We start from the raw sequence: 56,912 nt of genomic DNA, 5'->3' as shown, positions 1-56,912 counted from the left end.
CCGAGGCGGCCTGGCCGTCGGCCAGGGCGGCCTCGCCGTCCGGGTGGCGCAAGGCCAGGTAGCGGGCCTGCAGGTTGCGCGGGCTGCCCAGCCAGGAGGCCGCGTGCAGGGCCCGCTTCAGATACAGGCCCACGTCGTACTCGTCGGTGTAGCCGATGGCGCCGTGCAACTGCACGGCCTCGCGGCACAGGCCGATGACGCGCTCGGCGATCCGGGCCTTGGCCAGCGCCGCCACGCGCGGCAGGGAAGCGGGGTCGTCGCGCACCTCGCGATAGCTGTCGGCCAGCAGCGCGCCGCAGACCATCACGCCGACGTAGGCGTCCACCATGCGGTGCTGCAAGGCCTGGTTCGCGCCGATCGCGCGGCCGAACTGCACGCGGGTCTTGAGGTAGTCCAGCGTGAGGCAGAACACGCGCCGCGCGATGCCGAGAAGCTCGCTGCACTGGAGCAGCCGCGTGAACTCCAGGGCCTGCTGGCAGACCGCATCCACCTCGTTGCCTTCCGCGATCATGCGGGAGGCGGGCAGGTGCGCGTCCAGGTGCAGGGTGCACAGCATGCTGCCGTCCACCCGGGATTCCGTTTCCACGGTGACGCCGGGGTCGTCGGGCTGCACCCAGACCAGGGTGGGGGATTCGCCCAGGCGGGCATGGACCAGCCAGCCCGTCGCGCCGGCCGGCGCCACCCAGCGCTTGGTGCCGACCAGGTGCATGCGGTCGCCGGTGCAATCGACCGAGGTGGAGACCGAGGTGGGAATGAGTTCCCCGGGATTCTCCTGCCAGGCCAGGCCCGCCACGGTCGAGCCGGCGATGGCATCGCGCAGCAGTTCCGCCGCCAGCGGATGGCCGGCGAAGGCCGGCAGCACCAGCGTGGCCATGGCGCCGCCCAGATAGGGCTCCGGCAAGGGCGATTCGCCCACGGCGGTGGCGATCGCGCCCAGCACGTCGATCTCCAGCCCCAGGCCGCCCTGGGCTTCGGGCACCGTCACCGAAGTCCAGCCGGCTTCGGCCAGGGCGCGCCAGGCGCCGGGCTCCCAGCCGGGGCTGGCGCCGCGCAGCGCGCGCAATCTCGTCAAGGGCGAAACCTGGGCCAGTATGCCGCTTGCCGCCTCCATGAATTCGGCGTGCCGGGGCAGGGGGCCGAAGAGCGAAAAAGAATCGAGTGCCGTCATCATGGTCCTTCAGCGTGGCGTCGTGGCCTGGAATGGGAATGCCAAATTCTAGGTTCGGGCCGGCGGGCGATTCATAAGGCAGCGTTGAGAGCAGCTATTACAAAAGCCGTGTGATGAGGCGGCGCGATCCTCCCTAGAATTCCGTATCAATCCAGACAAGCCTGAACGGCGAGGAGACAAGAAATGCGTGCAGCAATTGCCCGGCTGGCGTTGTGCCTGGCCGCCACCAGCGTGGCGGCGGCGTCGGTGGCGGCGGAAGCTCCGGTGGAGCGTATCGTCGTGCCCTATGCCGTGGGGGGCGTCACGGACCTGTACGGGCGCGTGCTCGCCGAACGCCTGGCGGCTGCGCAGGGCGCGCCCATCCTGGTCGACAACCGCCCGGGCGGCGGCGCGGCCATCGGCACGTCCCATGTCGCGAAGAGCCCGCCGGACGGCCGCACGCTGCTGCTGGGCAGCGTCGGCACGGCCACCAACCCGGCCATGATCAAGGCCTTGCCCTACGACCCGCGCGACATCGTGCCGGTGGCGCAGGTTGCCGTCAGTCCGCTCATCCTTTACGTGCGGGCCGACCTGGCGACCGACGTGCGCCAGTTGATCGATTACGCGCGCAAGTCCCCGCGCGGCCTGTCCTTCGCGAATTCCGGCGTGGGGTCCAGCCCCAACCTGGCCGCGGCGCTGTTCGCCCGCGAACTCGGCCTGCAGGTCACCCATGTCGCCTATCGCGGCACGTCGGCGGCCATCAACGATCTGCTGGGCGGACAGGTCGACGCCTATTTCGACACGCTGCAGGCCATGACGCACGTCAAGGCCGGCCGCATCCGCGCGCTGGCGGTGGCCGCGCCGGAACGCCTGGAGCAGGCGCCCGACCTTCCCACCCTGGACGAACTGGGCGTGCGCGACGTGTACGCGTCGAGCTGGTGGGGAATCTTCGTGGCGTCGGGCACCTCGAAAGAGGGCGTGCAGGCCTTGCAGAAGCGGCTGCGCGCGGTGATCGACGAGCCCATCGTGCAGCAGCGGGCCCGGGAAATGGGGGCCATAGCCGTCTTCCGCGACCAGGCCGCTTTCCAGCGCTTTTTCGACAGCGAGGTGGCGCGCTGGAGCGCCATCATCGCCGCCGAGAATCTCTCGGCCCAGTAGACCCATGGCAAAACCGAGCGAAGCCCCGGACTGGGATCTGCGCGCCCTGAGGATCTTTTCGCTGGTGGCGCGCAGCGGCAGCATCACCAAGGTGGCGATCGACCTGGGCGTGAGCCAGCCCGCCATCAGCCGCTACCTGTCGATGCTGGAAAAGCAGTGCGGCGGCTATCTCTTCACGCGCAATGGGCGCGGCGTCGGCCTGACCGAACTGGGCAAGCAGGTGCAGCCGGTGGTCGAGCAGGTGCTGGCCAGCGCCAGCGACCTGAACGACGTCATCGCCGCCGCCCACGGCCGGGTCTCGGGAACGGTCCGCATCGGCACGCTGCCGTCGTTGAGCAATGCGCTGATCGTGCCCTTGCTCTTGAGGCTGCAGCGCGAGTATCCGGCCATCCACGTGCAGATCGTCGAAAGCGCCGCGGGGCAGATCGAAAGCTGGCTCCAGCGCCGCGAGATCGACATCGGCCTGCCCTACCGCAGCCACGACGCGCTGGGCAGCGACGAAGACGTGCTGCTGCGGCTGCCGTCCTATCTGATCGGCCCGCCCGGCGACCGCATCACCGCCGCGCGCCAGGTGCCGTTCTCCAGGCTGGACGGGCTGCCGCTGGTGTTGTCGCGCAAGCCGTCCTCGGTGCGCATGATGTTGGACGAGATGGGCCGGCGCAACGGCGTGGACATCCGCGTGACGGTGGAAGCCGATTCGGGCTTCATCCAGAAGCAGATGGTGGTCAAGCGGTCCGGCTACACCTTGCTTCCCTGGCATTTCGTGGCCGCCGAAGTCGAGCGCGGCGAGCTGCAGGCTTCCGAGATCGTCGAGCCGTCGGTCGTGCGCATCGTGTCGCTCATGCTGACCGACCGCCCCACGCAGGCGGTGAAAGTGGTGACCGCGCTGCTGCGGGAGATCGTCAGCGAATCGCTCGCGCAACTTGACGCGTTGCCGCCCGAGGCAACGTGAAAACAAACGGGCCCGTCCTCTCCGGCGGGCCGCAAGGAGACAAAAAAATGATCCGATTCTTCAAACGCGCCTGCGTACTTGCGCTGGTGGCCTGCTCGGCCCAGGCGGCCTATCCCGACAAGCCCATCCGGATGGTCGTGCCCTTCGCGCCGGGGGGCGGCGCGGACCTGACCGCCCGCGTGGTCGCCGAAACCCTGTCCAAGAAACTCAAGCAGCAAGTCATCGTCGAGAACAAGGCGGGCGCCGGCGGCCTCATCGGCGCGGCGGCGGTGGCCCGCGCCGACCCGGACGGCTACACGCTGCTCTACACCACGCCGGGCCAGCAGATGACGCTGCCCTACCTGGTGAAGAACATGCCCTACGACCCCGACGAGCTGCGCCCGGTCTCGCAGGTGTCGCTGGCTCCCAGCGTGCTGGTGGTCAATACCAAGCTGGGCGTGAAGAACCTGGAGGAACTGATCGCGCTGGCCAAGAAGCGCCCGGGCGAACTCAATTACGTCAGCGCGGGGATCGGCGCCAGCAGCCACCTGAACGGCGAGCTGCTGCAGATCCTGGCCGGCATCCGCCTGCAGCACGTTCCCTACAAGGGGACCGGCGAAGCGGTCAGGGACCTGGTCGGCGGCAACGGCGACCTGGCCATCGACACGGTGGGCATCTATACCGGGTTCATCAAGGACAAGCGGCTCATCCCGCTGGGCGTCACCACGCCCGACGAAGTGCCGATCCTGCCCGGCGTGCCGCCCCTGTCCAGGACGCTGCCGGGCTACGACGCGTCGCCGGTGAACTACATCTCGGTGCCCAAGGCCACGCCGGACGCCATCGTGCAGCAACTGGCCAAGGCCTTGCAGGCCACCATCGCCGAACCCGGCGTGAAGGAAAAGATGCTCGAACAGGGCATCCTGGCGATCTCCAATACGCCCGAGGAAATGGCGGAACTGCTGCGCAAGGAGCAGGCGCGCTGGCGCGAGGTCATCAACCAGGCCGGCATCGCAGAAAAGTAGTTTCCCGGAGTCTTGAGCATCATGGCATCGCAGCAGTCCCACCCGCTTTCCCACATCCGCGTCCTCGACCTGAGCCGCGTCCTGGCCGGCCCCTGGGCCAGCCAGACGCTGGCCGACCTGGGGGCGTCCGTCACCAAGATAGAGCAGCCCGGCGTCGGCGACGACACGCGCGCCTGGGGGCCGCCCTTCCTGGAGCGCGGCGACGGCTCGCGCTCGAACGAATCGGGCTATTACCTGATCTGCAATCGCGGGAAGCGGTCCGTCACGGTCAACCTGAAATCGCCGCGCGGGCAGGCGCTCATCCGCAGGATGGCGCGCGACGCCGACGTCGTGCTGGAGAATTTCAAGGTCGGCACGCTGGACCGGCTGGGCCTGGGCTATGAACAACTGCGGGCCGAGAACCCGCGGCTGGTCTATTGCTCCATCACGGGATTCGGCCAGACCGGCCCGCGCGCGCAGCAGCCCGCCTATGACTTCATGATCCAGGCCATGAGCGGGCTGATGAGCATCACCGGCGAATCGGACGACCGCCCCGGCGGCGGGCCGATGAAGATCGGCGTGCCCATGGTCGACCTCATCACCGGCCTGTACGCCAGCAACGCCATTCTTGCCGCGCTGGCCCGCCGCGAGGTGAGCGGCGAGGGCGAGCATATCGACATGGCCATGCTGGACGTGGGCGTGACGCTGCTGGCCAACCAGGCCATGAACTACCTGTTGACCGGCAAGGTGCCGCCGCGCCGCGGCAACCGCCATCCCAACATCCAGCCGCAGCGCGTCTACGAATGCCGCGACGGGCGCATCATCATGGCCATCGGCTCGGATTCGCAGTTCGCCAAGCTGTGCCGCGTGCTCGGCCACCCCGACATGGCCGCCGACGAGCGCTTCAGCACCAACGCCGCGCGGGTGGTCAACCTGCCGGTGCTGGATCCCTGGCTGGACGAACAACTGATCCAGCACGACAAGGCGCCCTTGCTGGCGGCGCTGGAGCGCGAAGGCGTGCCGTCGGCGCCGATCAACACCATCGGCGACGCCTTAGAGGATCCCCAGGTCGTCCATCGCGGCATGCGCTTTTCGGTCCCCCATCCGGACGGCATGGAGATGCCGCAGGTGCGCAGCCCGTTCCGCTTCCGCAATACCGACCTGCGCCTGGAGGACGGCCCGCCCACCCTGGGCCAGCATACGGACGAGGTCCTGGCCGAGCTGGGGCTGACGGCCGCGGACATCGCCGAACTGCGCAACGAACAAGCCATCTGACATCCGACTTCAACCGAGGAACACCATGTCCCGCTACCAATTCGAAAGCCTGCGCGTCGAGCTGCAGGACCACGTCGCCACCGTCTGGCTCGACCATCCGCCGGTCAACGCCGTCCACACCCGGATGCTGCAGGACCTGACGCTGGCCATGGACATGTTCGGCGAGGATCCCGAGGTGCGCTGCGTCATCCTGACCGGCCAGGGGCGGGTCTTCTGCGCCGGCGCCGACCTGAAGGGCCGCGCCGAGATGCTCGGCCATCCGGCCGGGCTGCCCCAGCACTCGCGCCGCACGCGCGAGCTGTTCCACGCGATCCGCGAGTGCCCGAAGCCCGTCATCGGCGCCCTGAACGGCCCGGCGCTGGGCGCGGGCCTGGGCATCGCCGCCTCCTGCGACATCCTGGTGGCGGCCGAGGGCGCCTGCCTGGGCTTGCCGGAAGTCGACGTCGGCCTGCTGGGCGGCGTCAAGCACGCGCAGCGCCTCTTCGGGCATTCGCGCCTGCGCCGCATGATGCTGACCGGCATGCGGGTGCCGGCGGAGGAACTCTACCGCCTGGGCGTGGTGGAGGCTTGCGTGCCGGGCGAGCGGCTGCTCGACGAGGCCGGCCAGATCGCGCGCCAGATCGCCGCCAAGAGCCCCACGTCGGTGCAGTTGATGATCCAGACCGCCAACGCGATCGAGGACATGAGCCTGCGGGACGGCTACCGCTACGAGCAGGACATGACGGCGCAGGTCGCCAAGAGCGACGATGCGAAGGAAGCGCGCCAGGCCTTCCTGGAAAAGCGCGCCCCGGTATTCAGGGGCAGCTAGGCGGCATGGCGGCGGGGCGGGCGGCTCGGCCGGACGTCCTGGGGAAGACGGCGTAGCGCATATCCTGCTTTGGGATGGGAGAATCCCGGATTTTCCCAACTTTAGTATGGGTTTTCGCCGGCCTTGCCCTATATTCCTGTGAAAATACCAACTTCCAGGGATATCCGGCGTTCTCGGACTGATTCACAGTTCAGCCTGGGCAATGCCGCTCGCTCTTTTCCTATGACCGTCAACATGCTTGCTTCCGAGTCGACCCTGCCTGCACCGGTGCTGCTGGTGGAGGACGAACCCCTGATCTGCCGCCGGCTGGAAGGCTTGCTGCTGCAACTGGGATACGCGCCCGAGGCGCTGGTGTTCGCCTCGACGCTGGCGCAGGCGCGCGCCTGTCTGGCCACCGAGCCGATCGCCCTGGCGCTGGTCGACCTGGGCCTGCCCGACGGCAACGGCACGGACCTGATCGCGGAAATGCATGCCGCCGATCCGGGCCTGGCGATTCTCGTCATTTCGGCCTGGAGCACCGAGGACGCCATTCTTGCCGCGCTGCGCGCCGGAGCCACGGGGTACGTGCTCAAGGAGCGCGACGACCTGGAAGTGTCGCTGTCCCTGCGCAGCGTGTTGCGGGGAGGGGCGCCCATCGACCCCTTCGTCGCCCGGCGCATCATCGAGGAACTGCGCCCCAGGCAGGCGGAACCGGCCGACGGCGCCACGGGGGAAACGCTCAGCCCGCGCGAAAGCCAGATTCTTCGCCTGGTATCCGAGGGGCTGGGAAACCGCGAAATCGCCGAGGAACTGTACCTGTCGCGCTATACCGTCGAATGCCACGTCAAGCACATCTACCGCAAGCTCGCCGTTTCCTCGCGCACACGGGCGATACACGCCGCCCGTACGCGGGGCTTGCTCGATTGAGGTGGCTCGCGGTCCTGTGGCTGGCGCTGTGGCTGGCGCCGGCATGGGCGCAGCAAGCCGAACCCGCGTGCACGGCGCAGGTGCTCGCCGTCCAGGTGGCCAGGGGCGACGCCGACGGCAACCGGCCGGGGCCGGGGCAATGGCAGCCGGCGGCGCTGCCCGACGACTGGAGCGCCCGCTGGCCCGGCTACGGCGGCACGGCCTGGTACCGGATCGACTGGCAGCGGCACTGCCCGGCGGCGGGCGCCGGGCAAGTGGCGCTGGCGCTCGAGTCGGTGATCATGGCGGGCGAGGTGTACGTCAACGATGAACGGATCTGGAGCGACCCGCAACTGACCGAGCCGCTGTCGCGTAGCTGGAATATGCCGCGCTACTGGCTCATTCCGCAATCCCTGTTGCGCGACGGCGTGAACACGCTGTGGGTGCGGGTGGTCGGCGTCGCGGGGCAGTCTCCGGGCCTGGGCCCGGTCTACCTCGGCGACCCGGCTTCCATCCTGCGGCGGTACGAGGACCTGTGGTGGAGCCACCGCAGCCTATTCACGCTCAACCTGATCGTGTCGGCCGTCATGGGCGGGCTGTGCTTCTGCATCTGGCTGATGCGCCGCGAACAGCGAACCTATGGCTGGTATGCGCTCATGGCGCTCTTCTGGGTGATGTTCATCGCCAACGTGCTGGTCACCAGCCCGTGGCCCTTCCCCGACAGCGTGACCGCGGCGCGGGCCAATATCATGGCCCTGGTGCTGTACGTGGCCTGCTTCTGCATCTTCACGTGGCGCTTCGGCGGGCAGTCCCTGCCGCGCGCCGAAAAGGCGCTGTGGATGCTGTCGGCGGCGCTTCTGGTCGTGATGGCCTTCACGCCGCAGGCGCAACTGCCCGAGGCGCAACTGGCGGTGGTGCTGATCGTATCCGCCATTTTTTTCATCAACTGCCTGCAGTTCCCGGTCCACGCCTGGCGCACCCGCCGCCCCGAACATGGCATGATGGCGGCGTGCCTGCTGATCTTCTTCGGCGCCAGCGCCCATGACCTGCTGCGCATGCTGAAGCTCATCGACAGCGGGAACACCTATACGCCCTTCACCAGCGTCGTGGTCACGCTGTGCATGTCCGCCGTGCTGGGCTTGCGCCACGCCCGCAGCGTGCGGCGCATCGAACGCTTCAACCAGGAACTGGCCGACGGCATCGAGCAGGCGCGCACCGAACTGGCCACGACCCTGGAGCGCGAGCACACGCTGGCGCTGGCCAACGCGCGGCTGCAGGACCGCTTGCAGATCGCCCACGACCTGCACGACGGGCTGGGCGGTTCGCTGGTGCGCATGATGGCCATGGTCGAGCAGGCCAGCGCGCCGGTGCCCAGCCAGCAGTTCCTGTCCATGCTCAAGCTTCTGCGCGACGACCTGCGCCAGACCATCGACAGCGGTTCCAGCGCCGGCGTCAAGGTGCCGGCCACGCCCCGCGAGTGGATCGCGCCATTGCGGCACCGGTTCATGCAATTGTTCGACGAGCTGGGCATCGGCGCCGGCTGGCGGTTCCCCGAGCAATGGCGCACGCCGCCCAGCGCCCTGCAATGCATGGCGCTCACCCGCCTGGTGGAAGAATCGCTGGTGAACGTGCTGAAGCACAGCCGCGCCCGGCGCGTGGAACTGGAACTGCTCCAGCCCGAATCCGGCCGCCTGGAACTGCGGATCGAGGACGACGGCGCCGGTTTCGACGTGGCCGCCGTGCTGCGGGCGGGCATCAGCGTGGGCATGCGCAGCATGCATACGCGCATCGCGAGGGTGGGGGGCAGGCTGGACGTGGCGTCCCGGCCCGGCCAGACGGTGCTGATCGCCACGCTGGAACTGCGTCCGCCCCAGGGTTGAGGCGGCGCGGCTACTGCGCCGCGTTCTCGTCGTCCACCGTCAGCCCGCCGGTCTGCATGATGCGCTGGGCGATCTCTTCGGCGGACTTGCCCTCGAAGCCATGCACGCCCGCGGTGATCCGGAAGCTGTCGCTTTCCAGCGGGCCCATGAGGGTGGCCGAGGACAGCAGCACGCCGCCCGAGCGCAACTGGATGCGCTTGCCGACGCGTTCCCGGGTGAAGTCGGCCAGGGCCTTGCGGCTTTCGGGTTTCAGTTCGATGTCCACCGTCCTGGCCGAGGTGTCCGGGTCGGCGCCGGCCGTGGCCCGTTCCGCATGCAGGACGACCGTTTCGGCCTGCGCCGCGCAGGGCAGGAGCGCCGCCAGCGCGGCGGCGCGGAGAAAGGGGCGGATGGCGGGCATGGAAATCTCCTTCTGGCGGGCGGATGCCTCAATCCTAGCCGATGCCGCGCCCGCGCTCAGCGTCCGTCGCCCAGGTGCAGCGCCACCACCTCCGTATCTTTCCCATCCAGGCCCGGATAGCGCGTCCTGACCAGGGGATCGTGCCCCGGCACGATGTGCTCGGGGGATTCCGCGAATTTCAGCAGGGTGTCGTAGCCCGCCAGCATGTCGGCCACGTTGTGGACGATGGGAAACGGCGCTTGCAGGCCCATGTTGTCGTAATAATGGCTGGCGTCCGACGCCAGCACCATCCAGCCTCGCGCGGTGTGCACGCGCACCGCCTGCAGCCCCTGCGTGTGGCCGCCGATATGCAGCAGTTGCAGGCCCGGCGCGATTTCGTCGTGGCCGTGGTAGAAGGCCACGCGCTTGTCGTAGACGCCTCGCACCACGTCGACCACGTCCTCGACCGCATAGGCGTGGCGCAGCATGTCGAAGCGCATGTTGCAGCCGCAGGCGTAGTGCAGTTCGCTTTCCTGCAGGTGCAGGCGGGCGTTGGGCAGTTTTCGGATATTGCCCGCGTGGTCATAGTGCAGGTGCGTGACGATGACGTCCTGGACGTCGGCGGGCGAGATGCCCAGCTTTCCCAGCGACTCGATCGGGCAGCGCTGGAATTCGCGGCCGCGCGCCTGGGCCGCCGCCGCGTTGAAACCGGTGTCGACGAGATGGATGCGGCTGCCGTGGCGGATGACCCAGACGAAATAATCCATGGGCATGGGGCCGTCGTGCGGATCCGGGGGGGCGATGAAGTTCTGGGGCCGCCTGCGCGCGACCGTCGCATAGCGCAGGGCATAGACTTCGTAGTTCGGCAATGTCATATGATTCCCCTCGTTGCGCGGAGGTGTTCCAGTTCGGGCCGCAGATAGTCCAGCAGCCGCCGCGGGTTTTCGACCATGGGAAAGTGGCCCAGCTCGGGCATCACGCCGAAGCGCGCGCCGGGTATCAGCGCGGCGACCCGGCGCGAATCCTCGGGAGTGGCCGAGTAGTCATAGGCGCCCGTCAGCAGCGAGACGCCGAAGGTGTCCGTATTCAGTCCCGCGACGTGCGCGGCGGCGTCGAAGTCTTCGCTGTAGAACCAAAGGTCGTTGGCGTACACGTTGAAGCCGCCCTGCGAATAGATCCAGGCCGCGTCGCGCCGGGCGTCGAGCGGGGTGGACGGGGCCATCAGCCCGCGCACGTAGGCGGGATTGTGCGCGGCCTGGTTCACCTGGGGATGGCACAGCATGGGCGTGCGCCGCCCGCTGGCTTTCCAGGGGGCTTCCAGCGCGACGACGCCGGCCACGTCGGCGGGGCTGCGCCTGGCGGCGACGAGCGCCATCGCCGCGCCCATCGAACAGCCCAGCAGTACGGCGGGCGCGCGCGCCACCTGGCGGATGACCGACAGGCAGGCCTGCAGGTAGGCGTCCAGGGTCAGGCCGTCTTCGATCCAGGCCTGTCCGGGCAAGGGCATGCTGCGGCCGTGGCCGGGCAGGTCGAAGGCGATCATGCGCCATTGCCGCCGCAAGCCGGGGTCGGCCATCAAGGCGTGGTATTGGCGGGAGTCCGCGCCGGCCGTGTGCAGCATCAACAGCGGCGGGCCGGATTCGACGCCGCTGGTTTCATAGTGGATGCAGGCCGGTTCGCCGCCGATGTCGACCGTGGCGTAGTGCCCGGAAATCGCGCTCCGGTCCAGCAGGGCGGGGGCGGCATCCACCTGGCCGCGCAGGATTTCGAACAGCCGTTCCAGCGGATGCAGGGCCTGGGCAATGGCGAGCGCGTCGCCCGTGACGCGCAGGCCTGGCGCGTGCCGGCGCGCGGCGGTGAAGGAGTGGTAGCCCGGAGGAGGCTCGGCGCCGAGCATTTTTTGCCAGACGTCCGCGGGCGCGCTGACGACGATGCACTGCGAGGGGCCGGCGGGCTGGCCGGCCCAGACGGTTATTTTTTCGCCGGGTCCGGCGCCCGCCTGCAGCCAGATGGCGCACGGCAGGCCCCGGGCGGCGGAGAGGAATTCCTTATCCTGCTGGGCCAGCGCTGCCCCGGCCCTCAGTTCTTGGACGATCGCCTTCACTTGGCTGGGTCTCCTCTTGTTGGCGCCGGAGCACTTCGAGCGCGGTGCGCTCGGCGTTCACGATGTGGCTTCGGGCCGCTTCCTGCGCGCCCTGCGGGTCGCGGGCGCGGATGCGTTCGAACAGGTGGTCGATTTCGGCCAGGCTTTCCGGAAGCCGGTCGGCGCGCGCGAAGGACGTGGCCCGCAGCAGATTGATGCGCGACAGCAGCCCGGGGAGCATGTCCTTGACCAGGTCGTTGTCGCAGCCGCCCAGCAGCACGTCATAGAAATCGCGCTTGGCCGCCAGCAGGGCCGACTTGTTGCTGCCCTTGCCCTGGCGGTGCAGCGCATCCACCGCCTTGCGCAGGCGCTCGATGTCCGCGTCGCCGGCCAGCCGGGCGAATTCGTGCGCGGCATAGCCTTCCAGCAGGGCGCGCAGGGCATAGAGGTCGCGCGCGGCCTTTTCGGTGATGCGCACGACGGTGGGGCCGCGGTGCGGCTCGATGGAAATCAGGCGTTCGGCTTCCAGTGTGCGCAGCGCTTCGCGCAGGGTGCTGCGGCTGATGCCAAGCTGTTCGCACAGTTCGAGTTCGCGCAGGCGTTCCCCGCCTTTGATCCGCCCGTCCATGATGGACGCGCGCAGGAATTCCTCCACGCGGGTGCGCAGGGTAGCGGGTTTTTCGAATATCGCGCCGGTGGGGGTGGCCATAGCAGTCTCTTCTTTATCCTGGCGGCGGGTTCCAGCGGCGGCGCAGGCCTTGGGCCATGCCGCCGCGAACCGCCGTGTCGACGTAAAGACGCAATATATCCCGTCGGCCGGCCATGGCTACAGTCCCAGATAGGCGGCGCGCACCCGGCTGTCTTCCAGCAGGGCGTTGCTGGGGCCGGAAAGCACCATGGAGCCGGATTGCAGCACGTAGGCGTGCTGGGCGACCGACAACGCCAGGCGGGTGTTCTGCTCCACCAGCAGGATCGTCAGGCCGCTGCGGTGGATGTCCACCATGGCCTGGTGCATTTCCTCGACGATCTTGGGCGCGAGGCCGTGGCTGGGTTCGTCCAGCAGCAGCAGCCGGGGCTTGAGCATCAGCGCCCGCCCGAACGCGACCATCTGCTGTTCGCCGCCGGACAGCGTGCCCGCCAGTTGCCGGCGGCGCTCCTGCAAGCGGGGGAACAGGGCATAGATCCCGTCGCAGTCGCGCTTGACCGCCGCGGTGTCCCGGCGGCGGGTGTAGCCGCCCAGATAGAGGTTTTCCTCGACGGTCATTTCCGGGAATACGTGCCGGCCTTCGGGGACATGGGCGATGCCCAGCTCCGGGATGCGGTGCGGGGGCAGGCGCAGGATTTCCCGGCCGTCGAACTTCACGCTGCCGCTCGTCCTGTCCAGCAGCCCGGATATGCAGCGCAACAAGGTGCTCTTGCCGGCCGTATTGGCGCCGACGACGGCGATGAACCCGCCTTCCGGCACGGTCAGCGATACGTCGCGCAGGACCGGGCTGCGGTCGTACGAGGCGGTCAGCGCGTCGATCTGCAAAAGACTCATGCCAGCGCCTCCGCCTGTTCCAGCGATTTGCCCAGATAGACTTCGATCACGGTCGGATCGGAGGCGATTTCGGCGGGGCTGCCTTCGGCGATCTTCTGGCCGAACGACAGCACCAGGATCCGGTTGCACAGCCGCATGATGGCGCGCATATGGTGTTCCACCACGATGAACGTGATGCCGGATTCGTCGCGCAGCGTACGGATCAGGTCCAGCATGGCGTCCATTTCGGATTCGTTCAGCGCCGCCATGACCTCGTCCAGCAGAAACACCTTGGGATCCGTGCACAGGGCGCGGGCGAGTTCCACACGCGCCTGTTCCGGAAACGACAGTTCGCCCGCCGGCTTGCGCGCGATGGCGGACAGGCCGACGCGGTCGAGGTTGTCGCGCGCCACCTGGCGGGCGCGGTCCACGCCGTGGCGCAGCAGTCCGCCGACCAGCACGTTGTCCAGCACCGTCATTTCGGGGAACAGCGCCACGTTCTGGAAGGTCTTGGTCATGCCGCGCGCCGCGATCTGGTGGGGACGCAGGCCGGTGATATCGTGGCCGTCCAGTTCGATGCGTCCGCCGTTGCCGCGGTACAGGCCGACAAGCAGATTGAACAGAGTCGTCTTGCCGGCGCCGTTGGGGCCGATGAGGCCCAGGATGTCCCCCTTCGCCACGTCGAACGACACATCGTCCACGGCTTTCAGGCCGCCGAAGCGGCGCTGGACGCGGGAGACCTTGAGGATGTCAGGCATGCTGCCTCCCCGCGAGGTTCCGCAGCCGGGCCCAGAGCGCCGACAGGCCCCGGGGCTCGACCAGGATGATGGCGATGAGGATCAGGCCGAAGGCCAGTTGCGATACGCCGGCCGTGTGCCCGGATAGCCAATCGTTGAAGACCTCTTCCAGCGGGATGATCACCGCCGCGCCGATCAGCGGACCCGCCACGGTGCCCACGCCGCCGATGATGCAGATGAGCGCGACGCGCACGGAAATGCCGACCAGCGAGAACACCGTGTCCGGATCGAAGAAGTAGATGAACTGAGCGTAGAGCGTGCCGCAGGCGCCCATGAGGGCGGCGGAGATGACCGCCGCCAGGATGCGGGTCCGGGCGGTGTTCACGCCGATGACCTCGGCGGCCTGCGGATTGGCCTTGACCGCGCGCAGGCGGTAGCCCAGGCGCGAATGGCTGATGAGGGCGAATACGACGGACGTGACCAGCGCGGCGCCCAGCATCAGGTAGTAGTAGGGGATGCTGGACTTGAACTGCATCTGGGCCAGGCCTTCCGAGAACGGGATCGACACGCCCACCGGGCCTCCCGTGACGGACGCCCAGGTGTTGGCGATGGCGCGCAGCACTTCGCCGAAGGCCAGCGTGGCCAGCGCGAAATAGTGGCCGCGCAGGCGCATGGTCGGCAGGCTGAGCAGCGCGCCCGCCAGCGCGGCGACCGCCATGGCGGCGACGATGCCCAGCCACGGGGAAATGCCGTAGCGCATGAGCAGCAGCGTGGAGGTATAGGCGCCCAGGCCGAAGAAAGCCGCGTGTCCCAGCGAGATCTGGTTGGCCAGTCCGCCCACGATGTTCCAGGACTGGCCCATGGCGGCGAACAGCAGCACCAGCGTCATGACGCGGATGCCGTAGCCCTGGTCTTCCATCAGCCAGGGCGCGCCGAGCGCGGCCGCCAGGACCAGCGCCCATTGCAGGAGTTGTCGGTTCGGAGTCATCAGCCCGCCCTTTTCAGTAGACCTTCCGGACGCACGGCCAGGACCAGGATGAAGATCGCGAAGAGCACCAGGTTCTGTAGCTGCATGGGCAGCACCAGCGACGACAGGGACTGGATGACGCCGACCGCCACGCCGCCCACCACCGCCCCGATCACGCTGCCCAGGCCGCCCAGCACCACGGCGGTGAACATCAGCACGCTGAACTGGGCGCCGACCGTGGTGGAGGCGGTCAGGTAGGGCAGGATGATCCCGCCGCCCAGGGCCGTCATGCCCACGCCCAGGCCGAACGCCAACTGGTGCACCCGGTGCGTGGAAATGCCGGACAGCCGGGCGGCCATGGGGTCCTGGGCGGTGGCGCGCACCGCCATGCCCCACCAGGTTTTCTTCAAGACCCACCACAGGGCCAGGCCCGCCACCGACGCCACCGTGAAAGCCAGCAGATAGGGCGCGCTGAGCAGGATCGGGCCGACCGCCAGCGCGGTCATCTGGTACGGCGTCTGCACCGAGCGGAACTCCGATCCGAACAGGATCAGCGCCAGGTTTTCCATGACGATGAGCAGGCCCACCGTCAGGAAGATCTGGGCGACCGCCGGCGCTTTCAGTACCCGGTCGATCAGGTACTTCTGCGTCAGCACGCCCAGCACGAAGGCGACGGCGAACGACAGCAGCGATCCCAGCAGGGGATCGAGCCCGAGCAGTTTCCAGGCGAAATACGCCACGAACATGCCCACCATCAGGAATTCGGCCTGGGCGAAGTTGATGATGGACACCACCCCGAAGACCAGCGTCAGCCCGATCGAGATGACCGCGTAGACGCCGCCCAGCAGGATGCCGTCCACCAGGGCCTGCAAGAATTGCATGATCGCTCTCCGCGCGCCGCGCTCAGGCCGCGCTGATGACGCGGCCCTTGGCCAGGGCCTGCGGCCAGACCGACACCAGTTCGTTGTCCTGCCACTGGACCATGATGGGCTGGGCCATGGTGTTCAGGCCGCTGGCGTCGAAATGCACGCCGCCGCCCGACATCACGCCGGCCCAGCCCTGGTCGTACTTTTGCGCGCGCAGGGCCTTGGACACCGCTTCGGGCTTGTCCGACGCGGCCACTTCCAGGGCCTGCGCCAGCACGCCGGCGCACACGGCGTGCTCCAGGGCTTCATGGGGCATGAACGTGCCGAACCGCTTGCGGTAGCGCTCGGTGTACTCGGGCGCCTGGTCGTAGTTGGCGGGCGCGATGGACAGCACGGCCTGCGAATACTGGCCCAGCGCCTTCGCGAAGTCGGGGATGACGTAGCCGGCCGCGCCGCCCACGACGGGCATGGTCAGGCGCTGCTGGCGCATGACGCGGATGATCAGCAGGCTGTCGTTGAGGTAGGAAATGGGAAAGACGATCTGGGCGTCGGATCCGCGCAGCTTGCTGATCAAGGGCGTGACGTCGGTGATGCCCAGCGGGTAGGCCTCGTCCAGCACGATCTGCGCGCCCGCCGCCTTGGCCGCGTTGCGCACCCCCACCGCCTGCGACGTGCCGTAGGCGGTGTCTTCGTAGAGCAGGGCGATCTTCTTGATCTCCGAGGCGCCGGCCACGACCGAGGCGGCGTAGTCGTACTGCGCGCGTCCCAGCACGGAGCCCTTGGATACCACCTGGAAAATGTGCTTGAAGCCGCGCTCGGTCAGCACATCCGAGAACGACATGGTCAATAGCGGAATGCCGCGGCGCTCGGTCACTTCGGATACCGCCAGGGTCAGCGACGACGCGTAGGCGCCGATGATGGCGACGCAGCGGTTCTGCGTGATCAGGCGCTGCGCCACGGTCGCCGCCGTGGTGGGCTGCGAGGTGGCGTCCGCGACGATGAGCTTGAGCTTCGCGCCGCCCAGGGCCTTGATGCCGCCGGCCGCGTTGATTTCATCGGCGGCCAGTTCCAGCCCCTGGCGCGAGTTGATGCCGAATTGGGCGTTGGCGCCCGACAGCGGCAGGATCACGCCGACGTTGACTTCGGACGGCGCAGCCAGCGCGCGGCCGGGCAAACCCGCCGCCAAGGCGGCGGCGCCGAGTCCGGCGACGAAATCCCTGCGCCCACGGCGGATGGCCTGTTGGGGTGTCTTCATGGTTGTCTCCTGGCTTTTTCGAGGATGGCGCTCGGCAGCCAGCCCGGCGCTCTGAGCCAATTATTGTTCCTGCCTTTCAATCGGTCAAGAATATTGTCAGACAATCCGACTATTGACGATCAATCCAAAATTGACAGACAATCAGACAAACCAGCGGGCAACCGACCGGACTTTCGCCGGTCACCGTCACAGTAGAGGAGCAACCATGGCAGACATCAAATCCGAAACCCAGGCCCTGTTCGACCAAGGGCTGAACCTGCGCCGCGAGGTGCTGGGCACCGAATACGTGGACGGTTCCATCGCCCGCGCCAACGAATTCATGATGGCCTTCCAGCACATCACCACCGAATGGTGCTGGGGCTACACCTGGGGCCGGCCCGGGCTGGAAAAGAAGACCCGCAGCATGCTGAACCTGGCGATGCTGACGGCGCTGAACCGCCCGGCCGAGATCAAGCTGCACGTCAAGGGCGCGCTGAACAACGGCGTGACCGTCGAGGAAATCAAGGAAATCCTGCTCCAGGCCACGGTGTACTGCGGCATTCCCGCGGGCCTGGACGCGTTCAAGGTGGCCAACCAGGTGCTGGAAGAAGAGGGCGCCTTCAAGGAGGCGCAAGCATGAGTGCGCAGCACGAAGGTAGTGCCGTGAGCGCGCAGCAAGGACGCGTCGGCCTCATCGGCATCGGCAGCATGGGCTGGCCCATGGCCGCCAGGCTGGTGCAGGCCGGCTTCGCGGTGACGGTGTACGACGCCGCGCCGGGCCAGGCCGCGAAGTTCGCCCAGGAAGTGGGCGGGCAGGCCGCCGCCACCTGCGCCGAACTGGCGGCCCAGGCCGACGTCATCTTCACCATGCTGCCCACCAGCGCCATCGTCGAACAGGTGCTGGGCGGAGAGCGCGGCGTGCTGGCGGGCCTGCGCCCGGGCAGCGTCGTGGTGGACATGAGTTCCGGCGTGCCGGCGCATACGCAGCGGCTGGCCCAGGCCGTCGCCGCCGCGGGCGGCGAAATGGTGGACGCGCCGGTTTCCGGCGGCGTTCCCCGCGCGCGCACCGGCGAATTGGCGATCATGTTCGGCGGCCCCGCGCAGACGCTGGAGCGGGTGCGCCCGGCCCTGTCCTGCATGGGCACGTCGATCACGCCCGTGGGGGCGGTCGGCAGCGCGCACGCCATGAAGGCCCTGAACAACCTGGTGTCGGCGGGCGGCTTCCTGATCGGCGTCGAGGCCATGCTGATCGGCCAGCAGTTCGGCCTGGACCCGAACGTGATCGTGGACGTGCTCAACGCGTCCACCGGCATGAACAATTCCACGCAGAAGAAGTTCAAGCAGTTCGTGCTGTCGCGCCAGTTCAATTCCGGCTTCGGCCTGGACTTGATGGTCAAGGACCTGGGCATCGCGCTGGGCATCGCCACCGATACCGGCACGCCCACCCCGTTCGCATCGCTTTGCCGCGAATTGTGGGCCTCGGCCGGCAAGACGCTGGGCAAGGGCCAGGACCACACCGCCGTCGCCCGCCTGTCCGAGCAATTGGCCGGCGTGGAGCTGGGCGCGAAGAAGGGCTGAGGCATCCCCCGGGCGCGGCCGTCCGGCCGCCGCCCGCGCCGGTTTATTGACGCCGCGCAAGGTAAGAATGCGCGATTGCCGTCAATTTTTGCAATATATGTCACAATATAAAATAATTGACATATAGCGAACCCGGTCCGCAGGACTCCCCTCCGTAGATAAGCCAACGTCCGATAATGCGCGCCTGCGTCCCAAACGCAGGCCTTTCTCCGGCATAGTCTGCGGCAGTCCGGCGCGGCCGGACGCAGTATCGACGCAGCATGCCTTCACAATCGCGGTTTCCCCCTCCTTTGCGCGTGATCGCGGCCTTCGACTTCGACGGCACGCTGACGCAACGTGACACCTTCGTTCCTTTTCTGGCCCATCTTTCATGGGCCAGGCTGCTTGGCGCGTTCGTGCTGGCCGCGCCGGCGTTGGCCGGGTTTGCGCTGCGCATGCGCAGCAACGAATATGCCAAGGCGGCGCTTTGCAGAGCGGCGCTGAAAGGCCATTCCCGCACCGAACTGGCTCGCATCGCGCGAGCCTGGGTGCCCGCCATTCCCTTGCGCCGCGCGCTGGTCGAGCGGCTGCGCTGGCACCAGCAGCGCGGTGACCATTGCGTCCTGGTGAGCGCATCGCCGGACGTCTATCTGCAAGAGGCCTCGCGGCATCTGGGCTTCGACGACCTGATCTGTACCCGGATGGCGACCGACGGGCAAGGAAGGCTGACCGGCGACTTCGACGGGCCGAACTGCTGGGGACCCGAAAAGATGCGCCGGCTGACCGAGCGCTTCGGCCCGCGGCAGCAGTATGAACTCTATGCCTATGGCGACAGCCGCGGCGACCAATGGATGATCGACGCCGCCCAGCACGCGTGGTATCGCGGCCAGGCGGTCAAGCCATGAGCGCCGTCATTTCGCTGTTGCGCCCGCAGCAGTGGCTGAAGAATGGTTTCGTGCTGATCGGGCTGATCTTCAGCCACGGCTGGGCGGACCCGGACCTGGTATTCGGCGTGGCCGTGGGGTTCCTGTCGTTCTGCCTGGCATCCAGCGCGGTCTACGTGCTGAACGACTACCACGACCGGGCCGCCGACGCCGCCCATCCCAAGAAGCGCCATCGCGCCATCGCCAGCGGCCGGGTCGGCCTGCGGGAGGCGCGGGTGCTGATCGCGGTCCTGTTCTGCGGCGCCCTGGGGCTTCCATTGGCCTGTGGACAATGGCCGGTGGCGCTGGTGGTGGCGGGCTATCTGGTCCTGAACATCGCCTATACGCTGCGCCTGAAGCACAAGGTGCTGGTCGATGTGTTCTGCATCGCCGCCGGCTTCATGCTGCGGCTGGCTTGCGGCACCTATGCGGTAGGCATCACGCCGTCCCGCTGGATGCTGTTGTGCAGCTTCATGCTGACCCTGTTCCTGGGCTTCGCCAAGCGGCGCGCCGAGATCGTCGCCATGCCCGCCGGCGGGCTCGCCATGCAGGGCAGCACGCGCATCGTGCTGCGCCACTACAGCGCGCCGCTGCTGGACAACCTGGTGGCCATCACCGCCAGCGCAAGCCTGCTTACCTACGGTCTGTACACCGTGGACGCCGAGACCGCGGCGCTCCATGGCACCGAACATCTCGTCCTTACCCTGCCCATCGTGACCTTCGGCGTTTTCCGCTACCTGCACCTGCTGTACAAGGGCGAGTCCGGCGAGGAGCCGGGCCGCGATCTGCTGGCCGACAACCAGATACGCGTGGCGGTGCTGGCCTGGGTGGCGGTGGTGGTCTTGCTGGTGGGAACGTGACGATGGCCTATCTGTGGCTGATTCTCAGCGGGGCCTGCAGCGTGGCCGCCAGCGTGGCGCTCAAGTCGGCGGGAGCGGGCCCGTCGACGGCATTGCCGGCTCCGCTCCTGACGCAAGCGCTGCCGTATCTGATGGCGGTCGGCGCCTACGGGCTGGGCTTTGGCTTCTACGCGCTGGCGCTGCGGCAACTGGACCTGACCCTGGCCTATCCGCTGATGGTCGCCTTCGCCATCGCGGGCGTCTTCGGCTATGGGCTGCTGTCCGGCGCCGAATCCATTTCCGCCATGCGCATGGCGGGAGCCGCCTTTATCGCAGTCGGCGTTTTCCTGATATCGAAATAGGCCCATGAGCATCCCATGAGACGATTCTTCGATAACCCGGCCTACCGCTGGTTCCTGTTGTCCTGTGCCTATGTCGTCATTGCGGCCGCCGTCATCCATGGCTTCTACGCAAAATGGCGGCTCAACGACGGCCATCCGGCATTGGGCCTGTCGCAGATGGTGGAAGGGACGGCCTATCGTCCCTACGTGTACCGGCAGTTCGTGCCCGCGCTGGCCAACGGCATCCAGGACATGCTGCCGCGGGCGGCCGTGGCGCGCATCTCCGAACGCCTGGCGGAGCCCCGCAGGCTGAACAGCCGCTTGGGGCTGGCGATGCGCTACCCGGAATCGGAAGCGCTGATGCCGGACTTCACCCTGCGCTATCACCTCGTCTATTACCTGACGTTCTTCGCGCTGCTGGCGGCGCTGTTCGTCATGCGGCGCGTGTGCCTGGAAGCGGGCGCGGACGCGGCGGCCGCGACGATGGCGCCGGCCGTCACCGCACTGCTGCTGCCGTTCTTCCTGACCGAGGGCGGATACTTCTACGATTTCTTCGAATTGCTCTTCATGATGGGCGCCGTGCTGCTGGCGCTGGGAGCGTCGCGCGGCACGCCGCTGCGCCTGCTCGCCTTGCTGGCGCTGGCAGGCATGGCGGCCTGGAACAAGGAGGCCTTCTTCTTTTTCACGCCTGCCCTGTATCCGCTCTTGCGCCGCAATCTGCCGCGCGCGCAGGCCGCCGCGATGGTGGCGGCCCTGCTGTTCGTATGCGGCTGCGTGTATCTGGCGCTGCGCATGCGGTACGCGGGGAATCCGGGTTCGACCGTGGACTATCAGTTGTGGGACAACCTGCGTTTCTACGCCGACCCGGGAAACTGGCTGCGCACGGAGAGCACCTATGGCGTGCTGCTGCCGCGCGGTTTTGGCGTCATCAGCCTGCTGGCGTTCGCGGGCATTGCCGTCAGCGGCTGGGCGAGCCTGCCGCAGGCCCTGCGCCGGCATGCGCTGATGGCCCTGTCCATAAACCTGCCGCTGTTCCTGCTGTTCTGCTCGCCTGGCGAAATGCGCAACCTGAGCATGCTTTATCCCGCGCTGATGTGCCTGATGGCGCTTTCGCTGACCCGCTGGATGAAGCGTGAAACCGACCGCCACCCACACACCATGGCACACGCCCGATGATGCGTTTTTTCAATTCCGCTATCTACCGCCGCTTCCTGCTGGCCTTGTTCTACGTGATCGTGGCCGCCGCCGCGTTCAATGGCTTTTACGCGAAATGGCGGCTCAACGATGGCCATGCTCCGCATTCACTCGCGTCGATGGTGGACGGCACGGCATATCGGCCCTATGTCTATCGGCAGCTCGTGCCCGCGGTCGCCAACGGCATCCAGGCGCTGCTGCCGGCAAGCGCCGTGGAGCGGATATCCGAACGTCTGTCGGAGCCGCGCCGGGTGAACAGCCGGTCGGGCCTGGCCATGCGCTATCCGGAGTCCGAGGCGATGCTGCGTTCCGTCACGCTGCGTTATCACATCGTCTACTACCTGACCTTCCTGGCCCTGCTTGCGTCGATGTTCGCGATGCGCGCGCTTTGCCTGCGGATGGGCGCCAGTGCGCCGGCGGCCACCGTCGCGCCCCTGGCCGTCGCGCTGCTGCTGCCATTCTTCCTGACCGAAGGCGGCTTCTTCTACGACTTCTTCGAAGTCCTGTTCATGACGTGCGCAATACTGCTGGCCTGGCGCGTTGCTCCCGAATCCCCGGCGCGCGCCGCGGCGCGCCTGGGCCTGCTGGCGCTGGTTTCCGCGGCCGCGACGTGGAATAAGGAAGCGTTCTTTTTCTTCGTGGCGACGCTGTATCCCTTGCTCAGGCTCAGCCTGCCGCGGCTGCGGGCCGCGGGCGTCGTGGGCCTGCTGATGTTCGTCTGCGGCTGCGTCTATCTTGCGCTGAGGATCCGCTACGCGGGCAATCCCGGCGGCACGGTCAGCTTTCAGCCCGGCGCGAACCTGTTCTATTTCCTCGATCCGGGGAATTGGTTCCGCACCGAAGGCACCTACGGCGTGGCGCTGCCCAAAGGCTTGAGCGCCGTGATGATGCTGATGATCGCCGGCGCGGCGGCAATCGGCTGGGGGCGCTTGCCGGCCGCATTCCGCCAGCATGTCTGGGTGGCGCTTGCCATCAACGTGCCGCTGTTCCTGTTGTTCGCCGCGGCGGGAGAAGCGCGCAACCTCAGCATGCTCTATCCCTCGCTGCTGGGCCTGCTGGCGATGGCCATGATGGTCTGGATGAATGCCGCCGCGCCGTCTCCAGAGGGCGGCGAGCGCGCCTGAGCGGGCCTTCCTTGTCATGTCGGTACCGGGTTTACCCGGTACTTTTGCGTCTTCGAAATTTGTATGATGACCCGATAACTCAAGCGACGAGACCCGTCATCATGCTGGTCCTCAAACCGTCTTTCCCGCCTGTCCGCCCCTGCCGCCCGGGGGGCGCCCCATGACTGACGAATCCCGCATCCGCGAAGAAATCTGCATCGTCGGCGCCAGCCTGTACAGCCGTGGCTACACCGTCGGCGCGGCCGGCAACATCAGCGCCCGGCTGGACGACGGCTGGCTGATTACTCCCACCGACGCCTGCCTGGGCCGCCTGGATCCCGCCGAATTGGCCAAGGTCGATCTGGCCGGCAACCGGGTGTCGGGCGCCAAGCCGTCCAAGACCCTGGTGCTGCACCAGGGCATCTATCGGGCCAGTCCCGAGTCGCGCGGCGTGGTCCATACGCATTCCACCCATCTGGTGGCGCTGACGCTGGCCGGCGTGTGGCGGCCCGACGAAGTGCTGCCTCCCATCACCCCGTATCAGGTCATGAAGGTGGGGCGGATCCCGCTGATCGGCTATCGCCGCCCCGGCGACGGGCAGGCCGCTGCCGAGGTGGCCGCCGTGGCCGCGCAGGTGCGTGGCGCGCTCTTCGAGCGGCTGGGGCCGGTGGTGTGGGAGCGCTCCGTGTCGCATGCCTCGTACGCCCTGGAAGAACTGGAGGAAACCGCGCGGCTGTGGCTGATGAGCGATCCCCGTCCGGAACCGCTGAGCGCCGAGGCCATAGAAGAACTGCGCGCCGCCTTCGGCGCGCGCTACTGATCCGCCGCAACACGCCCGACAAGCCGCGCGCCTGTGCAAAGGCGTTCCGGCGGCGGGTGCCGTTTGTCCACAAGGAACCGCAATGCCGCGCCTGGCCGCCAACTTGACCATGATGTACACCGAACATCCCTTCCTGGACCGCTTCGAGGCGGCCGCGAAGGATGGATTCTCCGGGGTGGAATTCCTGTTTCCGTACGAATTCCCGGCCGCCGACCTTCAGTCGCGGCTGGCGGAAACCGGCATGGAACAGGCCCTGTTCAACGCGCCGCCCGGGGACTGGGCCGCCGGCGAGCGCGGCATCGCCTCGTTGCCGGGCCGCGAAAGCGAGTTCGAGCGCGGGATGGACCAGGCCCTGGAATACGCCGCCGCGCTCGGCAACCGCAGGCTCCACGTGATGGCGGGACTGATCCGGCCCGGCCAGGACCGCGCGGCGCACCGCGACACGTATCTGCGCAACCTGGCGCGGGCGGCGCGCGCGGCGGCCTCGGCCGGCGTCACCGTGGTGATCGAACCCATCAACACGCGCGACATCCCCGGCTTCTTCCTGAATCGCCAGGACGACGCCCAGGCCATCTGCGCCGAGGTGGGCGCGGGCAACCTGAAAGTGCAGTTCGACATCTATCACTGCCAGATCGTGGAGGGCGATATCGCGGTGAAACTGCAACGCGACATGGCCGGCATCGGCCACATCCAGATCGCCGGCGTGCCCGACCGGCACGAGCCGGACCTGGGCGAACTGAACTATCCCTACCTGTTCGAGCGCATCGACGCGCTGGGCTATGCGGGCTGGATCGGCTGCGAATACCGGCCCAGGGCCGGCACGTCCGCGGGCCTGGGCTGGGCCCGCCCCTATCTTGCCAACCACTGAGCATCCCATCATGAAGATCCTGATCACGGGCGGCGCCGGATTCCTGGGCCGGCGGCTGGCCCGAAAGCTGCTGGAACTGGGTTCCCTGGCGCTGGATGGCGGCGCGCCGCAAGCCATTACGCGGATCGACCTGCTGGACGTCGTCCATGCCGACGGCCTGACGGACCCGCGCGTGCGTACGCTGGTGGGCGACATCGCCGACCCGGCCGTGCTGCAACAGGCCATCGGCGCCGACACCCGCGCGATCTTCCACCTGGCCGCCATCGTCAGCGGGCAGGCCGAAGCGGATTTCGACCTGGGCATGCGCATCAACCTGGACGCGTCGCGGGCGCTGCTGGAGACCTGCCGCAAGCTGGGCCACAAGCCGCGCGTGATCTTCACCAGTTCGGTGGCGGTGTACGGCGGCGCATTGCCCGAGACGGTGCGCGACGACACCGCGCTCAATCCCCAGTCGTCCTACGGCACGCAGAAGGCGATCGCCGAACTGCTGCTGGCGGACTACACGCGGCGCGGCTTCGTCGACGGCCGCGCGCTGCGCCTGCCCACCATCAGCGTGCGGCCCGGCCGTCCGAACGCGGCGGCTTCGTCTTTCGCCAGCGGCATCATCCGCGAGCCGCTGAACGGCGAAGCTGCGGTGTGCCCCGTCGGCGCCGGCACGCGCCTGTGGCTGCTGTCGCCGCGCGCCGCCATTCAAGCCTTGATCGCCGGCTGCGAACTGCCGGCAGAAGCCGTGGCCGACCGCGTGCCGATCAATCTGCCGGGGGTGTCCGTCACGGTGGCCGAGATGGCGCAGGCGCTTCGGGAGGTGGCGGGCGACGAGGCCGCGGACCGCATTACCTGGCAGGCGGACGAACGCGTCGAGCGCATCGTCGGCAGTTGGCCGGGCCGCTGGGACACCGCGCGGGCCGCCAGGCTGGGCCTGAAGGGAGACCGGGACTTCGCCGAGATCATCCGGGCCTACATGGCCGACGACCTGCCGCGTTGAGCGCGCGGCATCCTGCCCCCTGGATTTTCGGGACGATGACACTATGAGCAATCCGCAAACTTCCCCGCGCCGCGCCGGCGTGATCGGCCTGGGCGCCATGGGCGCCGGCATCGCGCAAAGCCTGCGCCGGGCGGGCCACGAGGTGCACGCCTACGACATCCGGCCCGGCGCCGCCGCGGCCTTCGCGGCCGAGGGCGGGACGGCCTGCGCTTCGCTGGCCGACATGGCGGCCGCCTGCGGCATCGTCATCAGCGTGGTCGTCAACGCCCAGCAGACCGAGGCGGTGCTGTACGGCGAGGGCGGCATCGCCGCCGCCATGCGTCCGGGTTCCGTGTTCGTGATGTGCTCCACGGTGGATCCCAACTGGTCCATCGCACAGGAAGCGCGGCTCCAGGAGCAGGGCATTCTGTACCTGGACGCGCCGATTTCCGGCGGCGCCGCGCGCGCCGCCTCCGGCGAGATGACCATGATGACCGCCGGCCGCCCGGCCGCCTACGAGGCCTGCGGCGGAGTGCTGGAATCCATGGCCGGCAAGGTGTACCGCCTGGGCGACCGGGCGGGGGCGGGCAGCAAGGTCAAGATCATCAACCAGTTGCTGGCGGGCGTGCACATCGCGGCGGCGGCCGAGGCCATGGCGCTGGGCCTGCGCGAAGGCGTGGACGCCGACGCCTTGTACGAAGTGATCACCCACAGCGCGGGCAATAGCTGGATGTTCGAGAACCGCATGCCCCATGTGCTGGCGGGCGACTACACGCCGCTGTCGGCGGTGGATATTTTCGTGAAGGACCTGGGGCTGGTGCTGGATACCGCCCGGCACGCCAGATTCCCCTTGCCCCTGGCGTCGACCGCGCACCAGATGTTCATGCAGGCGTCCGCGGCCGGACACGGCCGTGAAGATGACAGCGCCGTGATCAAGATCTTTCCGGGGATTTCCCTGCCGGAGCCGAAATGAGCATCAAACTGGGCTGCATCGCCGACGATTTCACGGGCGCGACCGACCTGGCCAACAATCTGGTGCGCGCCGGCATGCGCGCGGTGCAGACTATCGGGGTGCCCGGGACGCCGCCGCGCGGCGGTGCGGACGCCGTGGTCGTGGCGCTGAAGACCCGCACCCTGCCCGCCGGACAGGCCGTGGCGCAGTCGCTGGCGGCGCTGGAGTGGCTGCGGGCGCAGGGCGCCGAGCAGATCTACTTCAAGTATTGCTCCACCTTCGACAGCACGCCGCAAGGCAATATCGGCCCCGTCACCGACGCGCTCATGGCGCGGCTGGGAACGGACTTCACCATCGCCACCCCGGCGTTTCCGGACAATAAGCGCACGGTGTTCAAGGGCTATCTGTTCGCGGGCGACGTGCTGCTGAACGAATCCGGCATGCAACATCATCCACTGACGCCGATGACCGACCCGAACCTGGTCCGGGTGCTGTCCGCGCAGACCTCGCGCAAGGTGGGCCTGATCGACTACGGCGTCGTCGCGCGCGGCAGCGACGCGATCCGCGCGCGCATGCGGGAGCTGGCGTCGGAGGGCGTGGAGATCGCCATCGTGGATGCGGTGTCCAACGAGGATCTGCTGGCGCTGGGGCCGGCCTTGCGGGGCATGCCGCTGGTGACGGCGGGCTCGGGCGTGGCCATCGGCCTGCCCGCGAATTGGGGGCTGTCGTCCGCCGGCGCCGCCGCGCTGCCGCGTGTGCCCGGCTTGCAGGCCGTGGTGGCGGGCAGTTGCTCCGCGGCCACCAACGGGCAGGTGGCGGCCTTCATCGAAAGCGGGCGGCCGGCCCTGGCGCTGGATCCGCTGCGCCTGGCGGCGGGCGACGACGTCGCGGGCCAGGCCCTGGCCTGGGCCGAACCGCGCCTGCGGGACGGGCCGGTGCTGATCTATTCCACCGCGCAGCCCGACCGGGTGAAGCAGGCCCAGGGCGCGCTGGGCGCCGAGCGCGCCGGATCCTTGGTCGAAGCCGCCATCGCGCGCATCTCGGTCGGGCTGGTCGAACGCGGCGTGCGCCAGTTGATCGTGGCGGGCGGCGAGACCTCGGGCGCCGTCGTGCAGGCGCTGGGAGTGGAGCAGATCGCCATCGGCGAGCAGATCGACCCGGGCGTGCCCTGGTGCGCGGGCTACGCGCCGGCGGCGCGCGGCGACATCAGCATCGCGCTGAAGTCGGGAAACTTCGGAACACGGGATTTCTTCATCAAGGCGTTCGGCGCCGCCTAGCGATGCGCCTGCCTTAAGCGCTTGGCCGCGTTCACCATGTGGATGCGGGCCGCTACGCGAGCACCGTCCACGTCCTTCTTGCGGATGGCCTCGACGATGGCGATGTGCTCTTGCAGCACGTCGCGCATCAGGTTCGCGTGGCGCGCCTCGTTGCCGCGCGTCACGCGCGTGGCGGCTTCCAGGAACTGGCTGACGAAGGTCAGCGTCGTCATGAAATAGGGGTTGCCGGTGGCGCGCGCGATGCTGCGGTGGAAGGCGACGTCTTCCTTCACGCCGTCGCCGCCGTTCTCGACCGCCTGTGAAATGGCGGCCAGCGCCGCGTCGATATCGGCCATGTCCTGCTTCTTGCGCACCGCGGCCGCCTGCGCGGCGATCTCGGTTTCCAGCGCGCGGCGCAGGTCCACGATGTGCAGCACGGCGTCCAGCGACGACAGCTCGGCCGCGTCGATGCGCAGGGCACGGTTGCCGTCGGGCGCGGTGACATAGACGCCGCTGCCCTGCCGGGCCTCGACCACGCCGTCCTGGCGCAGCCGGGAGACGGCTTCGCGGATGACGGTGCGGCTGACGCCGAACTGTTCCGCCAGCGCGCTTTCGGTCGGCAGCTTGGCGCCGGGCGGCACGCGGCCTTCGTCGATTTCGGCGCGCAGGCGCTTGGCGACCGTATCGGTCCGCGTGGGCGGGGCGGGGAGTCGGGGAAACGCCATGGATGGGAAGGGCCGGATGCAGCCGTGGGCGGAGCCAGCGTCGATGATAACCGGTAGGCCCGCGCGGCGGCTGGGCGAACGCGCCGCGCTTCAGGGCTGCCGGGGCAGGCCGCCGTGGTTTTCCAGGTATTGCAGAAAGCGCTGGTCGGCCGGGCCCAGGCCGGCCTGTTCATGGCGGGCCAGGTATACCGGCAGGACGATCGGAGGCAGCGGCAATTCCGTCATGCCGGCGTCCTGCGCGGCATAGCGCCGGGGCAGCGCGCCGATGCCCGCGCCGGCGCGCACCAGCGCGGCGAGCGATTCGCAGTCCGGCGCCTCGGCCACCGTGGGGCCTTCCAGGCCGGCGCGGATGCGGTGCACGGACAGCGCCGCCAGCGGCGACCCCGCCTGTTCGTCCTCGAAGCCGATCACCGGCGCGGCGGCGGGATTGGCCGGGGGCAGGACGGCGGCAGCGTAATGGCCCATTTCCTGGTCGAACAGCTTGCGCTGCACGAGCACCGGCCGCGCATCCCGGGCCGACACCACGCCCAGCGTGGCGTTCTTCTGGGCCAACTGGCTGAGGATGTCGCCGCAGGTGCCGCGCTTGACGCGGAACCGGACCAGCGGATAGTCCTGGCGGTAGCCGGCGATCAGCGCGGGCAGTTCCGGCCAGTGAATGTGGCCGCTGATATGCAGCGTGACGATGCCCTGGACCACGCCGTGCGCGGCATCCAGCGCCTTCGGCAGCGCGGTGACGATGCCGTAGATGTCGGCGCAATGGCGGTACAGCACTTCGCCCGCGGCGGTGGGCTGGAAGGCGGCGGCGCCGCCGCGCTCGATCAGCCGCCGCTCCAGGCGTTCCTCCAGGCGGCGCAGGGCGGCGCTGACGGAAGGCTGGGTCACCGACAGGCGGTGCGCCGCCAGCGTGATGCTGCGCTCCTGCACGATCACCATGAAGGTGCGCAACAGGTTCCAGTCGAGCTGGTTGGCGAATTTGTCCAGGAGAGCAGTCATGCCGGGCGACTCGTATCAGCGTGCATTTTTACCATCTTGCGCCCTGCCCGCGCAGCGTTCTTCAGGCCGGCGCGTACAAATGGCAGCGCGCGTCGTGCGCCGCGCCCGTGGAATAGAGGCCCGGCTGCGCGGCGTCGCAGCGGCCCGCGATGGCCCGGCCGCAGCGCGACGCGAACGCGCAGCCCCGGGGCAGGTCGATGGGCGAAGGGATATCGCCCTGCAGCGTGATCCGCCGCGCCGGCTGGCGCCCTTCGGGAACCGGGATGGCGTCGATCAGCGCTTCCGCGTAGGGATGGCGGGGCGCGACGAACACCTCTTCGGTGGGGCCCTGCTCGACGATGCGGCCCAGGTACATGACGGCCACGCGCGGGCACAGGGCCCGTATCACGGCCAGGTTGTGCGAAATGAAGAGGTAGGACAGGTTGAAGCGCGATTGCAGTTCCTTCAGGAAGGTCAGGATCTGCGCCTGCACGGATACGTCGAGCGCGGACGTGGGCTCGTCCAGCACCAGCAGCCTGGGCTTGAGCGCGATGGCGCGCGCAATGCAGACGCGCTGCTTCTGTCCGCCGGACAGTTCGTGCGGATAGCGGCTCAGGAATTGCGCGGGCAGGCCGACCATTTCCATGAGTTCCGCCGCCTGCGCGCGCAGGCGGGCGCCGCGCAGGTCGGTATGCAGGATCAGCGGTTCGGACACGCTGCGCAGAATGGTCATGCGCGGGTTGAGCGCGGAATGCGGATCCTGGAAGATGAACTGCACCGAACGGCGCAGCGCGCGCAGGTCCCGGGGGCTGAGCCGGGTGACGTCGCGGCCGTCGAAATGGACGCTGCCGCGCGTGGGGTCCAGCGCCCGCGCACACAGGCGGCCCAGGGTGGACTTGCCGCAGCCGGACTCGCCCACCAGCCCCAGCGCCTGGCCGGGTTCGATGCCCAGGCTCACGTCGCTGACCGCATGCAGGATGCGGCCATCGTTCATGCGGAATTCTCGGGAGACGGAGCGCAGTTCAAGCAGCATGGGGGTCGGGCTCGTGGACATGGCGCTGTGCCAGCAGCAGGCAGGCGGCGTCATGGCGGGGGGCAAGGGACACCGTGGCCGGCCGCTGCTGGCTACAGGCGGGCACGGCCGAGGGGCAGCGCGCCTGGAAGCGGCAGCCGGCGGGCGGGTGCAACAGGTTGGGCACGGTGCCGGGAATGCCGGCCAGCATCTGCGCCGGCTTGCGGGGATGCGGCACGGATGCCAGCAGCCCGCGCGTATACGGATGCCGGGGGTCGTCGAACAGGCTTTCGACGGGAGCGGTTTCCACCACGGTGCCGGCGTACATCACGGCGACGCGGTCGCACACTCGCGAGATGACGCCGAGATCGTGCGAGATCAACAGGATGGCCAGCCCAAGATCGCGCCGCAGCTCGTCCAGCAGGTCCAGGATCTGGGCCTGGATGGTGACGTCCAGCGCGGTGGTGGGTTCGTCGGCGATCAGCAGGGACGGCGAACCCGACAGCGCCATGGCGATCAGCACGCGCTGGCGCTGTCCGCCGGACAACTGGTGCGGATAGCGGGTTAGCTGGATATCGGGATTGGGCAGGTGCACGCGCGCCAGCATGTCGGCGGCGAGGCGCCGGCGCTGGCTGGCGGAGCGGCGCTGCGCGCGCGGCCTGCCCGCGTCGTGCGCGGCGATCACCGCCGACATCTGGTCTCCGATCGTGAACAGCGGGTTCAGGTAGGTCATCGGATCCTGGAAGATCATCGCGATCTCCACGCCGCGGATCCTGCGCATGGCGGCCTCGTCCAGGCCCAGCAGGCTGCGGCCGCGATAGCGCAGGTCGCCGCCCGCCACGCGCGCGGGCGGGCTGGGGACCAGGCCCAGCACGCTTTTGGCGGTGACCGATTTGCCGCAGCCGGTCTCGCCCACGATGCCCAGGCTTTCGCCCGCGGCGATGCTGAGCGTGACGCCGTCCAGCGCCTGGTAGCAGCCGTCGAACGTATCGAAGTGCAGGCGGAAATCGTCGAATTCGAGCAGGGGAGCCGTCATTGCATCAGCTCCTTTGCTTGGGATCGAGCACGTCGCGCAGCCCGTCGCCGATCAGGTTGAACCCCAGCACCGTCAGATAGATGGCCAGCCCGGGAAAGGCCGAATACCACCACCACTGCGGCAGGTAGTTGCGGCCCACGGAAATCATGGCGCCCCATTCGGGCGAGGGCGGCTGGGCGCCCAGGCCCAGGAAGCCCAGGCTGGCCGCGCTGAGGATGGCCATTCCCATGTCCATGGACGCCTTGATCACGATGGGCGACACGCAGTTGGGCAGGATGTGCACGAACACGATGCGCAGCGGCCCCGCGCCCATCATGCGGGCGGCGTCGATGTAGACCTCGCCCTTGAGCGACAGCGTCTTGGCCTGCACCAGGCGCACATAGCCCGGCCACCACACCAGCGACAGCGCGATCATGGCGTTCAGGATGCCCGGCCCCAGCGCGCCCACGATGGCGATCGCCAGCACCAGCCCCGGCACCGACAGGAAGATGTCGGTCACGCGCATGATCAGTTCCTGCACCCGGCCGCCGAAGTAGCCCGCGATGACGCCCAGGGGCACGCCGATCAGCGCGGCGATGCAGGTGATGGTCAGGCCGATCTGCAAGGAGGTGCGCGCGCCCAGGATCACGCGCGACAGGATGTCGTTGCCCATCTCGTCGGTGCCGAACCAATGGGCGGAGCTGGGCGGCAGCAGTTTCTGCGCCAGCTTGACGGAGCCGGCGGCATCCTCCGGATAGGGCGCCAGCCAGGGCGCGAACAGCGCCACCAGCAGGAAGGCGGCGACGATGGCCAGGCCCAGCATCGCGGACTTGTTCCGCGCGAAAGTGGCGGCATACAGCCGCAGTTGCCGCGCGAGCCCGTGGCGGGCGGGCGGCGGGGAAGACGAAAGGGCGGTGGTGGACATGAGGCTCAGCCCTGGTGGCGGACGCGAGGATCCAGCGCGCCGTAGACGATGTCGATGACGAAGTTGATCAGCATGAAGCTTGCGCCCAGGACCAGCGTGACGCCCATGATGGGCTGGAAGTCGGAATTCATCGTGGCCTGCACCGCATACAGCCCGATGCCCGGCCAGTCGAACACCGACTCGATCAGCACCGTGCCGCCCAGCATCCAGCCGAAGCGCAGGCCGATCATGGCCAGGGTGGGCAGCATGGCGTTGCGCAAGGCGTACTTGGCGATCACGCGCCACGGGGCGACGCCATGCGCGCGAGCGGCCACGATGTAGTCCTGGCGCAGCACTTCCAGCATCTCGGCGCGGTTCACGCGGATGATGGACGCCAGCGCCGGGAACGCCAGCGCCAAGGCGGGCAGGATCATGTAGCCCAGGGCCGAGGCGAAGGTCTCGTAGTCGCCGTGCAGCAGGCTGTCTATCGTGTAGAAGCCCGTGATCGTGTCCGGCGGGATGGCCAGCATGTCCAGCCTTCCTCCCAGTGGAAGCCATTCCAGGTGCTGCGCGAACAGGTACTTCAACAGCAGCCCCAGCGAAAACATCGGGAAGGCCACGCCGGAGGTGGACAGCAGGCGGATGAGGTGGTCCGGCCAGCGGTTCTGCGTGGCGGCGGCCACCGTGCCCAGGGCCACGCCGCCCACGATGGACAGCAGGATGGAGAAGCACACCAGTTCCAGCGTGGCCGGGAAGTAGCGCAGCAGGTCCTGGAACACCGGGCGCGTGGTGGTGATGGAGCGCCCCAGGTCCCCGTGGATCACGCCGCCCAGATACGTGAAGAACTGCGCCAGGACGGGCCGGTCCATGCCGTACTCGGCGCGGATGGTCTCCACCATCGCCTCGGTGGCGTTGGGGCCGGCCGCCAGGCGGGCGGGGTCGCCCGGCGCGACGTGCGAGATCGTGAACGTGATGGCCAGCAGGCCGGCCAGCATCGCCAGCATGAAGGCCGAGCGTTTCAGGATGAAGCGCAGCATGGGGGCTAGCGGCCGATGTACAGCGGGTACAGGTCGAACTCGCTGGCCATGCGGATGGGCGAGTCCAGCAGGCCCTGGACATAGTCGCGCGAGGCCGTGGTGCGGTCGCGGATCATGCCGAATATCTCGGGCTGGTCGGCCACGATGCGGCGCTGGATGTCTTCATACAGCGGCTGGCGATCGGACCAGGCGGACAGAGTGCGCGCGCGTTCGATCAGCGAGAAGAGTTCGGGGTCGTCGAGAAAGTGCGTGGCGTAGTACTGCCCCCAGGATCCCTTGTGGTACATGTAGGCCACGGAGTCGGGGTCGATCGACATCACCGAGGTGAACGACGCGAAAATGTCGGGCGAGGTCTCCACCTTGGCGCCGCGCGCCACCATGTTCGGCCAGGTCAGCGGCACCATGCGGACCGTGATGTTCAGCGGCTTCAGGTTGTCGATCAGCAGCAGGCCCATCTGGCGTTCTTCTTCCAGCCCCTGCACGTACACGTATTCCAGTTCGATGCCGCCCTGCGGCCACTTCGACTTGGCCAGGTAGTCGCGCGCGCGGTCCATGTCGCGGCGCGGCATGTCCGGCACCGCGATGTGGCCTTGCACCGACGGCGAGAACGGGCTGTCCATCAGGCGCGCCTTGCCGTTGTAGATCTTCAGCAGCGATTCATAGTCGAACGCATAGGCCAGCGCGCGGCGCAAGTTCAGGTCCGACATGTACTTGCCCTGGGTATTGAACTTCAGGCCGAATCCGCCCATGCCGGGCTTGCGGCCGATCTTCACGCCCTTGACGGCCGCGAGCTGGTCGATGTCCTCGGGCGACAGGCTGCCGGCGATGTCGATCTCGCCGCGGGCCAGCGCCGCGCGGCGGCTGGAGTTCTCGGTGATGACGCGGTAGATGATGCCGCCCAGCCGCGCCTTTTCGGGCTGGGGCCAGCCTTTCCAGTAGTCGTTCCAGGTTTCCAGTTCGTACAGGGAATTGGGTTCCACGCGCTTGACGCGGAACGGGCCGGATCCGGCGGTGTGCTCGGTCAGCCATTGCTGGCCGTAGTCGCCGTTCTGCTCGTGCGCCATCGCTTCCTTCACGTTGACGATGTACCACCACGGCATCAGCCCGAGGAACGCGGCGTAGGGGCGCGTCAGCTTGAAACGGATGGTCTGCGGATCGTCGACCAGGATGTTCTCGGACTTCAGGAAGTCGGCGTACATCCAGGCGGGGCCCTTGTTCAGCTTGAGCGTGCGCTCGAACGAGGCCTTCACGGCGGCGGCGTCCACCGGATCGCCGTTCTGGAAGCGGGCGCGCGGATCCAGCTTGAAGGTCCATTCGGTGGCGTCCGGATTCGCCGACCACGACGTGGCGAGCCAGGGCTTGAGTTCGGGCGGATCGCCCTCGTATTTCAGCAGCGCGTCATAGGTGGCCTGCTGGATGGTGCGTATGGACAAGTCGTATTTCTGCGCCGGGTCCATGACGGACACCGCCTGCTGTCCGCCGATCACGAGGATGCGCTTGCCGTTCGAGGTCTCGAACGCATGCGAGGCCGCTGGGGCGCAGGCGATGGCCGTTGCCAGAAGGAAGTTGCTCAGGCGTTGCCGCATTGGTGTTTCCCCTTGTATATCGCTTGCCGGTCGGTGCCGGAGGACGTGGCCTGATATTTGCAGATGCACCAGGCCACGGCAAATAAATACGAAGAATGCGGCACATAGGTTCAACACATGCAGGCGCATGATTTGGGTCTATGCGAGACATGCGCATATTCAATTTGCCCCGCCAGATCGCGGCGAAGTAAGGTTTGTCTCCCATCCCGGCTCACTTCTGACTTCATCGAACCATGCTATCTGTAGCCGCAAGCACGAACACCGGAACGCGCGTCGTATCCGCCGAAGAGATGGAAGCCCTGGCCGTGGGCGCCTGGATCCTGGGCACCGGCGGCGGCGGCGATCCGTACCAGAAACTGTTGAACATGCGCCAGCTCTACAAGAAGGGCTACAGCGTCTCTCTGCTGGATCCCATGTACCTGGACGACGACGACCGCGTCGCGGTGGTTTCGGGCATGGGCGCGCCGCTGGTCGGGCAGGAACGCCTGGCCGACCCGCATTTCGCGGTCAAGCCGGTGCGCATGATGGAGGAATACTGCGGCGCGCGCTTCCGCGCCGTGATGGCCCTGGAGATCGGCGGCGGCAACGGCCTGCAGCCCTTCATGGTGGCGGCGTTGACGGGCCTGCCCGTGGTGGATGCGGACAGCATGGGCCGGGCCTATCCGGAGGCCCAGATGACGAGTTTCGCCGCGAACGATCTGCCCATGTACCCGCTGGCCGTCGCCGACATCCGCGACAACGAGGTCATCGTGACGCGCGCCGCCTCGGCCACCTGGGTCGAGCGCCTGAGCCGCAAGGTCGTGGTCGAAATGGGGTCCACGGCCGCCACCTGCAAGACGCCGCGGCGAGGCAGCGAAGTCAAGGACCACGGCATTCTCTATACCGTCAGCAAGGCGATCCGCCTGGGCGAAGTCGTGCTGCGCGCGCGCCGCCAGCACGACGACGTGATCGGCGCCGTGCTGCAGGAAACGGCGGGCAAGCGCATGTTCACCGGCAAGGTCGTCGACGTCGAGCGCCGCACCACGGCGGGATTCCTGCGCGGCCGCGCCGTGCTCGAAGGCCTGGGCGAGGACCGCGGTTCGCGGTACACGCTGCATTTCCAGAATGAATTCTCGGTGGGCGAGCGCGACGGCGTGCCCGAAGTGATGACGCCCGACCTGATCTGCGTGCTGGATTCGGTCAGCGGCGACGGCATCGGGACCGACGTGCTGCGATTCGGCCAGCGCGTGAGCGTGCTGGCGCTGCCCGCGCCGTCCGTCTTCACCACGCCGCGCGGACTGGAACTGGTCGGCCCGCGCGCCTTTGGCTTCGATTTCGACTATCGCTCGGTCTTCGCATAGAGCCCCTGACATGAAACACATAGGCATCGACGTAGGCGGCACCAACACGGACGCCGTTTTTGTGCAGGACAACCGCGTGCTGGGCGCGGTCAAGTCGCCCACCACCTCCGACGTGACCACGGGGGTGCGGCGCGCGCTCGCCGCGCTGATCCAGGCCTGCCCGCCGGCGGCCACGCCGGACGCCGTGATGATCGGCACCACGCATTTCACCAACGCCGTCGTGCAGCGCCGCGACCTGGAACCGGCCGCCGCGCTGCGCGTGTGCCTGCCGGCGGCGGCGTCGCTGCTGCCGTTCTGCGATTGGCCCGAGGACCTGGCGCGGAAGGTCAACGGCGGCACGTACCTGGTGCAGGGCGGCCATGAATTCGACGGCCGCGAGCTGATGCCGCTGGATGAAATCGCGGTGCGCGACGCGGCGCGCGCCATCCGCGCGTCGGGCGTTTCCACGGTGGCGATCAGCGGCGTCTTCTCGCCCCTGATCGGCGCGGCCGAACTGCGCGCGGGCGAGATCCTGCTGCAGGAGCATCCCGACTGCCGCATCACCTATTCGCACCAACTGGGCCGCATCGGCCTGCTGGGGCGGGAGAACGTGGCGCTGCTGAACGCCACGCTGATCGACCTGGCCCACAAGACGACCGACGCGTTCGTGCAGGCGCTGGCCGACAGCGGCATCCGCGCGCCGCTGTTCCTTACCCAGAACGACGGCACGGTCACCCTGGCCGAGAATGCGCGCGACTTCCCGGTGCATTCCTTCGCGTCCGGGCCCACGAATTCGATGCGCGGGGCGGTGTTCCTGGCTTCGATCAACGATGCGGTGGTCTGCGACGTCGGCGGCACTACGGCGGACGTGGGCTACGTGCAGAACGGCTTTCCGCGCCAGGCCAACAATATGGTGGAAGTGGGCGGCGTGCGCACCGCGTTCCGCATGCCCGACCTGCTTTCCATCGGGGTGGGCGGCGGGACGCTGGTGGATCCGCAGACCTTGCAGGTCGGCCCGGTCAGCGTCGGCCACCGCCTGCTCGAAGAGGCCCTGGTATTCGGCGGCCAGCAGCTCACCTGCACCGATATCGCCGTCGCGGCGGGACTGGCCGACATCGGCGACCGCGCCCGGGTGGCGCATCTGGATCCGGCCATGGTGCGCGGCGCGCTTGCCCGCATCCATGACGCCATCGCGGAGGCCTGCGACCGCATGAAGAGCGATGCGCGGGAGGTGCCGCTGATCGCCGTGGGCGGCGGTTCGGTCCTGATTCCCGACCGGGTCGCGGGCTTCTCCGACGTGGTGCGGGTCGAGAACCATGCCGTGGCGAACGCCGTGGGCGCGGCCATCGCGCAGGTCTCGGGCGAGGTCGACCAGATCTTCACCAACCTGGGCCGCGAGGAACTGCTGGAACGCGCGCGCGGCATCGCGGTGGAGCGCGCCGTGGCGGCGGGCGCGGACGCGGAAACGATCACCGTGATCGAGCAGGAAGACATTCCGCTGGCCTATCTGCCCGGAAACGCCGTAAGGGCGCGGGTCCGGGTGGTGGGCGAGATCGCCGGGCGCGCGCGCTAGGCGCGTTTCGGGCGCAGCCCTGGCGCGCCCGCGTCCGCCGTGCCCGCGCGCGCGTCCAGCAGGCAATCGATGAAGCATTGCGCCGCCGGAGTGGGCGGCGAGTCGGCGCGGGTCAGGATGGAAACGCGCGCGGCGGGCAGTTCGTGCGCCAATGACAGCATGCGCAGGCCCCGCGGCAGCAGGCTGTGGTCGAACAGGTTGCGCACGAAGATGCCCAGGGCATCGCTTTCGGCGATGATGGCGAGCGCCACCGCGATCGACTGGCACGGGATCACGTCGCGGGGCGCCGGCAGCTTGTGGGCCGCGAAGGCCAGCCGCAGCAGGTTGGCGGGCGCCTGGAGGTTGCCGGGCAGCAGCCATAGGGCATCGTGCAGTTCGGCCAGGCTGCGGGCGTGGCGCAGCGGATGGCCGGCGCGCGCGCCGACCGCCAGCGGCAGGGTGAACAGCGTGGCGCGGGCGAAACCGTCGTCGATGTCGCCGTCGTATTCCGTCTGCACCAGGAAATCGTAGCGGCCCGATTCCAGTTGTTCATGGCTGTAGGGCGGCGCCACCTCGTTGAAGGCGACGGCCACGCGCGGCATGCGCGCGCGGAAGGCGGCCAGCGCGGCGGGCAGCACCGTCAGCGCGGCCGAACTGAACGCCAGGTTCAGCGTGCCGCCTTCGCCGTCGCGCATCTGTCCGATTTCTTCCTGCGCCCTGCGCGCTTCCTGCAGGATCAGGACGGCGCGCTTGTACAGGGCTTCGCCATAGACGGTCAGCTCCACTCCCCGGGCGCTGCGCCGCATCAGTTCGGCGCCCACGCTCTGCTCCAGTTCGCGCAGGCTGCGCGTGGCCGCGGGCTGGGTGACGAACAGCGCGCGCGCCGCGGCGCGGATGCTGCCGTGCTCGGCGATCAGTACGAAGGCGCGTAGTTGGCGCAGGTTCATGGGGCGGAGTCCGGATCCGGGAATCGACCAGCGCCAGCATATAAGAAAAAGTATTCGCTGGAACAAAAATACTGTCTTTTCCTTATCGTTTGCCGTCCGTATATTCATGCTCACGGGGCAGGCGCAGCGTCCGGGTTCACGGGCCGGCCGCCACCGGAACGGACATCAAGGGGAAAAAATGTCTATCGCTATCGCCGCCGCGCCGGGCCGGCAGGATCTCCACACGCCGGCGATGCGCCGGCGCGTCATCGCCGGCACCACGATCGGCAACGCGCTGGAGTTCTTCGACTTCACCGTTTTCACGTTCCTGATGCTGGTCATCGGGCCGCTGTTCTTTCCGGCCGCCTCGGGTTACGGGCAGTTGCTGCTGACCACCGCCACCTTCGGCGTCGGCTTCCTGATGCGCCCGGTGGGCGGCATGCTGATCGGGTCCTATGCCGACCGCCACGGGCGGCGCGCGGCCATGACGCTTACCCTGTGGCTGATGGGGCTGGGCTGTGCGCTGATCGCGGCCGCGCCGACCCACGCGCAGATGGGCGCGGCGGGGCCGGTGCTGATGGTGCTGGCGCGCCTGATCCAGGGCTTCGCGGCGGGCGGGGAGGTGGGCGCGTCGACCACGCTGCTGGTGGAGCACGCGCCGCCGGAGAAGCGCGGCTTCTATTCCAGTTGGCAGTTCGGCAGCCAGTCGCTGGGCGTGATGCTGGGCGCGCTCACGGTGGCCCTGCTGACGGCCGCGCTGACCAGGGAGCAGATGCAGGCCTGGGGCTGGCGCGTGCCGTTCGTGATCGGCATCCTGACGGTGCCGGTGGGCGCCTACATCCGGCGCAATCTGGAGGAAACGCTCGAACAGCCGTCGCGCGCCAGCGCGGCGCAGTCGGCGGCGTCGGCCGGCCATCAGCCCCTGCGCCGCGTGTTCGCCGAACACAAGGCCCTCGTGGTCAAGGGCATCCTGCTGGTGATCGGCGGCATGGTGTGCGCGCAGATCATCGGCTTCTACATGCCGGCCTACGCCAACAAGGAACTGGGCCTGCCCGCCACGTCCACCCTGTCCGCCAGCGTCGTGCTGGGCGCCATCGGTTTCCTGATCGCGCCGTTCGTCGGCATGCTGGCCGACCGGGTGGGGCGCAAGAAGGTGATCTTCTGGTCGCGCGCGGCCACCGTGTGCGCATTGCTGCCGTGTTTCCAGTGGCTGGTGTCCGCGCCCAGCACCGGGCGGCTGATGACGGTGATCGCCTTGCTGGCGGTGCTGCTGGCCCTGCAGACCGCGCCCGTGATCACCATGCTGCCGGAGCTGTTTCCGAAGGCGGTGCGCACGACCGGCATGTCGGTCGTGTACGGGCTGGGCATTTCCGTTTTCGGCGGCTTTGCGCAATTCTTCGTGACCTGGCTGCTGCACGTCACCGGCAATCCGATGGCGCCGGCCTGGTACTTGATGGTGACCGTGACGCTTTCCACCGTGGTGCTGTTCTGGATCCGGGACCGCACCGGCCACGAAATCGATACCCGAGAGGCATGAGATGCAATCCGCGAACCGCTATTTTTCCGCCAGCTACGCCCAGGCCCGCGACCGCTTCCTGTCGGCGGCGGCCCCCGTGGCCGCGCACGTCCAGTCCTATGCCATCGAGCCGCTGGGCAGCGAAGGCGAGCCGCTGGCGACCGACGTGGCCCTGATCGGGGATGCCAACGCCGAGCGGCTGCTGATCATGACTTCGGCCACGCACGGCGTCGAGGGTTTCTGCGGTTCGGGCTGTCAGTTGGCGCTGCTGGACGACGCGCCGATGCTGGAGCGGGCGCGCCGCGCGGGCGTGGCCCTGCTGCTGGTGCACGCCGTGAACCCCTACGGATTCTCGTGGATCGCGCGCACGGACGAAGGCAACGTGGACCTGAACCGCAACGCGCAGCCGTTCGACGGCGGCCCGCTGCCGTCCAATCCCGGCTATGGGCTGGTCCACGGCCTGCTGTTGCCCAAGGAATGGCCGCCGACGGAGCAGAACCGGCGGGACCTCGCCCGCCATATCGAGCAGCATGGCTTGCCCGCGGTGACCCGGGCCGTCTCGCAGGGGCAGTACACGCACGCCGACGGCCTGTTCTATGGCGGCGGCGGCCCGGCGGCGTCGCTCGCGAACCTGCGCGCCATTCTGCGCGCGCATGCCAGCCGCCATGCGCGCATCGGCTGGATCGACGTGCACACCGGCCTGGGCCCGCGCGGCCATGGCGAAAAGATCTACGCCGGCCGCCGCGACGAGGCCGAGGTGGCGCGGGCGCGCCGCTGGTGGGGCAGCGACATCGCCGTGCCGTACCAGGGAAGTTCCGCGTCGGTGGACATCACCGGGCATCTGGCCGGCCTGATCTACCAGGCCTGCCCCGATTCCGAACCTACCCTCATGGCGCTGGAGTTCGGCACCTTGCCGTGGGAAGACGTGGTCCACGCGCTGCGCGGCCGCAATTGGCTGCGCGCCCATCCCGAGGCCGGCGAGGCGTTGCGGCGCCAGATCCTGCAAGCCACGCTGGACGCGTTCTACTGCGGCCAGGACGACTGGCACGGCATGGTGCTGGGCCAGAGCCGCGTTGCCGTGTTGCAGGCGCTGTGCGGACTGGAGGCGTAGCGCGGCCGGCAAGGCCGGGTTGCACCTGCCACCGCCCTGGCATTGCGGCGGGTTGCACCTTCTGATGTGTGCATTCCAAGACGTGTCCGGGATTTTCCTAGTGGTGGGTTATCCCTAGTTGAGCCGCGCAGCAACCCGTCCGTATGCTCTGGTTAACCGTAGAGGCCGAAGAGTCCTTACCGGAGGAGTTTCAAACCTAGCCGGCATAGCTGACAAGGAACCAGGGATTTGCATAACGCGCCTCCTTTGAACTCGGCCGTCGCGGCCGTCCGGGACCAGCCCCTGCGGGTGATCCCATGGGCGACGTGGCTGCACCGCGTCTTCGTCGTCCTCATGTACGCGTTCATGCTCTGCCCCATCGTGCTGGTGGTCTGGCTGAGCTTCTTCAAGGACGCCATCCTCTACTTCCCTCCGTCCGGCTACACGCTGTCCTGGTACGTGAAGGCCTGGGAGAACCCCGCCTTCGCCAACGGCTTCCTGTTCAGCCTGCAAGTGTCGCTGGTGGCCGCTTTCATCGGCGTGGCCATGGGCGTGCTGGCCGCCGTGGGCATCGCCCGCTACCGCTTCGGCGGCAGCAAGGGCATCAATACCCTGCTGCTGTCGCCGCTGCTGATCCCCGGCATCGTGGCGGGCGTGGGCATCTACCTGTTCTATCTGCGCGCCGAAGAGGTCTTCGACCAGGACATCGTCGGCACCTTCGGCGGGCTGGTGATCGCCCACGTGTGCCTGACCATTCCCTGGACGGTCAGGCTGGTCACCGCCGGCATGGCGGGCCTGGACGGATCCATCGAGGAAGCGGCGCGCAACCTGGGCGCGAGCGCGCCGGTGGCGTTCATGCGGGTGACGCTGCCCATGCTGCGCCCGTCCATCGTGGCCGCCGCGCTGTTCAGCTTCGTCGTGTCCTTCGAGAACCTCGAATTGTCGCTGTCGCTGGTCGGGCCCGGGCGCACCACGCTGCCCATCGCGATCATGCAGTACCTGGAATTCAATCTGGATCCGACCATCGCCTCGGTGGCCTCGGTGCAAATTCTGCTGTTGGGCATCATCATGCTTGTGACCGACCGCTACGTGAAACTCAGTCAGGTGGTGTAGAAGATGGCGAAGGTCTCGATCGAAAACATCCGCAAGCAGTTCGGCGCGGCGGTGGCGGTGTCCGATTTCTCGCTGGAGATCGCGGAAGGGGAGCTGGTCGCGTTCCTGGGCCCCAGCGGCTGCGGCAAGACGACCACCCTGCGCATGATCGCCGGCTTCATCGCGCCCACGGCGGGGCGCATCCGCATCGGCGAAACCGACGTGACCCGCCTGCCCGTGCACAAGCGCGATACGGGCATGGTGTTCCAGCGCTACGCGCTGTTCCCGCACATGACGGTGGCGGAGAACGTGGCTTTCGGCCTGGAAATGCACAAGATCCCCAAGGCCGACCGGGACGGCAAGATCCGGCGCGTGCTGGACATGGTGCGCATGAGCGAACTGCGCGACCGCTACCCGCGCCAATTGTCCGGCGGGCAGCAGCAGCGCGTCGCGATCGCGCGCGCGCTGGCCATCGAACCCAAGGTTTTCCTGCTTGATGAACCGCTGTCCAACCTGGACGCCAAGCTGCGGGTGGAAGTGCGCGAAGAAATCCACGCCTTGCAGCGGCGCCTGGGCCTTACCACGGTCTTCGTCACGCACGACCAGGAAGAGGCGCTGGCGATCGCCGACCGCATGGCCATCATGCACGATGGCATCGTGCAGCAGGTCGGCACGCCCGACACGCTGTACGAGCGGCCGGCCAACCTGTTCGTGGCCGACTTCCTGGGCAAGATGAACGTCTTCAAGGGCCGCGGCGCGGACAACGTCTTCCAGACCGAGGCCGGCCAGCGCATCGCGGCGCAGGGCGGCTCCGGGGCCACGCACCTGGGCGTGCGGCCCGAGCGGGTGAGCCTGCGGGAGCAGCCTTCGGGCGGGAACGCGCTGGCGGGCGTGGTCGAGTCCTCGCTCTACCTGGGATCGATCCTGGAGGTGCGGGTGCAACTGGAAGGCGGCGACCGCATGGTCAGCCAGGTCGCCAACGGCGGCGCGCGCCAGGCGCAGCCGGCCCCCGGCGCGCGCGTCTACGCGTGCTTCGAGCCCGACGACTGCGTGTCGTTCACACAATAGGAGCCCCCATGTCGACCGCGACGCAAGACGGGCCCCGCAGGGGCTGGCTGGGGCCAGGGCTGGCGTTTCCGGCATCGCTGGTGGTGCTGGCGATCATCCTGGTTCCCATCCTGCAACTGGCGCGCTACAGCTTCAACCGCTTCGACCCGGCGGAACTGATGCAGACCGCCTTCACGTTCGAGAACTACGCCAAGTTCTTCGGCGATCCCTACTACCGCGACATCTTCCTCACGACCCTGGGGATCGCCGGGCTGTGCACGGTGCTGGCGCTGGTGCTGGGCTTTCCCGTGGCGTATTTCCTGGCGCGCACGCAGAGCCGCTACAAGAGCCTGTTCGTGATCCTGCTGGTGTTCCCGCTGATGGTGGGCAACGTGGTGCGCGCCGCCGGCTGGATGGTGGCGCTGGGCAACGCCGGGGTGGTGAACGCCGTCCTGCAGGGGCTGGGCCTGATCGACCGGCCGCTGACCCTGATGTACACGCCCACGGCGGTCGTGATCGGCACGACCGCCGTGGTGATGCCCTACCTGATCCTGACGCTGCAAAGCGTGCTCGAAGGCATGGACCTGTCCGTGGAAGAGGCGGCGCGCAACGTCGGCGCCAGCTTCTTCACCACGCTGCGCCGCATCGTGCTGCCCATCGCCGCGCCCGGCGTGGCGGCGGGGACGATGCTGGTGTTCATCTTGTGCATGAACGCCTACGCCACGCCGGTGCTGCTGGGAGGCTCCGGCCTGACCATGATGGCCCCCGCGCTGTACGACCAGATCACCCGCGCCTCCAACTGGCCCTTCGGCGCCGCGCTGGCCGTCATCCTGGTCTGCGGCACGCTCGTCATCGCCCTGATTTCCAACTGGCTGATCCATCGCCGCTATATCAAGACCATGGCGTCCTGAACCCGACTCCACAAAAGGAATCCCTCATGGCTTCTGTATTGTTCAAGAACGCGAACCTGCTCGATCCCTTGCAGGCGGACCTGCTGGAAGGCCGGCACGTGCTGGTCGAGGACGGCGTCATCAAGGAAGTCTCCGACAAGCCGATCGCCTCGGCGTCCGCGCACGCCATAGACGCCGCGGGCCGCACGCTCATGCCCGGCCTGATCGACCTGCACGTGCACGTGCTGGCCACCCAACTGAACCTCAGCACGCAGGGCGTGCTGCCGGACGCGCTGGTCATGATGCGCGCCGTGCCCATCATGGCGGCGATGCTGCGCCGCGGCTTCACCACCGTCCGCGACGCGGGCGGCGCGGGCTGGGGCCTGAAGTGCGCCGTGAACGAGGGCACGGTCAAGGGCCCGCGCCTGTTCATCTCGGGCCGCGCGATCAGCCAGACCGGCGGGCACGGCGATCCGCGCCCGCGCTCCGACCACCTGCGGCCCATGAGCTTCTGCGGCTGCTGCTTCCGCGCCGGCGACATCGGCCGCGTGGCCGACGGCATCGACGACGTCCGCAAGGCGGTGCGCCAGGAACTGCAGATGGGCGCGGACCAGATCAAGATGATGGCTTCCGGCGGAGTCGCCTCGCCGACGGACCCGATCGCGTCCTACGGCTACTCGGAAGAGGAAATCCGCGTGATCGTCGACGAGGCCGCCAGCCGGCAGACCTATGTGATGGCCCACTCGTACACGGCGGACGCCATCGAACGCGCCATCCGCAACGGCGTGCGCACGATCGAGCACGGCAATCTGGTCGACGAGCGAGTGGCGCGCTACATGGCCGAGAAGGGCGCGTTCGTGGTGCCGACGCTGGTGACGTACGAAGCGCTGGCGAACGAGGGCGCCGATTACGGGCTGCCGCCGGACTCGGTGGCCAAGATCGCCACGGTACGCACCGCCGGCCTGCATTCGCTGGAGATCTACAAGAAGGCGGGCGTGAAGATCGGCTACGGCTCCGACCTGCTGGGGCCTTCGCAGCGGCTGCAAAGCGACGAGTTCCGCATCCGCGCCGAAGTATTGACGCCGCAGGAAGTGATCCAGTGCGCCACCACCACCGCCGCCGAGGTCCTGAACCAGGTGGGGCAGTTGGGCCGCATCCAGGCCGGCGCGCTGGCGGACGTGCTGCTGGTGGACGGCAACCCCTACCGGGACCTGTCCTGCCTGCTGGGCCAGGGCGAGCGCATCGCGCTGATCATGAAGGGCGGCGTCATCGAACACAACGGACTGGGGGTATAGGCGCCATGAGCGATCCCACGCAGCAGCAATCCGAAGTCGGCGAAGAATCCCGCGACGTCAACGCGGCCAAGGGCTGGCATCCGCCGTCGGCGCCCGCGCCCCGGGACCGCGGACTGGGGCCGTTCCCCCGCCTGATCCTGCGCGGCGCCACGATCATCGACGGCACCGGCGCGCCGCCGTGGGGGCCGGTGGACATCGTGATCGAGAACGACCGGATCACGGGGCTGGTGAACGTGGGCACGCCGCACAAGGCGATCGACCCGAAGCGGCGTCCGGGGCCGGGCGACCATGAAATCGACTGCCACGGCAAATTCGTGACGCCGGGCTTCGTGGACGCGCACGCGCACATCGGCACGCCCTACCACGCCATGAGCGGCATCGTGCCGCCCGCCGACTATATCTACCGGCTGTGGCTGGCGCACGGCGTGACCACCGTGCGCGAGATGGGCGCCATGGGCGGGCTGGGCTGGACGCTCGAGCAGCGCGAGCTGTCCGCCGCCAACAGGATCGCCGCGCCGCGCATGGTGGTGCATTCGGTGTTTCCGGCGGTCAACGACCGCGTCAAGACCATCCACACGCCGGAGCAGGGCCGTGAATGGGTGCGCAAACTGGCCGCGCGCGGGGCGGACGGCATCAAGTTCTTCGGCGCGCCGCCCGCCATCATGGAGGCCGCGCTGGACGAGGCGGCGCAACTGGGCCTGCGATCGGGCTGCCACCATGCGCAAATGGCCGTCACGCGGGTGAACGCGCTGAAATCGGCGCGCTGGGGCCTGACCAGTTCCGAGCACTACTACGGCTTGCCCGAGGCCCTGTTCGAGGACCGCGTGGTGCAGTCGTTCCCCACCGACTACAACTACAGCGACGAGTACTACCGCTTCGCGGTCGCGGGGCAGACGTTCATGCAGGCCGCGCAGCCGGGATCGGCCAAGTGGCGCGAGGTCATGGACAGCTTCCTGGAACTGGGCCACACCTTCGTGCCCACCTTCAACATCTACGACGCCAACCGCGACCTGATGCGCGCGCGCCGCGCCGACTGGCACGACGAATACACCTGGAAAGCGGTCTGGAAGTACTTCCAGCCGCAGCGCGGCGGACATGGCGCCTACTGGTACCGCTGGAGCACCACCAACGAGATCGAGTGGAAGCAGAACTACCGGCTGTGGATGCAATTCATCAACGAATACAAGAACCTGGGCGGCCGCGTTTGCGCCGGCAGCGATTCCGGCTTCATCTTCCAGATCTACGGCTTCGGCTTCATCCGCGAACTGGAATTGCTGCAGGAAGCGGGCTTCCATCCCATCGAGGTGCTGCGCGCGGCCACGTCGCAGAGCGCGGCGCTGCTGGGCATCGATGACGACACCGGCTCCATCGACGTGCAGAAACGCGCCGACCTGCTGATCCACAACCAGAATCCGCTGACCGACTTCAAGCTGCTGTTCGGCACCGGCGCCATGCGCCTGAACGACGCGACGGCGCAAGTCGAATGGCAGCGCTGCCTGGAAACCACCATCAAGTCCGGCGTGGTGTACGACACGGCCGGACTGCTGGCCGACGTGCGCGCCATGGTCCAGGGCAGTTGGGCGGACGATCCGGACGGCGAGCGCCCGCCTTTCGGCGGCTCGCCCGCGGGTTCGCCCTGCGATGACGCGCAGGCGGGGGCCTGACATGGCGGTCGACCTCTTCCTGCTTTGCGGATTCCTGGGTAGCGGCAAGACCACGCTGCTGGTGGATTACCTGCGCGACCCCGCCGCGGCGGATACCGGCGTGATCGTGAACGAAGCCGGAGAGGTCGGCGTGGACGGCGCCATCGTGGCCAACGACAGCGGCAACGTGCCGATGACTCTGATGGCCAACGGCTGTGTGTGCTGCTCCCTGCGCAGCGATCTGATCCATACGCTGAGCGCGCTGCTGGACGCGCCCAGGCCGGAAGGCGCCGGACCGCTCAAGCGCGTCGTCCTGGAGTGCAGCGGCCTGTCGCGCCCGGGGCCCGTCATCGCGTCGCTGGCCGATCCGGAACTGACGAGCCGCGGCCTGCGCCTCACGGTGGTCTGCACCGACGACTGCGCGCGCGATCCCGACGCGCTGGCGGAGATGGACGAGGCGATGGCGCAGTTCGGCGCCGCGCACCGCATCGTGCTGACCAAAACTGATCTGCTGCCGCCGTCCGGGCTGGAAGCGCGTGCCGCGCGCGCCGCCGCCTTGAACCCCCTGGCCGCGGTCATCGCCGAGCCGGACCGCCGGCGCGCCGTGCTGGCGGCGTTCGCGCCCGCGCAAGGGGCGGCCGACCTCGCGGGCCTGGCCGCGCACATGCTGGCGGCGGGCGGGCGAACCGCGGCGCACCCGAGAATCCGCGTCATGGCGGCGCGGGCCCGCGCGGGCATCAGTTGGACGGATTTCTCGGAGTGGCTGGACAACCTGGCCGGCTTCTGCGGCGAGCGCCTGCTGCGCGTCAAGGCGGTGGTGCGCGTCAGCGAATGCGCCGAACCCATTCTGATCCAGTCGGTCGGCACCACATTCAGCGCGCCCCAGCGCCTGACGCGGCAGCCCGATGCGCGCGACGCCATCATCGTCATCGCCCGCGACATCGACGCCGACGAGATCCGCGCGTGCGCGCCCGATGCGCCGGTGGAGATGCTCGCCTGAAATTTTCGCCAGGGGCGCGGCCACCGGCAATGCCGGCGGCGCGTCCGCTTCGTAGTAAGTCGTCTGTTCCCCTTCGATACGAGGTCGTTATGCAAGAGAAAAACCTGACTCGCCGTGGCTTCATCAAGACGGCCTCCGGCCTGGCCCTGGCCCCCGCCCTGGGCTGGATGCCGGGCATGGCGCATGCCGCCGGGAAAGAAATCGTCGTAGGGACCTGGGGCGGCGATTACCAGAACCTGCTGCAGCAGATCATCAATCCCATCGTCGGCAAGCAGGGCGTGAACGTGGTGTACGACACGGGCAACGCCGTGGGCCGCGTGACCAAGCTGCGCGCGGAAAAGAACTCGCGCCGCGGCAGCATGGACGTGGCGCTGCTGGGCGAGGTCGACATGTACGACGCCGAGCGGTCGGGCACCCTGGAGCCCGTGGACGCCAAGAAGCTGCCCAACCTGGCGCATGCGATCGGCGCCCTGAAGACGCCGTATTCCATCCCGCACATCTTCAGCGCGATGACGCTGGTCTACAACACCGAGAAATTCCCCACGCCGCCGGACTCGCTGGAGGTGCTGCTGGATCCGAAGTGGAAGGGGCAGGTGGGTTTTTCCGACATCCTGTACCTGTACAACGCCGTGTTCGTCGGCTTGGGCGCGGGCGGGGACACCAAGAGCTTCGACGGCGGCAAGCGCTTCCTGGCCAAGCTCAAGCCCAATGCGCCGCGCATCTATCCGTCCAACGAAGCGGTGGCCGCCGCCTTCAAGTCGGGCGAGATCGCCATCGCGTGCATGTGGAAGGCGCGCGCGCTGCAATGGCGCGACAGCGGCCTGCCGCTGGGCTTCGTCATCCCGAAGGAAGGTTCGGTGCCGGTGGCGTTCGAGGCCGCCGTGGCCAAGAACAGCCGCAACAAGGACGCGGCCTGGGAATACCTCAACGCCATGCTCGACCCGCAGGGCCAGATCGCTTTCGCCGAAAAAATGGGCTACGCGCCCACCGTGACCAACGCGTCGCTGCCCGAACCGCTGAAGCGGGTGGGCTTTTCGGACGCCGAGGTCAAGCTGCTGCACGCCTACGACTTGAAGGGCCTGACGGAGAAGAAGGCCGACATCCTCGAATTCTGGAACAAGGAATTCAAGGCGGGATGAGGGAGGCCGCCTGGGTGCTGGACGCTCACTTCACCTCGCGGAAAGGTGTCTGGCACCCGCCGTAGGAGACGGAACATGGAAAGGTGTCTGACACCCGTACGAGACGCGCTTCGTTCTGTCCCGATGCTTCCCGGGTGTCAGACACCCACAACCCCGTGTCAGACACCCGTCAAGACCATCTCCACCCGGACCGGCATTCCGTACGGGTGTCAGACACTTCACCTCGCGGAAAGGTGTCCGACACCCATACGAGACGGAACGCGGAAAGGTGTCTGACACCCGTACGAGACGTGCTCCGTTCTGCCCCGATGCTTCCCGGGTGTCAGACACCCTTGCCTTTTACGCCCCCCTCCCCGCACCACAACTGAAATGTTATATCATTTGCTTCTTGTTTGTAATGATATAACATTTGAAGAGGGCAAAAATGAACGGCAAGAAGCAGGGGCGGGAGCGGGAAATCGGCGCGGGAGGCGGCCGGCGGCCGCGCCGCAAGGGCGGCCTCAAGCCCCTGGCCTGCGCGTTGATACTGGCCGCGCCGGCGGTCCAGGCCCAGACGGAAACGGAATCCGCCAGCGCCCGGACGCTGGCGCCCATCACGGTGTCGGCCAATCCGCTGGGCCTGGACCTGAACAGCACCACGCTGCCGGCATCGGTACTGGAAGGCGATGCGCTGATCGAACAGCGCACCGGGACGCTGGGCGAAACGCTGAAGAACCTGCCCGGCGTCAATAGCGATACCTTCGGCGCCGGCGCCAGCCGTCCGGTCATCCGCGGGCAGACCGCGCCGCGCGTGAAGGTGTTGTCCGACGGTTCCGAGGTCATGGACGCGTCCGGCATTTCTCCCGACCATGCCGTGACGGTGGAGCCGCTGCTGGCCGAGCGCATCGAAGTGCTGCGGGGCCCGGCCACGCTGCTGTACGGCGGCGGCGCGATCGGCGGCGTGGTCAACGTGGTGGACAAGAAGGTTCCCACCGCGGTGCCGGAGAAGGGCATCGAGGCCGAAGCCGAGCTGCGCGGCGCCACGGGCACGAAGGAGCGCTCGGGCGCGGTGGGCATCACGGCGGGCCAAGGGCAATTCGCCGTGCGCGTGGAAGGCATGAAGCGCCGCACCAGCGACTACGACGTGCCGGACTGGCCGGGCGGCAAGCTGGAAGGCTCGTACAGCGAATCCTCCCAAGGTTCCGTCGGCATGTCGTGGATCACGGCGCGCGGCTACGTCGGCCTGGCCTTCACCCACCTGGAAAGCGAATACGGCCTGCCCGGGCACAATCACGAATACGAAGGCTGCCACCCGCATGGCACGCACCTGCACTGCGGCGGCCACGATCATGACGACGGCGACGAAGACGAGGACCACGACCACGATCATGAACATGGCGGCGTGCCCTACGTGAAACTGCGCAGCAACCGCCTGGACCTGCGCGCCGAATACCAGGACCCGTTCGCCGGCTTCGAGAAGATCCGGCTGCGCGGCGGCCTGACCGACTACCAGCACGACGAGATCGAAGGCGGCGAAGTCGGCACCCGCTTCAAGAACAAGGGCTATGACCTGCGCCTGGAATTGCAGCACAAGCCCATCGCGGGCTGGCGCGGCGTGATCGGATTGCAGAACGCCTACAGCGATTTCAGCGCCGACGGCGAGGAAGCGTTCCTGCCGCGCAGCAAGACGCGCTCCAACGGCCTGTTCGTGCTGGAGGAATACCAGTTGAACGACTGGCGCTTCGAGTTGGGCGCGCGGCAGGACTGGCAGCGCATCTCGCCGTCGGGCGGCGCGCCGCGCAGCAGCCTGTCTGGCACCTCATTCTCCGCCGCGGCCATCTGGGACTTCGCGCCGCAGTACTCGGTGGCGTTGTCGCTGTCGCGCTCCCAGCGCCTGCCGACGGCGCAGGAACTCTACGCCGACGGCGTGCACATCGCCACCAACACCTACGAACTGGGCAACCCCGACCTGGGCCGCGAGACCTCGCACAACATCGACCTGACGCTGCGCAAGCATTCCGGCGACACGACGTTCTCGGCCAGCGTGTTCCACAACCGGGTGAAGAACTACATCTATGCCAACACGCTGGACCGCTACGAGGACTTCCGCCTGATCGAATACGCCCAGCGCGACGCGGAATTCACGGGCGTGGAAGGCGAGCTGCGCCACCAGTTCACGCCGGTGTTCTCGGCCGCCGTGTTCGGCGACTACGTGCGTGGCAAGCTGACCGGGGGCGACGGCAACCTGCCGCGCATCCCGGCGGCCCGCGCCGGCCTGCGGGGCAACGTGAAGTGGGGGCAGTGGTCGGGCGGCGTCGAGTACGCGCGCGTCTTCTCGCAAAAGGACATCGCCGCCTACGAGGACAGCACGCCCGGCTACAACATGGTGAACGCGGTGGTGGCCTATCGCGGCCAGTATGGCGCCACGCGCTATGAAGTCTACCTGCGCGGCACCAACCTGCTGAACAAGCTGGCCTACAACCACGCTTCGTTCATCTCCTCCGTCGCGCCGCTGCCGGGACGCAGCGTGCTGCTGGGCGTGCGGATGACGTACTGAAGACGCGCGGGCCGCCGCCGGCGGCCCGATAGCTTCCGCCATGGCGGGACGGGGGAACCGTCCCGCCATTTTTCCGTTCTACGGGTAGACCCCGATATCCCCGCGGTTGACGCGTTCCGAACCCATTCATAGAATCCAATTTGTGATCACATATCAAAAATAGTATTCGACGGAAGCGGCATGGCCCAACAAGAACACTTCGATATCCGAGACAAGGTCGTTTTGATTACCGGCGCGGCAGGCGGCATCGGCGCCGCGCTCAGCCGGGCTTTTGCCCGGGCGGGCGCGACGGTGGTGCTGGCCGACCTGGCGGGGGAAAGGCTGGATGCGCTGGCGTCCGAGCTGCGCGGATCCGGCGCAAAGACCGGAAGCTACGCGCTGCAAGTGGAAGACCGCGCCGCCTGCGAGACGGTGGTGGCCGAGGCGTTGGCCGATTTCGGCGGAGTCGACGTGCTGGTGAACTGCGCCGGGGTCAACACCCGCATGCGGCCGGAGCTCTACCCCGAAGACGTCTGGGACCGCATCGTCGATATCAACCTGAAGGGCAGCTTCAACATGTGCCAGGCCGTGCACGCCTCCATGCGGGCGCGCGGCAAGGGCAAGATCATCAACATCGGCTCCATCCTGGCGCTGGCCTCCAACGCCGTGACCGCGGCGTACTCGGCCAGCAAGGGCGGGGTCCTGCAACTGACGCGGTCGCTGGCCTGCGCCTGGGCGGCCGACGGCATCGCCGTGAACGTGATCCAGCCCGGCTGGATCGATACCGCGCTGTCCCGCCAGGCGCGGGTGGACATCCCCGGGCACGCGGAGCGCGTCGTGGCCACCACGCCCATGGGGCGCTGGGGCGAACCCGAAGACCTGGTCGGCCCGGCCTTGTTCCTGGCCAGCCCCGCTTCCGACTTCGTGACCGGCGCGAGCCTGGTCGTGGACGGCGGCGTGACCGCGCACATCTGAGCGCCACTGACGAGGGGACAGCATGCAATTCGAGGAACTCGAACAGAAAACGCCGGTGCACACGCTGGCCGTGCAGGAGAGCGACTGGGCGCTGCTGACGCGCGCCGAGGCGCTGCGGCTGACGACGCTGTTCCTGGTGGCGCGCCGCTTCGAGGAAAAAATCCTGCAACTGGACAAGCTGAACCTGGTGCACGGGCCGGCGCATTCCAGCATCGGGCAGGAAGGCGCGGCCGCGGGCTGCATCGCGGCGCTGCCCGTCGATACCCTGATGAACGGCACGCACCGCGCGCATCACCAATGCATCGCCAAGGCGGTCAACGCGCTGTACGACGACGGCCTGGATCCGTCCGCGGCCGGGCTGACGCTGCGCATGCGGCAGGAGATCCAGGGCCTGATGCACGAGATCCTGGGGCTGAAGGACGGCTGGACCGGCGGGCGCGGCGGCTCGATGCATTTGCGCCGCGCGGACCTGGGCATCATGGGCACCAACGCCATCGTGGCCGGCGGCATTCCCATCGCCTGCGGGCACGCGTTCGCGGAGAAGCGGCGCGGCTCGGGCAAGGCCATGGTCACGTTCTTCGGCGACGGCGCCGTGCACCAGGGCGCCACGCACGAAGCCATGAACCTGGCGGCCCTGTACGGCCTGCCCATGATCTTCTTCCTCGAGAACAACAAATACGCCGTGTCCATGAGCGTGGAGCAATCCACCTTCGAAACCGAACTGCTGACGCGGCCGCAGGGCCACGGCATCGCGGCGGTCAAGGTGGACGGCATGAACCCGTTCGCGGTCTGGCTGGCCACGCGCTGGGCGCGCGACCACATCGCCCGCGAGGGGCGGCCGGCCTTCATTCTGGCCGAGGTCTACCGCTACTACCACCAGAGTTCGTCGATCCCGGGCAGCGCATTCGGCTACCGCACGCGCGACGAGGAGAACGCCTGGAAGGCGCGCGATCCCTGGCTGTTCCTGCAGCGGGAGCTGCCGGCGCGCGGCATTCTCGATGCCACCGAACTGGCCGCCATCGACGCCGCCGTAAACGATGCGGTGGACGCCGCCGCCGCGTCCTGCGTCGAAGGCGCCGGATCGTCGGCCCGCATCCGCGCCGAACTCTGGCCCGCCGCCGCCACCGTGGACGAGCACCTGGCGAGCGACATGGCGGAATTCGACGGAGTGCGCTACGCCGAGGCGGAAGACTACGCCGCCGAGGACATGGAACCCCTGTCCTACATCGCGGCCATTGCGCGGACCATGGGCGCGCGCATGGCCGAGGACGAGGACATCTACGTCTTCGGCGAGGACGTCGCCAACATGGGCGGGGGCACGGTGGGCGCCACCCGCGGCCTGACCGACCGGTTCGCCGGCAGGCTGATCAATACGCCCATCACCGAGAACGGCTTCTGCGGCCTGGCGACCGGCGCGGCGCTGTCGGGCCTGAAGCCCGTGGTCGAACTGATGTACAGCGATTTCTTCCTGGTCGCGGGCGACCAGTTGCTGAACCAGGCGGGCAAGATCCGGCACCTGTTCAACGGCACGGCCTGCGTGCCGCTGGTGCTGCGCACCCGCATCCCGGGACCCGAAGGCTATGGCTCGCAGCATTCGATGGATCCGGCGGGCGTGTTCGCGCTGTTCCCGGGCTGGCGCATCGTGGCGCCGTCCAACGCCTTCGACTACGTGGGCCTGATGAACTCGGCCTTGCGCTGCAAGGACCCGGTGCTGGTCATCGAGCCGCAGCAACTGCACAAGCGCAAGACGCCGGTTCCCAGGGACCTGGACTACTACATCCCCATCGGCCGCGCCAAGCGCGTGCGCGAGGGCGACCAGATCACGCTGCTGACGACCTTGACTATGGTGGACGAATGCTGCCGCCTGGTGGACGAGGCGGGTGTGCGCGCAGACGTGATCGACCTGCGCACGCTGTCGCAGCGCGACATCGACTACGACACCATCGGCCGCTCCGTCATGAAGACCGGCCGCGTGGCGATCGTGGAGCAGACCACGCGGGGCGCGAGCCTGGGGGCGCTGATCGCCGACGAGATCCAGCGCCGCTACTTCGACTACCTGGACCAGCCGGTCAAGCGCGTCACGGGCCGGTGGGCGCCGCCCGTGGTGTCGCAGGCGCTGGAGCGCGCCGCGCTGGCGGGCGAAGCCGACGTCCGCGCGCTGATCCAGGACATGCTGGCCGAGAGCGCGCTGTCGGCCACGCCCAAGGGAGACGCCCGTGCCGCGCGCGCTTGAAGGCAAGACCATCCTGATCACCGGCGCGGCCGGCGGCATCGGCCGCGCGACCGCGGCGGTCTGCGGCGAACAGGGCGCCTCGCTGGTGCTGGCGGACCGGCAGGCGCCGCGGGACCTGGCCGAGCAACTGGGCGCCGGCGGCGTGCCGGCCCGCGCCATCGCGTTCGACGTCGCCGACCGGGCCGCGGCCGAAGCCGCCGTGGCGGGCATCGACCGCCTGGACGCGCTGGTGGCCAATGCGGGCTATTGCCCCTGGGACGACTGGAACGAGGCGGGCTGGGACGAGGTATTCCACCAGGTCATCGACATCAACCTGCTTGGCCTCATGCACCTGACGCGCGCCGCGCTGGCGAAGATGAGCGCGCAGGGCGCCGGCCGGATGGTCCTGGTGTCTTCCGTGGCGGCGCGCATGGGCGGCCTGGCGGCCAGCCCGCACTACGTCGCGGCCAAGGGCGGCACGCATGCCTTCGTCAAATGGCTGGCCCGCAGGGCGGCCGATTCCGGCGTCACCGTGAACAGCGTCGCGCCCGGCGCGACCGATACGGGGATGACGCAGGGGCAGGCTTTCGATGCGAATAGAATTCCGCTGCGGCGCATGGCGCAGCCGCGCGAAATCGCCTTGCCCATCGCCTTTCTCTGTTCCGATGGCGCGAGCTACATCTGCGGCGCCACTCTGGATGTGAACGGTGGCGTCTATATGAATTGAGACGATATGGACAACAGCATCCTGGAAGGCCTGCTCGACAAGCAGGAACGCATTACGGTCGCGGACCAGATCTACCAGAAGACCCGCCAGCTCTTGATGAGCGGCGCGGTGCCTCCGGGGGAAAAGGTGACCCTGCGCGGCCTGGCGGCCGTGCTCAACACCAGTCCGATGCCGGTGCGCGAAGCGGTCAACAAGCTGGTCGCCGAAGGCGCGCTGGAAATGCTGCCCAGCCGCGGCCTGCGCGTGCCCAAGCCCAGCTTGCCGAAATTCCGGGAGATCGTGCGCATCCGCTGCTGCATGGAAGGCTTCGCGGCGGCCGAGGCCTCCAAGATCATGACGGACGCGACGGTCGCGCGCATACGGCAGTACGCCGACGAGTTCGACAGGCTGGGGCACCGGCCGAAGATCGACACCCTGAAGACCATCGAGGCCAACCGCAACCTGCATTTCACGCTGTACGAGGCGGCCGGCATGCCGCTGCTGGTGGGCATGATCGAGAACATCTGGCTGCAGATCGCGCCGCTGTTTTCGCTGAGCATGGGCAGCAAGGACCGCAAGTCGGAGAGCTGGGAATCGTTCAGCCACCACGCGGCGCTGCTGGGCGCCCTGGAGCGCCGCGACGCCGAGGGCGCGCGCGCCGCGGTCGTGGCGGACATTTCGGACGCCGCCCTGTACATCGAGAAGACGGGCAATTTGGACAACACGTAAAGCGAGTCAGACATGGATATCGAGGTCGTGATGCCCGCCATCGGCGCGGGCACGACGCAAGGCAAGATCCTGCAGTGGTTGAAGCAGTCGGGCGATGCGGTCAAGGCCGGCGACATCCTGGCCGAAATCGAAACCGACAAGGCCGTCATTGAACTCGAAGCCCTGGACAGCGGGGTCCTGCACCGCATCCACGTGCCGGCCGGCGACACCGAGGTGCCGGTGGGCGACGTCATCGCGACCCTGCTGTCCGAGGGCGGCGCGGCCGCCGAAGCCGCCAGCCCGCCGCCCGCGCCGGCAGCCGTGCCCGCGGACGCTCCGGCGGCGCACG

The 56,912-nt window shown here is 68.2% G+C and carries 54 protein-coding genes (1 of these 54 running past the window's edge); 36 read left to right on the top strand and 18 right to left on the bottom strand.

The annotated features are described in order from the left end of the window. Positions 1-1,171, bottom strand: the 5' portion of a protein-coding gene (locus AVE30378_RS23500) for an acyl-CoA dehydrogenase family protein (RefSeq protein WP_244235126.1). 1,154 nt of this gene lie to the left of the window's left edge; 1,171 of the gene's 2,325 nt are visible here — the first part of the coding sequence; its start codon is at positions 1,169-1,171; the stop codon falls past the left edge of the window. Between the two features lie 180 nt (positions 1,172-1,351). On the opposite strand from AVE30378_RS23500, the gene AVE30378_RS23495 reads away from it, so the two are divergent. From AVE30378_RS23495 to AVE30378_RS23465, 7 genes are all read left to right on the top strand, one after another. After that, positions 1,352-2,305, top strand: coding sequence for a Bug family tripartite tricarboxylate transporter substrate binding protein (locus AVE30378_RS23495; RefSeq protein ID WP_129244070.1), 954 nt, complete (start codon positions 1,352-1,354; stop codon positions 2,303-2,305). Between the two features lie 4 nt (positions 2,306-2,309). After that, positions 2,310-3,257, top strand: a complete 948-nt coding sequence (locus AVE30378_RS23490; protein ID WP_129244067.1) for a LysR family transcriptional regulator — start codon at positions 2,310-2,312, stop codon at positions 3,255-3,257. Between the two features lie 47 nt (positions 3,258-3,304). After that, positions 3,305-4,258 (top strand): Bug family tripartite tricarboxylate transporter substrate binding protein, encoded by a 954-nt coding sequence (locus tag AVE30378_RS23485; RefSeq protein WP_129244064.1) that lies wholly within the window; start codon positions 3,305-3,307, stop codon positions 4,256-4,258. Between the two features lie 21 nt (positions 4,259-4,279). Beyond that, positions 4,280-5,512 (top strand): CaiB/BaiF CoA transferase family protein, encoded by a 1,233-nt coding sequence (locus tag AVE30378_RS23480; protein ID WP_129244061.1) that lies wholly within the window; start codon positions 4,280-4,282, stop codon positions 5,510-5,512. Positions 5,513-5,537: 25 nt separating this feature from the next. Continuing rightward, entirely contained in the window at positions 5,538-6,320 is a 783-nt protein-coding gene (locus AVE30378_RS23475; protein ID WP_129244058.1) for an enoyl-CoA hydratase/isomerase family protein, read from the top strand. Positions 6,321-6,542: 222 nt separating this feature from the next. Further along, a complete protein-coding gene (locus AVE30378_RS23470; protein WP_129244055.1) occupies positions 6,543-7,226 on the top strand; it encodes a LuxR C-terminal-related transcriptional regulator in 684 nt (227 codons plus the stop codon). After that, the gene (locus AVE30378_RS23465; RefSeq protein ID WP_244235125.1) at positions 7,223-9,085 is read left to right on the top strand and encodes a sensor histidine kinase; all 1,863 of its coding nucleotides are present in this window, start codon (positions 7,223-7,225) and stop codon (positions 9,083-9,085) included. Before AVE30378_RS23470 ends, AVE30378_RS23465 begins: the two co-directional genes overlap by 4 nt. A gap of 10 nt (positions 9,086-9,095) precedes the next feature. Here the strand turns inward: AVE30378_RS23465 and AVE30378_RS23460 are convergent, their stop codons facing one another. The 9 genes from AVE30378_RS23460 to AVE30378_RS23420 all read right to left on the bottom strand — a co-directional run bounded on the left by AVE30378_RS23460 (position 9,096) and on the right by AVE30378_RS23420 (position 16,891). Next, positions 9,096-9,485, bottom strand: a complete 390-nt coding sequence (locus tag AVE30378_RS23460) for a SecDF P1 head subdomain-containing protein (RefSeq protein WP_129244049.1) — start codon at positions 9,483-9,485, stop codon at positions 9,096-9,098. Between the two features lie 56 nt (positions 9,486-9,541). Beyond that, entirely contained in the window at positions 9,542-10,339 is a 798-nt protein-coding gene (locus AVE30378_RS23455; RefSeq protein ID WP_129244046.1) for an N-acyl homoserine lactonase family protein, read from the bottom strand. Beyond that, positions 10,336-11,568 (bottom strand): alpha/beta fold hydrolase, encoded by a 1,233-nt coding sequence (locus tag AVE30378_RS23450; protein ID WP_129244043.1) that lies wholly within the window; start codon positions 11,566-11,568, stop codon positions 10,336-10,338. The genes AVE30378_RS23455 and AVE30378_RS23450 overlap by 4 nt, the downstream gene beginning before the upstream one ends. Continuing rightward, entirely contained in the window at positions 11,513-12,256 is a 744-nt protein-coding gene (locus AVE30378_RS23445; RefSeq protein ID WP_129244040.1) for a GntR family transcriptional regulator, read from the bottom strand. Before AVE30378_RS23445 ends, AVE30378_RS23450 begins: the two co-directional genes overlap by 56 nt. A 117-nt stretch (positions 12,257-12,373) precedes the next feature. Continuing rightward, positions 12,374-13,087, bottom strand: a complete 714-nt coding sequence (locus tag AVE30378_RS23440; RefSeq protein WP_129244037.1) for an ABC transporter ATP-binding protein — start codon at positions 13,085-13,087, stop codon at positions 12,374-12,376. Then, positions 13,084-13,824, bottom strand: a complete 741-nt coding sequence (locus AVE30378_RS23435) for an ABC transporter ATP-binding protein (RefSeq protein ID WP_129244034.1) — start codon at positions 13,822-13,824, stop codon at positions 13,084-13,086. The genes AVE30378_RS23440 and AVE30378_RS23435 overlap by 4 nt, the downstream gene beginning before the upstream one ends. Next, on the bottom strand, positions 13,817-14,791 hold the full coding sequence (locus tag AVE30378_RS23430) for a branched-chain amino acid ABC transporter permease (protein ID WP_129244031.1): 975 nt from the start codon (positions 14,789-14,791) through the stop codon (positions 13,817-13,819). Before AVE30378_RS23430 ends, AVE30378_RS23435 begins: the two co-directional genes overlap by 8 nt. Further along, a complete protein-coding gene (locus AVE30378_RS23425; protein WP_129244028.1) occupies positions 14,791-15,651 on the bottom strand; it encodes a branched-chain amino acid ABC transporter permease in 861 nt (286 codons plus the stop codon). The genes AVE30378_RS23430 and AVE30378_RS23425 overlap by 1 nt, the downstream gene beginning before the upstream one ends. A 22-nt stretch (positions 15,652-15,673) precedes the next feature. Continuing rightward, positions 15,674-16,891 (bottom strand): ABC transporter substrate-binding protein, encoded by a 1,218-nt coding sequence (locus AVE30378_RS23420; RefSeq protein ID WP_129244025.1) that lies wholly within the window; start codon positions 16,889-16,891, stop codon positions 15,674-15,676. Between the two features lie 205 nt (positions 16,892-17,096). Here AVE30378_RS23420 and AVE30378_RS23415 point away from each other — a divergent pair, with 205 nt between their 5' ends. From AVE30378_RS23415 to otnK, 12 genes are all read left to right on the top strand, one after another. After that, positions 17,097-17,510 carry a carboxymuconolactone decarboxylase family protein gene (locus AVE30378_RS23415; RefSeq protein WP_129244022.1) on the top strand — a complete coding sequence of 138 codons (414 nt, stop codon included), beginning with the start codon at positions 17,097-17,099 and terminating at the stop codon, positions 17,508-17,510. Beyond that, the gene (locus tag AVE30378_RS23410) at positions 17,507-18,448 is read left to right on the top strand and encodes an NAD(P)-dependent oxidoreductase (protein WP_129244019.1); all 942 of its coding nucleotides are present in this window, start codon (positions 17,507-17,509) and stop codon (positions 18,446-18,448) included. The genes AVE30378_RS23415 and AVE30378_RS23410 overlap by 4 nt, the downstream gene beginning before the upstream one ends. A gap of 260 nt (positions 18,449-18,708) precedes the next feature. After that, positions 18,709-19,332 carry an HAD family hydrolase gene (locus tag AVE30378_RS23405; protein ID WP_129244016.1) on the top strand — a complete coding sequence of 208 codons (624 nt, stop codon included), beginning with the start codon at positions 18,709-18,711 and terminating at the stop codon, positions 19,330-19,332. Then, positions 19,329-20,210, top strand: a complete 882-nt coding sequence (locus AVE30378_RS23400; protein WP_208742430.1) for a decaprenyl-phosphate phosphoribosyltransferase — start codon at positions 19,329-19,331, stop codon at positions 20,208-20,210. The genes AVE30378_RS23405 and AVE30378_RS23400 overlap by 4 nt, the downstream gene beginning before the upstream one ends. 2 nt (positions 20,211-20,212) lie before the next feature. After that, positions 20,213-20,551 carry a DMT family transporter gene (locus tag AVE30378_RS23395; protein WP_129244010.1) on the top strand — a complete coding sequence of 113 codons (339 nt, stop codon included), beginning with the start codon at positions 20,213-20,215 and terminating at the stop codon, positions 20,549-20,551. A 15-nt stretch (positions 20,552-20,566) separates the two neighbouring features. After that, complete coding sequence (locus AVE30378_RS23390) at positions 20,567-21,706, top strand: hypothetical protein (protein ID WP_129244007.1); 1,140 nt, start codon at positions 20,567-20,569, stop codon at positions 21,704-21,706. After that, positions 21,703-22,848 carry a hypothetical protein gene (locus AVE30378_RS23385; RefSeq protein WP_129244004.1) on the top strand — a complete coding sequence of 382 codons (1,146 nt, stop codon included), beginning with the start codon at positions 21,703-21,705 and terminating at the stop codon, positions 22,846-22,848. Before AVE30378_RS23390 ends, AVE30378_RS23385 begins: the two co-directional genes overlap by 4 nt. Before the next feature lie 160 nt (positions 22,849-23,008). After that, entirely contained in the window at positions 23,009-23,647 is a 639-nt protein-coding gene (gene otnC, locus AVE30378_RS23380) for a 3-oxo-tetronate 4-phosphate decarboxylase (protein ID WP_129244001.1), read from the top strand. An 82-nt stretch (positions 23,648-23,729) separates the two neighbouring features. After that, positions 23,730-24,515 (top strand): 2-oxo-tetronate isomerase, encoded by a 786-nt coding sequence (gene otnI, locus AVE30378_RS23375; RefSeq protein ID WP_129243997.1) that lies wholly within the window; start codon positions 23,730-23,732, stop codon positions 24,513-24,515. 10 nt (positions 24,516-24,525) lie between these two features. Then, entirely contained in the window at positions 24,526-25,500 is a 975-nt protein-coding gene (denD, locus tag AVE30378_RS23370; RefSeq protein ID WP_129243994.1) for a D-erythronate dehydrogenase, read from the top strand. A 43-nt stretch (positions 25,501-25,543) separates the two neighbouring features. Then, the gene (gene ltnD / locus AVE30378_RS23365) at positions 25,544-26,452 is read left to right on the top strand and encodes an L-threonate dehydrogenase (RefSeq protein WP_129243992.1); all 909 of its coding nucleotides are present in this window, start codon (positions 25,544-25,546) and stop codon (positions 26,450-26,452) included. After that, on the top strand, positions 26,449-27,708 hold the full coding sequence (gene otnK, locus AVE30378_RS23360) for a 3-oxo-tetronate kinase (RefSeq protein WP_129243989.1): 1,260 nt from the start codon (positions 26,449-26,451) through the stop codon (positions 27,706-27,708). Before ltnD ends, otnK begins: the two co-directional genes overlap by 4 nt. On the opposite strand, the gene AVE30378_RS23355 is transcribed toward otnK, so the two are convergent. The 7 genes from AVE30378_RS23355 to AVE30378_RS23325 form a co-directional block, all read right to left on the bottom strand. After that, a complete protein-coding gene (locus AVE30378_RS23355; protein WP_129243986.1) occupies positions 27,705-28,412 on the bottom strand; it encodes a FadR/GntR family transcriptional regulator in 708 nt (235 codons plus the stop codon). The two genes, otnK and AVE30378_RS23355, sit on opposite strands and share 4 nt — an antisense overlap. Before the next feature lie 90 nt (positions 28,413-28,502). Next, entirely contained in the window at positions 28,503-29,405 is a 903-nt protein-coding gene (locus tag AVE30378_RS23350) for a LysR family transcriptional regulator (protein ID WP_129243984.1), read from the bottom strand. Positions 29,406-29,466: 61 nt separating this feature from the next. Beyond that, positions 29,467-30,438, bottom strand: coding sequence for an ABC transporter ATP-binding protein (locus tag AVE30378_RS23345; RefSeq protein WP_129243981.1), 972 nt, complete (start codon positions 30,436-30,438; stop codon positions 29,467-29,469). Continuing rightward, positions 30,407-31,432: an ABC transporter ATP-binding protein gene (locus AVE30378_RS23340; RefSeq protein WP_129243978.1), complete on the bottom strand. Its 1,026-nt coding sequence runs from the start codon at positions 31,430-31,432 to the stop codon at positions 30,407-30,409. Before AVE30378_RS23340 ends, AVE30378_RS23345 begins: the two co-directional genes overlap by 32 nt. Before the next feature lie 4 nt (positions 31,433-31,436). Further along, complete coding sequence (nikC, locus tag AVE30378_RS23335) at positions 31,437-32,336, bottom strand: nickel transporter permease (protein ID WP_129243974.1); 900 nt, start codon at positions 32,334-32,336, stop codon at positions 31,437-31,439. Between the two features lie 5 nt (positions 32,337-32,341). Then, positions 32,342-33,352, bottom strand: a complete 1,011-nt coding sequence (locus AVE30378_RS23330) for an ABC transporter permease (RefSeq protein ID WP_129243971.1) — start codon at positions 33,350-33,352, stop codon at positions 32,342-32,344. Between the two features lie 5 nt (positions 33,353-33,357). Further along, the gene (locus AVE30378_RS23325) at positions 33,358-34,938 is read right to left on the bottom strand and encodes an ABC transporter substrate-binding protein (protein WP_129243968.1); all 1,581 of its coding nucleotides are present in this window, start codon (positions 34,936-34,938) and stop codon (positions 33,358-33,360) included. A 233-nt stretch (positions 34,939-35,171) separates the two neighbouring features. Between AVE30378_RS23325 and AVE30378_RS23320 the strand changes: the two genes are divergently transcribed. Further along, positions 35,172-36,278, top strand: coding sequence for a DUF917 domain-containing protein (locus AVE30378_RS23320; protein WP_129243965.1), 1,107 nt, complete (start codon positions 35,172-35,174; stop codon positions 36,276-36,278). A gap of 10 nt (positions 36,279-36,288) precedes the next feature. After that, positions 36,289-37,830: a hydantoinase/oxoprolinase N-terminal domain-containing protein gene (locus AVE30378_RS23315; protein WP_129243962.1), complete on the top strand. Its 1,542-nt coding sequence runs from the start codon at positions 36,289-36,291 to the stop codon at positions 37,828-37,830. Here AVE30378_RS23315 and AVE30378_RS23310 read toward each other — a convergent pair. Further along, a complete protein-coding gene (locus AVE30378_RS23310; RefSeq protein ID WP_129243959.1) occupies positions 37,827-38,756 on the bottom strand; it encodes a LysR substrate-binding domain-containing protein in 930 nt (309 codons plus the stop codon). The two genes, AVE30378_RS23315 and AVE30378_RS23310, sit on opposite strands and share 4 nt — an antisense overlap. Before the next feature lie 178 nt (positions 38,757-38,934). Here AVE30378_RS23310 and AVE30378_RS23305 point away from each other — a divergent pair, with 178 nt between their 5' ends. The 15 genes from AVE30378_RS23305 to AVE30378_RS23235 form a co-directional block, all read left to right on the top strand. Continuing rightward, positions 38,935-40,272, top strand: coding sequence for an MFS transporter (locus AVE30378_RS23305; protein ID WP_129243956.1), 1,338 nt, complete (start codon positions 38,935-38,937; stop codon positions 40,270-40,272). A gap of 1 nt (position 40,273) precedes the next feature. Beyond that, positions 40,274-41,362, top strand: a complete 1,089-nt coding sequence (locus tag AVE30378_RS23300; RefSeq protein ID WP_129243952.1) for a M14 family metallopeptidase — start codon at positions 40,274-40,276, stop codon at positions 41,360-41,362. 246 nt (positions 41,363-41,608) lie between these two features. Beyond that, on the top strand, positions 41,609-42,454 hold the full coding sequence (locus tag AVE30378_RS23295; protein WP_244235124.1) for an ABC transporter permease: 846 nt from the start codon (positions 41,609-41,611) through the stop codon (positions 42,452-42,454). A gap of 3 nt (positions 42,455-42,457) precedes the next feature. Then, the gene (locus tag AVE30378_RS23290; protein ID WP_129243946.1) at positions 42,458-43,501 is read left to right on the top strand and encodes an ABC transporter ATP-binding protein; all 1,044 of its coding nucleotides are present in this window, start codon (positions 42,458-42,460) and stop codon (positions 43,499-43,501) included. Between the two features lie 8 nt (positions 43,502-43,509). After that, positions 43,510-44,391 (top strand): ABC transporter permease, encoded by an 882-nt coding sequence (locus tag AVE30378_RS23285; RefSeq protein WP_129243943.1) that lies wholly within the window; start codon positions 43,510-43,512, stop codon positions 44,389-44,391. A gap of 26 nt (positions 44,392-44,417) precedes the next feature. Then, positions 44,418-45,665, top strand: a complete 1,248-nt coding sequence (locus AVE30378_RS23280; RefSeq protein ID WP_129243940.1) for a metal-dependent hydrolase family protein — start codon at positions 44,418-44,420, stop codon at positions 45,663-45,665. Positions 45,666-45,670: 5 nt separating this feature from the next. Further along, a complete protein-coding gene (locus tag AVE30378_RS23275; RefSeq protein WP_129243937.1) occupies positions 45,671-47,329 on the top strand; it encodes an amidohydrolase family protein in 1,659 nt (552 codons plus the stop codon). A 1-nt stretch (position 47,330) separates the two neighbouring features. Beyond that, positions 47,331-48,308, top strand: coding sequence for a CobW family GTP-binding protein (locus AVE30378_RS23270; RefSeq protein ID WP_129243934.1), 978 nt, complete (start codon positions 47,331-47,333; stop codon positions 48,306-48,308). Positions 48,309-48,397: 89 nt separating this feature from the next. Beyond that, positions 48,398-49,447 (top strand): ABC transporter substrate-binding protein, encoded by a 1,050-nt coding sequence (locus tag AVE30378_RS23265; RefSeq protein WP_129243931.1) that lies wholly within the window; start codon positions 48,398-48,400, stop codon positions 49,445-49,447. 424 nt (positions 49,448-49,871) lie between these two features. Next, positions 49,872-51,983, top strand: coding sequence for a TonB-dependent receptor domain-containing protein (locus AVE30378_RS23260; protein WP_129243928.1), 2,112 nt, complete (start codon positions 49,872-49,874; stop codon positions 51,981-51,983). Between the two features lie 180 nt (positions 51,984-52,163). Continuing rightward, on the top strand, positions 52,164-52,937 hold the full coding sequence (locus AVE30378_RS23255) for an SDR family NAD(P)-dependent oxidoreductase (RefSeq protein ID WP_129243925.1): 774 nt from the start codon (positions 52,164-52,166) through the stop codon (positions 52,935-52,937). A 22-nt stretch (positions 52,938-52,959) separates the two neighbouring features. Continuing rightward, positions 52,960-55,170, top strand: coding sequence for an alpha-ketoacid dehydrogenase subunit alpha/beta (locus AVE30378_RS23250; RefSeq protein ID WP_129243923.1), 2,211 nt, complete (start codon positions 52,960-52,962; stop codon positions 55,168-55,170). Beyond that, the gene (locus AVE30378_RS23245) at positions 55,154-55,876 is read left to right on the top strand and encodes an SDR family NAD(P)-dependent oxidoreductase (RefSeq protein ID WP_129243920.1); all 723 of its coding nucleotides are present in this window, start codon (positions 55,154-55,156) and stop codon (positions 55,874-55,876) included. Before AVE30378_RS23250 ends, AVE30378_RS23245 begins: the two co-directional genes overlap by 17 nt. A gap of 6 nt (positions 55,877-55,882) precedes the next feature. Continuing rightward, the gene (locus tag AVE30378_RS23240; protein WP_129243917.1) at positions 55,883-56,584 is read left to right on the top strand and encodes a GntR family transcriptional regulator; all 702 of its coding nucleotides are present in this window, start codon (positions 55,883-55,885) and stop codon (positions 56,582-56,584) included. 12 nt (positions 56,585-56,596) lie between these two features. Beyond that, a partial coding sequence (locus tag AVE30378_RS23235) for a biotin/lipoyl-containing protein (RefSeq protein WP_129243914.1) occupies positions 56,597-56,912 on the top strand: 316 nt, incomplete at its 3' end.

This window comes from Achromobacter veterisilvae (assembly GCF_900496975.1).
Lineage (GTDB): Bacteria > Pseudomonadota > Gammaproteobacteria > Burkholderiales > Burkholderiaceae_B > Achromobacter > Achromobacter veterisilvae.
This window is presented reverse-complemented; position numbering and strand designations above follow the sequence as displayed.

Coding starts and splice junctions, on each gene's coding strand:
- AVE30378_RS23315 (WP_129243962.1), top strand. CDS start 36,289: ATGAAACACATAGGCATCGACGTAGGCGGCACCAACACGGACGCCGTT.
- ltnD (WP_129243992.1), top strand. CDS start 25,544: ATGAGCAATCCGCAAACTTCCCCGCGCCGCGCCGGCGTGATCGGCCTG.
- AVE30378_RS23415 (WP_129244022.1), top strand. CDS start 17,097: ATGGCAGACATCAAATCCGAAACCCAGGCCCTGTTCGACCAAGGGCTG.
- AVE30378_RS23495 (WP_129244070.1), top strand. CDS start 1,352: ATGCGTGCAGCAATTGCCCGGCTGGCGTTGTGCCTGGCCGCCACCAGC.
- AVE30378_RS23305 (WP_129243956.1), top strand. CDS start 38,935: ATGTCTATCGCTATCGCCGCCGCGCCGGGCCGGCAGGATCTCCACACG.
- AVE30378_RS23385 (WP_129244004.1), top strand. CDS start 21,703: ATGATGCGTTTTTTCAATTCCGCTATCTACCGCCGCTTCCTGCTGGCC.
- AVE30378_RS23325 (WP_129243968.1), bottom strand. CDS start 34,938: ATGCGGCAACGCCTGAGCAACTTCCTTCTGGCAACGGCCATCGCCTGC.
- AVE30378_RS23410 (WP_129244019.1), top strand. CDS start 17,507: ATGAGTGCGCAGCACGAAGGTAGTGCCGTGAGCGCGCAGCAAGGACGC.
- AVE30378_RS23260 (WP_129243928.1), top strand. CDS start 49,872: ATGAACGGCAAGAAGCAGGGGCGGGAGCGGGAAATCGGCGCGGGAGGC.
- AVE30378_RS23265 (WP_129243931.1), top strand. CDS start 48,398: ATGCAAGAGAAAAACCTGACTCGCCGTGGCTTCATCAAGACGGCCTCC.
- AVE30378_RS23255 (WP_129243925.1), top strand. CDS start 52,164: ATGGCCCAACAAGAACACTTCGATATCCGAGACAAGGTCGTTTTGATT.
- AVE30378_RS23285 (WP_129243943.1), top strand. CDS start 43,510: ATGTCGACCGCGACGCAAGACGGGCCCCGCAGGGGCTGGCTGGGGCCA.
- AVE30378_RS23320 (WP_129243965.1), top strand. CDS start 35,172: ATGCTATCTGTAGCCGCAAGCACGAACACCGGAACGCGCGTCGTATCC.
- AVE30378_RS23350 (WP_129243984.1), bottom strand. CDS start 29,405: ATGACTGCTCTCCTGGACAAATTCGCCAACCAGCTCGACTGGAACCTG.
- AVE30378_RS23430 (WP_129244031.1), bottom strand. CDS start 14,791: ATGACTCCGAACCGACAACTCCTGCAATGGGCGCTGGTCCTGGCGGCC.
- AVE30378_RS23470 (WP_129244055.1), top strand. CDS start 6,543: ATGACCGTCAACATGCTTGCTTCCGAGTCGACCCTGCCTGCACCGGTG.
- otnC (WP_129244001.1), top strand. CDS start 23,009: ATGACTGACGAATCCCGCATCCGCGAAGAAATCTGCATCGTCGGCGCC.
- AVE30378_RS23460 (WP_129244049.1), bottom strand. CDS start 9,485: ATGCCCGCCATCCGCCCCTTTCTCCGCGCCGCCGCGCTGGCGGCGCTC.
- AVE30378_RS23420 (WP_129244025.1), bottom strand. CDS start 16,891: ATGAAGACACCCCAACAGGCCATCCGCCGTGGGCGCAGGGATTTCGTC.
- AVE30378_RS23300 (WP_129243952.1), top strand. CDS start 40,274: ATGCAATCCGCGAACCGCTATTTTTCCGCCAGCTACGCCCAGGCCCGC.
- AVE30378_RS23390 (WP_129244007.1), top strand. CDS start 20,567: ATGAGACGATTCTTCGATAACCCGGCCTACCGCTGGTTCCTGTTGTCC.
- AVE30378_RS23330 (WP_129243971.1), bottom strand. CDS start 33,352: ATGCTGCGCTTCATCCTGAAACGCTCGGCCTTCATGCTGGCGATGCTG.
- AVE30378_RS23445 (WP_129244040.1), bottom strand. CDS start 12,256: ATGGCCACCCCCACCGGCGCGATATTCGAAAAACCCGCTACCCTGCGC.
- AVE30378_RS23475 (WP_129244058.1), top strand. CDS start 5,538: ATGTCCCGCTACCAATTCGAAAGCCTGCGCGTCGAGCTGCAGGACCAC.
- AVE30378_RS23275 (WP_129243937.1), top strand. CDS start 45,671: ATGAGCGATCCCACGCAGCAGCAATCCGAAGTCGGCGAAGAATCCCGC.
- AVE30378_RS23250 (WP_129243923.1), top strand. CDS start 52,960: ATGCAATTCGAGGAACTCGAACAGAAAACGCCGGTGCACACGCTGGCC.
- AVE30378_RS23490 (WP_129244067.1), top strand. CDS start 2,310: ATGGCAAAACCGAGCGAAGCCCCGGACTGGGATCTGCGCGCCCTGAGG.
- AVE30378_RS23425 (WP_129244028.1), bottom strand. CDS start 15,651: ATGCAATTCTTGCAGGCCCTGGTGGACGGCATCCTGCTGGGCGGCGTC.
- AVE30378_RS23485 (WP_129244064.1), top strand. CDS start 3,305: ATGATCCGATTCTTCAAACGCGCCTGCGTACTTGCGCTGGTGGCCTGC.
- nikC (WP_129243974.1), bottom strand. CDS start 32,336: ATGTCCACCACCGCCCTTTCGTCTTCCCCGCCGCCCGCCCGCCACGGG.
- AVE30378_RS23355 (WP_129243986.1), bottom strand. CDS start 28,412: ATGGCGTTTCCCCGACTCCCCGCCCCGCCCACGCGGACCGATACGGTC.
- denD (WP_129243994.1), top strand. CDS start 24,526: ATGAAGATCCTGATCACGGGCGGCGCCGGATTCCTGGGCCGGCGGCTG.
- AVE30378_RS23435 (WP_129244034.1), bottom strand. CDS start 13,824: ATGCCTGACATCCTCAAGGTCTCCCGCGTCCAGCGCCGCTTCGGCGGC.
- AVE30378_RS23280 (WP_129243940.1), top strand. CDS start 44,418: ATGGCTTCTGTATTGTTCAAGAACGCGAACCTGCTCGATCCCTTGCAG.
- otnK (WP_129243989.1), top strand. CDS start 26,449: ATGAGCATCAAACTGGGCTGCATCGCCGACGATTTCACGGGCGCGACC.
- AVE30378_RS23290 (WP_129243946.1), top strand. CDS start 42,458: ATGGCGAAGGTCTCGATCGAAAACATCCGCAAGCAGTTCGGCGCGGCG.
- AVE30378_RS23395 (WP_129244010.1), top strand. CDS start 20,213: ATGGCCTATCTGTGGCTGATTCTCAGCGGGGCCTGCAGCGTGGCCGCC.
- AVE30378_RS23340 (WP_129243978.1), bottom strand. CDS start 31,432: ATGACGGCTCCCCTGCTCGAATTCGACGATTTCCGCCTGCACTTCGAT.
- AVE30378_RS23345 (WP_129243981.1), bottom strand. CDS start 30,438: ATGTCCACGAGCCCGACCCCCATGCTGCTTGAACTGCGCTCCGTCTCC.
- AVE30378_RS23240 (WP_129243917.1), top strand. CDS start 55,883: ATGGACAACAGCATCCTGGAAGGCCTGCTCGACAAGCAGGAACGCATT.
- AVE30378_RS23440 (WP_129244037.1), bottom strand. CDS start 13,087: ATGAGTCTTTTGCAGATCGACGCGCTGACCGCCTCGTACGACCGCAGC.
- AVE30378_RS23310 (WP_129243959.1), bottom strand. CDS start 38,756: ATGAACCTGCGCCAACTACGCGCCTTCGTACTGATCGCCGAGCACGGC.
- otnI (WP_129243997.1), top strand. CDS start 23,730: ATGCCGCGCCTGGCCGCCAACTTGACCATGATGTACACCGAACATCCC.
- AVE30378_RS23270 (WP_129243934.1), top strand. CDS start 47,331: ATGGCGGTCGACCTCTTCCTGCTTTGCGGATTCCTGGGTAGCGGCAAG.
- AVE30378_RS23405 (WP_129244016.1), top strand. CDS start 18,709: ATGCCTTCACAATCGCGGTTTCCCCCTCCTTTGCGCGTGATCGCGGCC.
- AVE30378_RS23455 (WP_129244046.1), bottom strand. CDS start 10,339: ATGACATTGCCGAACTACGAAGTCTATGCCCTGCGCTATGCGACGGTC.
- AVE30378_RS23480 (WP_129244061.1), top strand. CDS start 4,280: ATGGCATCGCAGCAGTCCCACCCGCTTTCCCACATCCGCGTCCTCGAC.
- AVE30378_RS23400 (WP_208742430.1), top strand. CDS start 19,329: ATGAGCGCCGTCATTTCGCTGTTGCGCCCGCAGCAGTGGCTGAAGAAT.